50 protein-coding genes (1 of these 50 cut by a window edge) are annotated in these 57,671 nt (G+C 67.2%); 22 read left to right on the forward strand and 28 right to left on the reverse strand.

Going from position 1 to position 57,671, the window contains the following annotated elements; translation table 11 throughout:
* Window positions 1-147 precede the first annotated feature (147 nt).
* Window positions 148-1,125 (forward strand): NAD(P)H-quinone oxidoreductase, encoded by a 978-nt coding sequence (locus BM199_RS07630; protein WP_091671451.1) that lies wholly within the window; start codon window positions 148-150, stop codon window positions 1,123-1,125.
* Window positions 1,126-1,135: 10 nt separating this feature from the next.
* On the opposite strand, the gene BM199_RS07635 is transcribed toward BM199_RS07630, so the two are convergent.
* Window positions 1,136-2,335 (reverse strand): cysteine desulfurase-like protein, encoded by a 1,200-nt coding sequence (locus tag BM199_RS07635; RefSeq protein ID WP_091671453.1) that lies wholly within the window; start codon window positions 2,333-2,335, stop codon window positions 1,136-1,138.
* Between the two features lie 132 nt (window positions 2,336-2,467).
* On the opposite strand from BM199_RS07635, the gene BM199_RS07640 reads away from it, so the two are divergent.
* Window positions 2,468-3,052, forward strand: a complete 585-nt coding sequence (locus BM199_RS07640; RefSeq protein WP_091671454.1) for a bacterial proteasome activator family protein — start codon at window positions 2,468-2,470, stop codon at window positions 3,050-3,052.
* A gap of 158 nt (window positions 3,053-3,210) precedes the next feature.
* Here BM199_RS07640 and BM199_RS07645 read toward each other — a convergent pair whose 3' ends face one another.
* From BM199_RS07645 to BM199_RS07655, 3 genes are all read right to left on the reverse strand, one after another.
* Complete coding sequence (locus tag BM199_RS07645) at window positions 3,211-4,497, reverse strand: polysaccharide pyruvyl transferase family protein (protein ID WP_091671456.1); 1,287 nt, start codon at window positions 4,495-4,497, stop codon at window positions 3,211-3,213.
* A 67-nt stretch (window positions 4,498-4,564) separates the two neighbouring features.
* Entirely contained in the window at window positions 4,565-5,548 is a 984-nt protein-coding gene (locus BM199_RS07650) for a spore coat protein (RefSeq protein ID WP_091671457.1), read from the reverse strand.
* The gene (locus tag BM199_RS07655) at window positions 5,545-6,291 is read right to left on the reverse strand and encodes a cytidylyltransferase domain-containing protein (protein WP_177242511.1); all 747 of its coding nucleotides are present in this window, start codon (window positions 6,289-6,291) and stop codon (window positions 5,545-5,547) included. Before BM199_RS07655 ends, BM199_RS07650 begins: the two co-directional genes overlap by 4 nt.
* 41 nt (window positions 6,292-6,332) lie before the next feature.
* Between BM199_RS07655 and pseB the strand changes: the two genes are divergently transcribed.
* Together pseB and BM199_RS07665 are read left to right on the forward strand one after the other, a co-directional pair.
* Window positions 6,333-7,316: a UDP-N-acetylglucosamine 4,6-dehydratase (inverting) gene (gene pseB, locus BM199_RS07660; protein WP_091671459.1), complete on the forward strand. Its 984-nt coding sequence runs from the start codon at window positions 6,333-6,335 to the stop codon at window positions 7,314-7,316.
* The gene (locus tag BM199_RS07665; protein WP_091671460.1) at window positions 7,309-8,460 is read left to right on the forward strand and encodes a DegT/DnrJ/EryC1/StrS family aminotransferase; all 1,152 of its coding nucleotides are present in this window, start codon (window positions 7,309-7,311) and stop codon (window positions 8,458-8,460) included. The genes pseB and BM199_RS07665 overlap by 8 nt, the downstream gene beginning before the upstream one ends.
* Here the strand turns inward: BM199_RS07665 and pseI are convergent.
* From pseI to BM199_RS07685, 4 genes are read right to left on the reverse strand one after another with little or no spacing between them, the layout of a single operon-like run.
* A complete protein-coding gene (gene pseI, locus BM199_RS07670; protein WP_091671462.1) occupies window positions 8,457-9,512 on the reverse strand; it encodes a pseudaminic acid synthase in 1,056 nt (351 codons plus the stop codon). The genes BM199_RS07665 and pseI overlap by 4 nt on opposite strands.
* Before the next feature lie 29 nt (window positions 9,513-9,541).
* Window positions 9,542-10,033: a GNAT family N-acetyltransferase gene (locus tag BM199_RS07675; protein WP_218160303.1), complete on the reverse strand. Its 492-nt coding sequence runs from the start codon at window positions 10,031-10,033 to the stop codon at window positions 9,542-9,544.
* 5 nt (window positions 10,034-10,038) lie between these two features.
* Window positions 10,039-10,473 (reverse strand): hypothetical protein, encoded by a 435-nt coding sequence (locus tag BM199_RS07680; protein WP_091671465.1) that lies wholly within the window; start codon window positions 10,471-10,473, stop codon window positions 10,039-10,041.
* A gap of 35 nt (window positions 10,474-10,508) precedes the next feature.
* Window positions 10,509-11,138, reverse strand: coding sequence for a glycosyltransferase family 29 protein (locus BM199_RS07685; protein ID WP_091671466.1), 630 nt, complete (start codon window positions 11,136-11,138; stop codon window positions 10,509-10,511).
* A 248-nt stretch (window positions 11,139-11,386) separates the two neighbouring features.
* Between BM199_RS07685 and wzm the strand changes: the two genes are divergently transcribed.
* From wzm to glfT1, 3 genes are read left to right on the forward strand one after another with little or no spacing between them, the layout of a single operon-like run.
* Window positions 11,387-12,328, forward strand: coding sequence for a galactan export ABC transporter permease subunit Wzm/RfbD (gene wzm, locus BM199_RS07690; protein WP_245788213.1), 942 nt, complete (start codon window positions 11,387-11,389; stop codon window positions 12,326-12,328).
* A 51-nt stretch (window positions 12,329-12,379) separates the two neighbouring features.
* Entirely contained in the window at window positions 12,380-13,195 is an 816-nt protein-coding gene (wzt, locus tag BM199_RS07695; protein ID WP_091671468.1) for a galactan export ABC transporter ATP-binding subunit Wzt/RfbE, read from the forward strand.
* A 32-nt stretch (window positions 13,196-13,227) separates the two neighbouring features.
* Window positions 13,228-14,142, forward strand: coding sequence for a galactofuranosyltransferase GlfT1 (gene glfT1 / locus BM199_RS07700; RefSeq protein ID WP_091671469.1), 915 nt, complete (start codon window positions 13,228-13,230; stop codon window positions 14,140-14,142).
* Between the two features lie 51 nt (window positions 14,143-14,193).
* On the opposite strand, the gene BM199_RS33785 is transcribed toward glfT1, so the two are convergent.
* The 4 genes from BM199_RS33785 to BM199_RS07730 form a co-directional block, all read right to left on the reverse strand.
* Window positions 14,194-15,729: a hypothetical protein gene (locus BM199_RS33785; protein WP_177242512.1), complete on the reverse strand. Its 1,536-nt coding sequence runs from the start codon at window positions 15,727-15,729 to the stop codon at window positions 14,194-14,196.
* Window positions 15,730-15,738: 9 nt separating this feature from the next.
* Window positions 15,739-16,317, reverse strand: a complete 579-nt coding sequence (locus BM199_RS07720) for a DUF3558 family protein (protein WP_342741696.1) — start codon at window positions 16,315-16,317, stop codon at window positions 15,739-15,741.
* Window positions 16,317-16,787, reverse strand: coding sequence for a hypothetical protein (locus tag BM199_RS07725; protein ID WP_245788214.1), 471 nt, complete (start codon window positions 16,785-16,787; stop codon window positions 16,317-16,319). Before BM199_RS07725 ends, BM199_RS07720 begins: the two co-directional genes overlap by 1 nt.
* Before the next feature lie 125 nt (window positions 16,788-16,912).
* A complete protein-coding gene (locus BM199_RS07730; RefSeq protein ID WP_091671474.1) occupies window positions 16,913-17,695 on the reverse strand; it encodes an ESX secretion-associated protein EspG in 783 nt (260 codons plus the stop codon).
* Window positions 17,696-17,854: 159 nt separating this feature from the next.
* Here BM199_RS07730 and BM199_RS07735 point away from each other — a divergent pair, with 159 nt between their 5' ends.
* Window positions 17,855-18,109 (forward strand): hypothetical protein, encoded by a 255-nt coding sequence (locus tag BM199_RS07735; protein ID WP_091671476.1) that lies wholly within the window; start codon window positions 17,855-17,857, stop codon window positions 18,107-18,109.
* A gap of 76 nt (window positions 18,110-18,185) precedes the next feature.
* Here BM199_RS07735 and BM199_RS07740 read toward each other — a convergent pair whose 3' ends face one another.
* Both BM199_RS07740 and BM199_RS07745 read right to left on the reverse strand, forming a co-directional pair.
* Window positions 18,186-20,144 carry a glycosyltransferase gene (locus BM199_RS07740; RefSeq protein ID WP_091671477.1) on the reverse strand — a complete coding sequence of 653 codons (1,959 nt, stop codon included), beginning with the start codon at window positions 20,142-20,144 and terminating at the stop codon, window positions 18,186-18,188.
* A gap of 66 nt (window positions 20,145-20,210) precedes the next feature.
* Window positions 20,211-20,669, reverse strand: coding sequence for a GtrA family protein (locus tag BM199_RS07745; RefSeq protein WP_091671647.1), 459 nt, complete (start codon window positions 20,667-20,669; stop codon window positions 20,211-20,213).
* Window positions 20,670-20,793: 124 nt separating this feature from the next.
* Here BM199_RS07745 and dprE1 point away from each other — a divergent pair, with 124 nt between their 5' ends.
* Both dprE1 and dprE2 read left to right on the forward strand, forming a co-directional pair.
* Complete coding sequence (gene dprE1 / locus BM199_RS07750; RefSeq protein WP_245788215.1) at window positions 20,794-22,170, forward strand: decaprenylphosphoryl-beta-D-ribose oxidase; 1,377 nt, start codon at window positions 20,794-20,796, stop codon at window positions 22,168-22,170.
* Window positions 22,171-22,237: 67 nt separating this feature from the next.
* On the forward strand, window positions 22,238-22,993 hold the full coding sequence (gene dprE2, locus BM199_RS07755; RefSeq protein ID WP_091671481.1) for a decaprenylphospho-beta-D-erythro-pentofuranosid-2-ulose 2-reductase: 756 nt from the start codon (window positions 22,238-22,240) through the stop codon (window positions 22,991-22,993).
* Between the two features lie 152 nt (window positions 22,994-23,145).
* Here dprE2 and BM199_RS07760 read toward each other — a convergent pair whose 3' ends face one another.
* The 4 genes from BM199_RS07760 to glf form a co-directional block, all read right to left on the reverse strand.
* Window positions 23,146-24,681 carry a hypothetical protein gene (locus BM199_RS07760; protein WP_177242513.1) on the reverse strand — a complete coding sequence of 512 codons (1,536 nt, stop codon included), beginning with the start codon at window positions 24,679-24,681 and terminating at the stop codon, window positions 23,146-23,148.
* An 86-nt stretch (window positions 24,682-24,767) separates the two neighbouring features.
* Window positions 24,768-25,691 (reverse strand): decaprenyl-phosphate phosphoribosyltransferase, encoded by a 924-nt coding sequence (locus tag BM199_RS07765; protein WP_091671483.1) that lies wholly within the window; start codon window positions 25,689-25,691, stop codon window positions 24,768-24,770.
* Window positions 25,692-25,694: 3 nt separating this feature from the next.
* Complete coding sequence (locus BM199_RS07770) at window positions 25,695-26,207, reverse strand: phosphatase PAP2 family protein (RefSeq protein ID WP_091671486.1); 513 nt, start codon at window positions 26,205-26,207, stop codon at window positions 25,695-25,697.
* A complete protein-coding gene (gene glf, locus BM199_RS07775; protein ID WP_091671489.1) occupies window positions 26,207-27,430 on the reverse strand; it encodes a UDP-galactopyranose mutase in 1,224 nt (407 codons plus the stop codon). The genes BM199_RS07770 and glf overlap by 1 nt, the downstream gene beginning before the upstream one ends.
* Window positions 27,431-27,516: 86 nt before the next feature.
* On the opposite strand from glf, the gene BM199_RS07780 reads away from it, so the two are divergent.
* Window positions 27,517-29,520 (forward strand): DUF6541 family protein, encoded by a 2,004-nt coding sequence (locus tag BM199_RS07780; RefSeq protein WP_091671491.1) that lies wholly within the window; start codon window positions 27,517-27,519, stop codon window positions 29,518-29,520.
* Window positions 29,521-29,681: 161 nt separating this feature from the next.
* Here BM199_RS07780 and BM199_RS07785 read toward each other — a convergent pair whose 3' ends face one another.
* Window positions 29,682-30,578 (reverse strand): LLM class flavin-dependent oxidoreductase, encoded by an 897-nt coding sequence (locus tag BM199_RS07785; protein ID WP_091671495.1) that lies wholly within the window; start codon window positions 30,576-30,578, stop codon window positions 29,682-29,684.
* Between the two features lie 133 nt (window positions 30,579-30,711).
* Between BM199_RS07785 and BM199_RS07790 the strand changes: the two genes are divergently transcribed.
* On the forward strand, window positions 30,712-31,524 hold the full coding sequence (locus tag BM199_RS07790) for a Cof-type HAD-IIB family hydrolase (protein WP_091671498.1): 813 nt from the start codon (window positions 30,712-30,714) through the stop codon (window positions 31,522-31,524).
* Window positions 31,525-31,689: 165 nt separating this feature from the next.
* On the opposite strand, the gene BM199_RS07795 is transcribed toward BM199_RS07790, so the two are convergent.
* Both BM199_RS07795 and BM199_RS07800 read right to left on the reverse strand, forming a co-directional pair.
* Entirely contained in the window at window positions 31,690-32,424 is a 735-nt protein-coding gene (locus BM199_RS07795) for a lysophospholipid acyltransferase family protein (protein ID WP_091671501.1), read from the reverse strand.
* A 57-nt stretch (window positions 32,425-32,481) separates the two neighbouring features.
* Complete coding sequence (locus BM199_RS07800; protein WP_091671503.1) at window positions 32,482-34,191, reverse strand: hypothetical protein; 1,710 nt, start codon at window positions 34,189-34,191, stop codon at window positions 32,482-32,484.
* 245 nt (window positions 34,192-34,436) lie between these two features.
* Here BM199_RS07800 and BM199_RS07805 point away from each other — a divergent pair, with 245 nt between their 5' ends.
* The gene (locus tag BM199_RS07805; RefSeq protein ID WP_091671505.1) at window positions 34,437-36,425 is read left to right on the forward strand and encodes a DUF6541 family protein; all 1,989 of its coding nucleotides are present in this window, start codon (window positions 34,437-34,439) and stop codon (window positions 36,423-36,425) included.
* A 345-nt stretch (window positions 36,426-36,770) separates the two neighbouring features.
* Here BM199_RS07805 and BM199_RS07810 read toward each other — a convergent pair whose 3' ends face one another.
* Both BM199_RS07810 and BM199_RS07815 read right to left on the reverse strand, forming a co-directional pair.
* A complete protein-coding gene (locus BM199_RS07810; protein WP_143101788.1) occupies window positions 36,771-37,160 on the reverse strand; it encodes a hypothetical protein in 390 nt (129 codons plus the stop codon).
* A gap of 92 nt (window positions 37,161-37,252) precedes the next feature.
* Entirely contained in the window at window positions 37,253-39,703 is a 2,451-nt protein-coding gene (locus BM199_RS07815) for an ALF repeat-containing protein (RefSeq protein ID WP_143101789.1), read from the reverse strand.
* Window positions 39,704-40,387: 684 nt separating this feature from the next.
* Between BM199_RS07815 and BM199_RS07820 the strand changes: the two genes are divergently transcribed.
* Window positions 40,388-40,714, forward strand: a complete 327-nt coding sequence (locus BM199_RS07820; RefSeq protein WP_091671511.1) for a hypothetical protein — start codon at window positions 40,388-40,390, stop codon at window positions 40,712-40,714.
* Window positions 40,715-41,122: 408 nt separating this feature from the next.
* Complete coding sequence (locus BM199_RS07825; protein WP_143101790.1) at window positions 41,123-43,111, forward strand: DUF6541 family protein; 1,989 nt, start codon at window positions 41,123-41,125, stop codon at window positions 43,109-43,111.
* 20 nt (window positions 43,112-43,131) lie between these two features.
* Here the strand turns inward: BM199_RS07825 and BM199_RS07830 are convergent, their stop codons facing one another.
* From BM199_RS07830 to BM199_RS07840, 3 genes are read right to left on the reverse strand one after another with little or no spacing between them, the layout of a single operon-like run.
* Window positions 43,132-44,277: a glycosyltransferase family 4 protein gene (locus tag BM199_RS07830; RefSeq protein ID WP_091671514.1), complete on the reverse strand. Its 1,146-nt coding sequence runs from the start codon at window positions 44,275-44,277 to the stop codon at window positions 43,132-43,134.
* Between the two features lie 4 nt (window positions 44,278-44,281).
* Entirely contained in the window at window positions 44,282-45,268 is a 987-nt protein-coding gene (locus tag BM199_RS07835; protein ID WP_177242514.1) for a Gfo/Idh/MocA family protein, read from the reverse strand.
* 2 nt (window positions 45,269-45,270) lie between these two features.
* Complete coding sequence (locus tag BM199_RS07840) at window positions 45,271-46,362, reverse strand: DegT/DnrJ/EryC1/StrS family aminotransferase (protein WP_091671518.1); 1,092 nt, start codon at window positions 46,360-46,362, stop codon at window positions 45,271-45,273.
* 281 nt (window positions 46,363-46,643) lie between these two features.
* Between BM199_RS07840 and BM199_RS07845 the strand changes: the two genes are divergently transcribed.
* From BM199_RS07845 to BM199_RS07860, 4 genes are all read left to right on the forward strand, one after another.
* A complete protein-coding gene (locus BM199_RS07845) occupies window positions 46,644-48,164 on the forward strand; it encodes a hypothetical protein (protein WP_091671520.1) in 1,521 nt (506 codons plus the stop codon).
* 27 nt (window positions 48,165-48,191) lie between these two features.
* The gene (locus BM199_RS07850; protein WP_091671522.1) at window positions 48,192-49,337 is read left to right on the forward strand and encodes a glycosyltransferase; all 1,146 of its coding nucleotides are present in this window, start codon (window positions 48,192-48,194) and stop codon (window positions 49,335-49,337) included.
* A 103-nt stretch (window positions 49,338-49,440) separates the two neighbouring features.
* On the forward strand, window positions 49,441-51,510 hold the full coding sequence (locus BM199_RS07855) for an acyltransferase family protein (protein ID WP_091671523.1): 2,070 nt from the start codon (window positions 49,441-49,443) through the stop codon (window positions 51,508-51,510).
* A 109-nt stretch (window positions 51,511-51,619) separates the two neighbouring features.
* On the forward strand, window positions 51,620-53,401 hold the full coding sequence (locus BM199_RS07860; RefSeq protein WP_245788217.1) for a hypothetical protein: 1,782 nt from the start codon (window positions 51,620-51,622) through the stop codon (window positions 53,399-53,401).
* A 16-nt stretch (window positions 53,402-53,417) separates the two neighbouring features.
* Here BM199_RS07860 and BM199_RS07865 read toward each other — a convergent pair whose 3' ends face one another.
* Together BM199_RS07865 and BM199_RS07870 are read right to left on the reverse strand one after the other, a co-directional pair.
* Window positions 53,418-54,005: an acyltransferase gene (locus BM199_RS07865; protein WP_091671525.1), complete on the reverse strand. Its 588-nt coding sequence runs from the start codon at window positions 54,003-54,005 to the stop codon at window positions 53,418-53,420.
* A gap of 91 nt (window positions 54,006-54,096) precedes the next feature.
* The gene (locus BM199_RS07870) at window positions 54,097-55,386 is read right to left on the reverse strand and encodes a nucleotide sugar dehydrogenase (protein ID WP_091671526.1); all 1,290 of its coding nucleotides are present in this window, start codon (window positions 55,384-55,386) and stop codon (window positions 54,097-54,099) included.
* Between the two features lie 468 nt (window positions 55,387-55,854).
* On the opposite strand from BM199_RS07870, the gene BM199_RS07875 reads away from it, so the two are divergent.
* The 3 genes from BM199_RS07875 to BM199_RS07885 form a co-directional block, all read left to right on the forward strand.
* Window positions 55,855-56,817: an NAD-dependent epimerase/dehydratase family protein gene (locus BM199_RS07875; protein ID WP_281245678.1), complete on the forward strand. Its 963-nt coding sequence runs from the start codon at window positions 55,855-55,857 to the stop codon at window positions 56,815-56,817.
* Between the two features lie 126 nt (window positions 56,818-56,943).
* Entirely contained in the window at window positions 56,944-57,624 is a 681-nt protein-coding gene (locus tag BM199_RS07880) for a glycosyltransferase family 2 protein (RefSeq protein WP_091671528.1), read from the forward strand.
* Between the two features lie 7 nt (window positions 57,625-57,631).
* On the forward strand, window positions 57,632-57,671 hold the 5' portion of the coding sequence (locus tag BM199_RS07885) for a DUF2304 domain-containing protein (RefSeq protein ID WP_091671529.1). The gene runs 392 nt beyond the window's last position; 40 of the gene's 432 nt are visible here — the first part of the coding sequence; it begins with the start codon at window positions 57,632-57,634; the stop codon falls past the right edge of the window.

Here is a 57,671-nt window from a genome sequence, read left to right on the forward strand (position 1 = left end):
TAGCCGAACACCTTCGTTCGTTTCCACGACCGGGTCAAGGGGCATTCGGAGGCATTACGGCAGGTGAGTACAGACCGTTACCAGCTGTCGGCCGGCGTCATGTCGATCAAGGCGGCAGCGGCTTTCTCTGGCCGATACAGTCGGGATATGCATGCGATCACCATCCGCGAGCCAGGTGGCCCCGAGACACTGGAATGGACCGAGGTCCCCGATCCGGTGCCCGCCAAGGGCGAGGTGCTGATCGACGTCGCCGCGAGCGCGGTCAACCGCGCCGACCTGCTGCAGCGACGGGGGCTGTACCCGCCGCCAGAGGGAGCAAGCGACGTTCTCGGACTCGAGTGCTCCGGCACGATCGCCGAACTCGGCGACGGTGTCGAGGGCTGGCAGGTGGGCGACGAGGTGTGCGCGTTGCTCGCGGGCGGCGGCTACGCGCAGCAGGTGACGGTGCCTGCGGGACAACTGCTCCCGGTACCCGGCGAGGTGGATCTGCTGGCAGCGGCCGGCCTGCCCGAGGTCGCCTGCACCGTCTGGTCGAACGTCGTGATGCACGCCGAACTCGACGAGGGCGAGGTGCTGCTCGTACACGGGGGCGCGGGTGGTATCGGCACCCACGCGATCCAGGTGGGCAAGGCACTGGGCGCCACCGTGGCGGTGACGGCGGGATCCGCCGAGCGCCTCGAACGGTGCGGGCAGCTCGGCGCCGACATCGTGATCAACTACCGGGAGCAGGACTTCGTCGAGGAACTCCGCGCGCAGACCGGCGGCGCGGACGTGATCCTGGACAACATGGGTGCGGCCTACCTCGGCCGCAACGTGGACGCGCTCGCCACCGGCGGCAGGCTCGTCGTCATCGGCATGCAGGGCGGCGTGAAGGGCGAGCTCAACCTGGGCAAGCTGCTGGGCAAGCGGGCCAGTGTCGCCGCGACCGGACTGCGCTCCAGGCCCGTCGAGGAGAAGGCGGCCATCGTCGCCGCGGTACGTGAGCGGCTGTGGCCACTGGTCGAGCAGGGCACCGTGATGCCGGTGGTCGACCAGGTGGTCCCGATGGCGGAGGCGGGCACGGCGCACCGGAACCTGGACGAGGGCGGCGTCTTCGGCAAGATCCTGCTCGCCGCCCAGTCCTGAGCGACGCCGGTTACCCGAGCTCCTCGAGGACCCGCAGGAGCTGGTTGATCTCGAAGACGTTGGAGTAGTGGGCGAGGCCGATGCGCACGGCACCACCGACCTCGCCGACCCCCAGTGAAGCGAAAACACCGGTGGAACCGTCGTCGGCGAAGGCGCACAGGCCCTGGGAAGCCAGGTACTCCGCGACCTCGGGGGCCTTGCGGCCCGCCAGGGTGAACGCCAGCGCCGGAATGCGCCGCATCGCGTCGCCGATCACCATCACGTGCCGCAGCGAACGCAGGTCGGTGGACAACTGCGCCAGCAGGCCCGCGTGGTATGACTTCGCCGAGCCCAGTGAGGTGACGAGCCGGTCGCGGCGGGATCCGGTGGCGGCGTCGTCAAGTCCGGCGAGGTAGTCCACCGACGCGATCAGCCCCGCGAGCAGGGGGTACGGATGCGGACCGAGTTCCAGCCTGCCGGGGCCGCGGACGTTCGACTCCAGCGCAACCGACGGCAGTCGCTCGATCATCTCCGGATCACGGAAGACCAGGGCGCCGACCGAGGGCCCACCCCAGGAGAGGGCGGACACCACCAGCACGTCCGCGCCGAGCGAGTTGAGGTCCAGCGGCACGAACGGCGCGGCATACGTCGCATCGACGACCACGGTGGCACCGACGCGCTTGGCGAACTCGGCGACGGTCGGCACGTCGGGCCGCGTGCCGACCGACCCGGACGCCGCGGTGACCGCGACGGCCTTGGTCCGTGCCGACACCAGGTTCTCGTACTGCCATGCGGGCAGCTCGCACGTTTCGATGTCGATCTCGCCCCAGCGCACCACCGCGCCCACCCGCTTCGCCGCCTGCAGCCAGGGAGCGAGGTTCGCCTGTTCGTCCAGGCGGGAGACGACGACCTCGTCCCCGATCGTCCAGCGGTCGGACATGACGTCGGCGAGCCGGCGAAGCAGGACGGAGGAACTGGGTCCGAGCACGACTCCGGCAGGATCGGCACCGACCAGGTCGGCCACCGCCCTCCTGGCCGCCGTCACGATGCTCTCCGCACGCTGTGAGGCCGGAAACGACCCACCCGGACCGGAAACCGGAGCGCGCATGGCCGTCGAGACGGCCGAGGCGACCTGCTCCGGCACGAGCATCCCGCCAGCGCCGTCGAAGTGAATCCAGCCGTCACCCAGTGCGGGAAACAACCCACGAATCCGAGCGACGTCGAACGCCATGAGCACACCGTACGGCCGTGTTGTTTTCCTCTTTCGCCGGGGTTGCCCTGGTGAGCACGGTGCGCGACCGTCCCGGCTACGGTGGGAGACAGACACTGCGAACCACCGCGAAACCCGGCCAGGATGGAGAACATGACCGAGCCCAATTCGCCCAATTCCGGTACTTCGGGTGCCTCCGGCGCTTCGGACGCCGAGCAGTCGCAGCACGTTGTCGTCGTCGGCCCGGACGGCTCACCGGTGGGCACCGCACGCATCGCATCGTCCGAAGAGGCCGAGCAGAGCGAGACGGTCGGCGACCTCGTCGAGGAACCGGCCAAGGTCATGCGAATCGGCACCATGATCAAGCAGCTGCTCGAGGAGGTCCGGGCCGCTCCGCTGGACGACGCCAGCCGGAACCGGCTTCGGGAGATCCACGAGACCTCGATCAAGGAGCTGGAGCAGGCGCTGGCGCCCGAGCTGCAGGACGAGCTGGAGCGGCTGGTGGCGCCGTTCACCGAGGACAGCACGCCGTCCGACGCCGAACTGCGGATCGCGCAGGCCCAGCTGGTCGGCTGGCTCGAAGGCCTCTTCCACGGTATCCAGACAGCGCTGTTCGCCCAGCAGATGGCGGCGCGCGTGCAGCTGGAGCAGATGCGCCGGGGCCTCCCGCCCGGCAGCTCCGCAGGCGCCACCGAACACCCCACCCCCGGCATCGGCACCACGGGCCAGTACCTCTAGCCCCTCCCGCAGCAGCTTGGTACGCCTGCAAGTACCTCCATGCAAGATCAAGATCTCCGCTAACCGCTACCGAGTCACGTGCCCCTTGGTAGCAGTTGACGACATAGATGATCTTGCTTGGGGGTACTTGCAGGCGCTCCTAGCGGGGGACGGCTGGGTCAGGGGCGTCTGAAGCGGGACAGGTGACGCCGGATACCACCCGGGTCGGGCGTGCTCGGGGCGGAGGCCTCGGCAGCGGGTTCGGGCCGGGGTTCCGGCCGGGGTTCCGGCCGGGGTTCCGGCTCGGGCTCCGGCTGGCGCTGGACGGGTGCGTAGATGGCTCTGGCGAGCGCGATCTTGCCCGCCCGGAACCGATCCACCTCGCCCTCGGCGAATCCGCCCGCGCTGGGCCTTTCCGGTACTTCGGAAAGGTCTTCGACCAGCGTCCAGTTCGACCCGAGTTCGGTCAGTGACCGGTGCTTGGTGGCGTAGTAGTCGGGATGGACGGAAATGGCGACCCCGCTCGCTCCGGCCGCCGCCGCCATCAGATGCGGGTGGAAGCGCGTGGTGATCCAGGTCTGCTCGGTCGACACCGGCAGGCCACTGTCCCACACCTCCGGGAACGGATAGAACCGCGCGCCCGGCAGGTCCCGCTCGAGCAACAGGTAGACCTCGCGGTCGCCGCGCGGAATCCCTTCGACGACACCGATCATCGCAGGATCGACCTTCCACGACCGCAGCATCGACAGCACCGTGCCGGCAAGCCTGCCCGCGCCGACGTCCACCAGGTCGGACTGCAGGCACAGCATGACCTCGGGCACGTCACCCTCGGCATACAGCCCCTGGGCACGACCGGCGAGGAACGCGTCGTCCACACCCAGGCCGATACCCAGGAGTTCGGCGGAGCCCTGGTCCCTGACCTCCGCCACGTCGAACTGGTCCACCAGCGTGCGCAGGAGCGGCACCGCGTCGTCGCTGACGGGCAGCAGTCCCTGACCGGTCATCGCCGCGCGGGCTCCGGATCGAGCCTTGGCCGCGGCCACCCCCGCCAGCAGCCCGATGTGCTGCGGCCACAGCCTGTTGACGTAGCCGCCGCCCAGCATGTGCAGCACGTCCACCCTGCTCAGCAGGTCGATCCCGTGGAACCAGCGCGGCGCGACTCCCGGATCGTTCACGGCGTCCCGCACCCAGGCCGCGACCTCCCAGGGCTCCTCCGATCGCGCGTCGCCACACAGCCGCCAGAGGGTATCGGTGAACCGGACGCGGGGATGCAGTCCGGACAGCAACACGGTGGCGGGCCCAGGCGTGTGGGTGTCCACCCAGACATCGGCTTCCGGCGCGACGTCAGCGAGGTAGCGCAGCCAGGATGCGGTGATCAGCTCGTCGCCGTAGTTGGGCAGACCCGCGGGAGCGACGAGGTAGTACACCGGGCCGTTCGCGTCGTCCGCTACCTCGACGGGTTCCATCGCGCCATAGTAGGCACATCACGAACGGATGACGATGAACAGGGATGTCCTCGTCTCTGTCGTGTCGTCAAGCCGACTCCAGCACCGCGTCCAGGACTCGCGCCGCACCCTCACCGTCCACCACCTGCCGGGACCTTGCCGCGAGCCGCTCCCTGGCCCTGGGCTCACTCAACAGCGTCCGCAACGTCTCCACGGCGCCGTCGTCCAGCATCGCGGCCGTCCCCAGGCCCACCACGAGCTCCCGCCGCACCGCCGCCCGATATCCGGCCGCCTGGTTGTCGACGAGCTGGACGACCGCGGCGGGAACGCCTATGCAACACAGTTCGAGCAGGGTCACGCCGGCTGCGCTGACAGCGAGGTCAGCATCCGCGAGCCTGGACGGCAACCGGGTGTCCGGTGGGCAGAGGCGGAATTCCTGGTCTGTCCCGGCGCTCGGCAACTCGGGCCCACCGTGCGCAAGCACGTCGACCTGGCAGGGCACCCCGGTGTCGCGTAGTGCGGTGACCAGCGTCGTCACGATTTCCCGCCACAACGCTCCCCCGCCCAGCACGACCACGACCCTCGGCCGCTCCGGGTGCTCCCGCCGTTCGCCCCGGTGCGCCCTGGCCAGCCGCACGTCCTGCCGCAGCGGGGCGAACTCGGGCCCGGCGAGCCGTCGCCGGGAGCCGTCGTCGGGCCGGGGCAGCGGCTCCAGCCCGGAGTCCACGACGACGTCGGCAGCGCGACGGCCGAAGGATCTGGACTCCATCGACACCAGCGTCGCTCCCGCGGCGTTGACCTCGTCGCGCACCTCGCCGAGCTGGTAGTTGTCGACCAGCACCACATCGGCTTCCCGGGCGAGGACGCCAATGGAAGCCGCGTCGTCGGCGGGTTCGCGCCGGTGCACGCCGAGTTCGGCCATCCGCAGCGCCAGCCACTCGGCATTGTCCGTACGACCCGACAACGACACCTGCCAGCCGCGGGCTACGGCTTCCTCGGCGAAGGCGACCGCCCTGGCCAGATGTCCCACCCCGATCGATCCCGAGGCATCGGCCCGCAGGAGCAGCCTCACGGCGTCACCTTCCGCTGCTCGACGTGGGCGTTCAGCGCGACGAGATCCGGCCGGGCCCGCAGGAGTGCGACCACGTCCTGCCACCTCGGCGGCGCGTCTCCCAGCTCGGCCACCAACGCCTCCAACAGGACCCAGTCCTCCGCCGTATCCAGGGTCACGCGCAGGTCGTCGGCAGCGGGAGCCACGACCGTGCCCGTGCAGCTGTACCGGCCGGGGTCGTTCTTGACGCCGTAGGTGACGTGCTCACGATGCGGGCCGGAGGGAATCAGCGACTGCTCGGCAAGCGCACCGGTTCGGACCAGCTCGGCATCGAAGCCCCGGGGCAGAGTGCGCACCAGAGTGTTGCTGACGTAGTCGAGTTCGGGCTGCGACCGCCAGAGCGCCACGATGTGCTGGAGCAGCCGTGGGTCGTGCAACGGACAGTCAGCGGTCAAGCGAACCACGGCGTCCGCCGGGTACTCCTCCGTCGCCAACAGAAACCGGCCGAGCACGTCATCCAGTGAACCGCGAACCACCGCTGCGCCCAGCCTGTCCGCCTCCTCCGCGACGGCGTCGTCGTCCGTCCCGGCGGACGTCGCGACGACGACCGTGTCGATCCCGTGCGCCGCGGCCGCGGCACGCACGACCCAGCCCAGCACGGACCGGCCGCCGAGCGGACGAAGCACCTTCCCCGGAAGTCGGGTCGACGAGCAGCGCGCCTGAATGACGACGTTCACGACCGGCCTTGCACTCATGGGTGACATGATGGCCGACGGCAACAGTGAGTGAGCGCGGAGGTAACCAGGTGACGGAGCTCGACGGTTCAAGCATCCTGCTGACCGGCGGGACGGGCTCGTTCGGCAAGGCGTTCATTTCCTATGCCCTGGCCGAGCTGAACCCGAAGCGCCTCGTGGTGCTTTCGCGGGATGAACTGAAACAGTACGAAGCCCGGCAGCAGTTCGGTGACGACCCTCGGTTGCGCTGGTTCATCGGCGACGTACGCGATCGGCGCAGGCTCGAACGCGCCATGCACGGCGTCGACTACGTCGTGCACGCTGCCGCGCTCAAGCAGGTGGACACCGGCGAGTACAACCCCTTCGAGTTCGTGCAGACGAACGTGGTCGGCTCACAGCACGTGATCGAGGCAGCCATCGACACGGGAGTCAGGAAGGTCGTCGCGCTGTCCACGGACAAGGCCTCCAGCCCGATCAACCTCTACGGCGCCACAAAGCTGTGCGCGGACCGGATGTTCATCAGCGCCAACCACTACGCGGCCACGCACCCGACCCGGTTCTCGGTGGTCCGCTACGGCAACGTGATGGGCTCGCGCGGCAGCGTCATCCCGTTCTTCCGGTCGCTGGCCGAGCGCGGTGAGTCGCTGCCGATCACCCACAAGGAGATGACCAGGTTCTGGATCACACTCCCACAGGCCGTGCGGTTCGTCGTCGACTCCTTCGACCAGATGAACGGCGGGGAACTGTACGTACCCCGCATCCCGAGCATGCGGCTGGTGGACCTGGCTCAGGCGATCGCACCGAACAGCCCGATGCACGAGATGGGGATTCGGCCGGGCGAGAAGCTGCACGAGGAGATGATCGCCCCGGACGACTCCCGCCGGACAATCCAGCTGGCCGATCGCTACGTGGTTCAGCCGCACATCGCAGGTTGGGGCTACCAGCCGCCGGAGGGAGGCGCTCCGGTTTCGGACGGCTTCGCCTACCGCTCGGACACCAACGACCTCTGGCTCAATCACGACGAGCTGCGGGAACTGGTCGAACAGTATGGCTGAGGACTTTCTGCCCTACGGTCGTCAGTCGATCGACCAGGAGGACATCGAGGCCGTCACCGACGTGTTGCGGGGCGACTGGCTGACCACCGGTCCCGCGGTGTCCCGCTTCGAGGCCGACCTCGCCGAGCACACCGGCGGCACGCCTGCGGTCGCGGTCACGTCGGGCACCGCGGCACTGCACGTCGCCTATGCCGCTGCCGGGGTAGGCCCGGGAGACGAGGTCGTCGTCACCCCCATGACCTTCGTCGCGACAGCCGCGACAGCTGTGCTCCAGGGCGCCACCGTCGTCTTCGCCGACGTCGACGCGGCGACCGCGAACCTTGCTCCCGACGCCGCCAAGGCGGCCACGTCCAGCCGCACCAAGGTCATCGCCGCGGTCGACTACGCCGGGCACCCCGCCGAGCTGGGTGAGCTGGCAGAGGTGGCACGGTCGGCGGACGCTCTGCTGCTGGAGGATGCCGCGCATTCGATCGGCGGCACCTGGTGCGGGCACGCGGTGGGTGCGCTCGCCGATCTGACCACCTTTTCCTTCTTCCCCACGAAGAACCTCACGACGGGTGAGGGCGGCGCTGTCGCGACCGGCTCCGAGGACCTGCTCGCGCGGGCGCGCGGTTTCCGCAACCACGGCCTCGTTCGCGACCGGTCCGCGCAGCGGTTTCCGGACGAGGGTGGCTGGCACCAGGAGGTGCACGAGTTCGGGCTGAACTACCGGCTTCCCGACGTGCTGTGCGCGCTGGGCAGCAGCCAGCTCCGCAGACTCGCCGCGTTCAAAGAACGAAGGGCGCGGATTCACGCCCGCTACAACGAGGGCTTCGCCGACCTGGCCGGCGTGCGTACTCCCATCCAGCACGAACAGGCTGACCCGATGTGGCATCTGTATCCGCTCCGGGTGCTGGAGGGACGGCGCCGCGCACTGTTCGACCACCTGCGCGCGATCGGTATCGGCGTACAGGTGAACTACATCCCGGTGTACTGGCACCCGGTTTTCGCCGATCTGGGCTACCAGCGGGGCATGTGCCCGAACGCCGAGCAGTTCTACGCCGAGGAGCTGTCCCTGCCGTTGTTCCCCGAGCTCACGGATGCACAGGTGGACCGAGTCATCGACGAAGTGCGCGGGTTCTTCGGGGCGAACAGTTCTGCCTAGACCAGGTCCCAGCTCAACGGGGTTCCCTTCGCCGCGTCAGCCCGGAACGTCCTGCCCAGCACCTTCGTGATGTCGGCGGGCGGCAGCCCGCCCGCAGGACGGATCGACCGCACGTTGCTCGCGGTCACCGGCTCGCCCGCCCGCACGTCCTCGACGACGTAGAGCGAGCGGCGGATGCGGATGCCCGCACGCTCGCTCTCCCGCGGGCCGATGGTCGCCGCACCGAGCGCCTGCCAGGCGCGCTCGCTCTCGACGACGAGCGCGGCCAGTTCGGCAGGCTCCAGGGAGAAGGCCGAGTCGACCCCGCCATCAGCACGCGACAGCGTGACGTGCTTCTCCACCACGCAGGCGCCGAGGGCCACCGCCGCGAGGGGGACGCCGATGCCCGGCGTGTGGTCGGACAATCCGACCACCACGTCGAACGCCTGTCCCAGGACCGGAATGGCCCGCAGATTGCTGTCCCGGGGAGGAGCCGGATAGGAGGCCGTGCAACCGAGCACGATCAACTGATCGTTGCCCGCGTCCCTCGCGGTGCGGACGGCCGCGTCGATCTCGGCCGCGCTGGCCTTGCCGGTGGAGATGATCAACGGCTTCCCGGTCCGGGCGCACAGCTCGACCAGCGGCAGGTCGACGATCTCCGAAGAGGCGATTTTGTAGGCGGGGGCGTTCAAGGACTCGAGCAGCTCCACCGCGGTGGGATCGAACGGGCTGGAGAAGACCTCCAGCCCCCGCTGCCTGCCCCTGGCGAAAATGGCCTCGTGCCACTCCCACGGAGTGTGCGCGCGATCGTAGAGGCGGTAGAGATTCTCACCGTCCCACAACGAGTCCTTGTTCGTGATCCGGAATTCCGGCGTGTCCACGTCGATGGTGATGGTGTCGGCGCGATAGGTCTGGAGCTTGAGCGCGTGCGCACCCGCATCAGCGACGGCGTCCACAATGGCCAGTGCCCGATCGAGATCGCCGTTGTGGTTGCCGGACATCTCGGCGATGACGAACGGCCGGTGTGCGGCACCCACCACCCGATCGCCGATCCGGACTTCCTGACGGCTCAAGATCGATCTCCTCCTGTCGGGGACGCGGATCAACGACGTAGGTCGGCGCGGGTGAGTTCGTTCCAGACGACCTCACGTGGTTCGCCGTCGATCTCGCGGACATAGCGGCGCACCTCGGTGAAGCCGACCTGCTCGTGCAGCCGCAGCACCGGGGTGTTGCTCGCCAAGGTAGCCGCACCAAGGCACTGCACGTCGAGGACGTCGAACGCATAGTCGATCGCCTCGTGTTCCAGATCGACCCAGGCCGCGGATCGCTCGGCGCCGAGTCCGTCGACGTCGAGGTACTTGCTCCATTCGACGATCTCACCGCCGAGGCCGCTGAACGTCACCACGCCCGCGGCCACACCAGCACGTTCGTAGACGAGCACCCGGCGGGAAGGGTCCTGCCTGACCCCGTCCCACCACCGCCGATGTTCCGCAGCGCTGATCTCGTGAGTCGTGAAGCTCGCCCGCCGCACCTTGGGATGGTTGCGCCACCGCCGGATCGCGTCGAGATCACGCTCGGTTGCCGGTCGTAACACCGAGGTCACTCAGCGGCGCCGACGCTGGCCCGCTCCTCAAGCCTACGCAGCCGGTCCTCGTAGCGGGCGAGGCCGGCCAGCCGGACCCGGATCTGCGCGTGCTGCCGCTGGATCTCCTGGACCAGGGAGCGGGACTCCGCGATTTCCGGAGCGTCGGCGGTCGGCGCGACGGACAACTGCTCACGCAGGGTCTCCAGCCGGGCGTCCTGGGCCGCCACGTGCGGCATCATTCGGTCCAGTTCGCTCCGGATCCAGCGAAGGTCGCCGCGGACGTGCTCGAGACCGGCCTCGAGTGCGTCCAGCCTGCGGCGGTGGTCAACGGTGCAGTGCTCCTGCTCGACCACGCGCTCGTCGAGCGGGTCCACCCGTTCGCCGATGCGGTAGTCGATGACTCGGGCAAGTCTGTCCGTGACGCGGTTCTTGAGGTTCGACAATGCCATGGTGTTCCTTCGCGGAGAGCGTCGTGCGGAGTTGTTCAGCGGAGTAGGCAGGTGTTGCCGGTCTTGGTCCACGAGTCCAGCAGCCGCCCCTCGGCGGCGATGCGGTGCTCGGGACCGACCTTGCACGAGTCGCCCGCGGCGTGTTCCCACGATGTCTGGTGCGGGTTGTCGATGAAGGAGAACCCGCTGAGCACGAGGTCGGCGGCCGGGAACGAAGTGCGGGCGATCCACGCGGCCATCGTGCCAGTGGTGGCCCAGGCGCCCTCTTCCATCGTGGAAAGTCCCATTGCCGCCGACAACGGCAGGGTGACCTCGCGGTTCGACACGGGAACGAACCCGAGGTCCGCGGGCCACCACGAAGGAATGTCTTCCGGCTCCCAGAGCAGACGTCCCGGCTCGACCAGCAGGTACAGCCTCGACCGGTAGTCCTGGAACACCCAGCGGGTCGCCCGCAGCGCCCGGTTGAAAACCACCACGTGCGTCCGGCTGCCTACGGTGGGAGGACCGTCGGGCTCGTCGCACACGAAGCCGTTCACCCGGAGAACGAGATCGCAGGCGTCGATCGCCTTCGCCCGGTCCTCGTCGGGTGGCAGTGGCTGATTGCCCACCACGGCCACCGAGCGCGGGTCGGGCCGATCCGCGTAGGCCTCCAACAGGCTGACCATCAGGCTCGGCCTTGAGACGTCAACTCCCATGCCGAAGCAAGTTACCAGTCAATTGAATCCGATCGAGTGACAACAACAGGTCAAATGGCACCCAACCGGACATCGGCGCAGGACGCCTTCAGGAGGCCGGTCGCACGCACGTCTGCCGCTGCCACGAGGACGTGAAGAATCCGCAGGCAGAGGCGCAGACCCGCGGTATGCCCAGCCGGGGGCCAGCCCCTGCGCACACCGCAGTACCCTCATATCCCGTGCATGCCACCAGCACCGTTTCGGCGGGCGGCGATAACGCCGCGAACGCCTCGGCAACGATCCCGGCCAAGTCCGACAGCCGCTCCTGGGCGCGCGCGTTCGCCGACCTGAAGAACGGATTTCAGCAGCGCGAACTGTGGAGCCATCTGGGCTGGCAGGACATCAAGCAGCGCTACCGCCGGTCCGTTCTGGGGCCGTTGTGGATCACCATCAGTATGGGGATCACCGCGCTCGGCCTCGGCCTGCTGTACTCGCAGCTGTTCGGCTCGGAGATCGCCGCCTTCCTGCCGTACATCACCACGGGCTTCATCGTCTGGCACTTCATTCTCGGCTGTCTGACCGAGGGCGCCGACACGTTCATCTCGAACGAAGGCCTGATCAAGCACCTACCGGCGCCGCTGTCGGTCTACGTGCTGCGCACCGTGTGGCGGCAGATGCTCATGTTCGGCCACAACATGGTCATCTATGTGCTGGTGATCAGCGTCTTCTGGAGCGAGATCTCCAGGCCCGGGTATGTGATCACCGAAGGCGGGATCCCCCAGCCCGGCCTCAACTGGAGCGCCTTGCTGGCCATCCCTGGCTTCGCGCTGATCGCGATCAACGCGGGGTGGGTGGTGCTGCTCTTCGGCGTTGTCTCGACCCGGTTCCGGGACATCCCACAGGTCATTTCCAGCCTGATCAACCTGCTGTTCTTCATGACGCCGATCGTCTGGTCGACCGATATCCTGCAGAAGCGTTTCGGGGACACGGTCAGCTGGCGGAACCTGATCGCCGAACTGAACCCGATGTACCACTTCATCCAGATCGTGCGTGCACCGATGATCGGTAACCAGCAGAGCTGGCACCACTGGGCGGTGGTCGCGGGGTTCGCCGTCGTGGGCTGGGCCCTGGCGCTGGTCGTGCTCCGCAACTACCGTGCCCGTGTCTCGTACTGGGTGTGAGGACGATGACGAACGCAGGGTCGCGTGCCCGGAAGAGCGAGTGTGAGTGACATGGTCAGCATCGACGTCTGGAATGCTTCCGTCGATTTTCCGATCTTCGACGCGAAAAGCCGCTCGCTGAAGAAGAAGGTCCTCGGCAAGGTCGGCGGAAAGATCGGCACCGACAGCCGGGTGCCGGTGATCGAGGCACTGCACGACATCTCCGTGTCGATCAACGAAGGGGACCGGATCGGGCTGGTCGGGCACAACGGCGCGGGCAAGTCCACCCTGCTCCGCCTGCTGTCCGGGATTTACGAGCCGACCCGGGGATCCGCCAGAATCGTCGGCAGGGTCGCGCCCGTTTTCGATCTCGGTGTCGGGATGGACCAGGAGATCTCCGGTTACGAGAACATCATGATCCGGGGCCTCTATCTGGGGATGACCCGCAAGCAGATGGAGAAGCGGGTCGATGACATCGCCGACTTCACCGAACTCGGCGACTACCTGTCCATGCCGCTGCGCACGTACTCCACGGGTATGCGCGTGCGGCTCGCGCTCGGCGTGGTGACGTCGATCGACCCGGAGATCCTGCTGCTCGACGAGGGCATCGGCGCCGTCGACGCCGCCTTCCTGAACAAGGCTCGCGACCGCCTTGTCGACCTGGTGCGGCGTTCCGGACTGCTGGTGTTCGCCTCCCACCAGGACGACCTGCTGCTGGAACTGTGCACCTCGGCCATCTGGATGGACGAGGGCCAGATGAAGATGCAGGGTTCCCTGCGCCAGGTCCTCACCGCCTACAAGGGCAAGGACCCGTTCGAGAACATCAGCGCCGAGGCCGCGGAGCGAATCGCCGAAGGGCAGCCGGTCACGGCCAAGGGCGGGGACTGATGTGCAGCCGGCCGGCGAATGAGGCAGAGGACATGAACCGCGAGCCCGAGCAGGCACCGCTGGGCCCGGGTTCCGTCGTGGCCGTCGTCGTCACCCGGCACCGCCGGGAACTCCTGGCCGACTCGCTGAAGGTCATCGCGGCGCAGACACATCCCGTCGACCATCTGATCGTGGTGGACAACGGGCCCGATCAGCCCGCCCGTGGGGTCGTGGCGGGCGTCTCGGTGCCGTGCACATACATCCCGTCGCACCGCAACCTGGGTGGTGCGGGCGGCTTCGCACTGGGGATGTTGCAGGCACTGGCGCTGGGCGCGGAGTGGGTGTGGCTCGCCGACGACGACGGAAGGCCGGCCGACGAGAACGTTCTCGAGATCCTCCTGGACGAGGCGGAGAAGCGGAACCTCGCCGAGATCTCCCCCGTCGTGTCCAACATCGACGCGCCGGACAAGCTGGCGTTTCCGCTGCGCAGGGGGCTGACCTGGAAGCGGTCCACGGCCGAACTCGGTACGGACTTCCTGCCCGGTATCGCTTCACTGATGAACGGTGCGCTGTTCCGTGCCTCCACACTCGACGTGGTCGGCGTGCCGGATCTGCGGCTGTTCTTCCGGGGTGACGAGGTGGAACTGCACCGCAGGCTGGTGCGTTCCGGGCTGCCCTTCGGGACCTCGCTGAAGACGTCGTACCTGCACCCGAACGGCTCCGACGAGTTCAAGCCGATGCTCGGTGGCCGGTTTCACGCGCAGGACCCGGAGAACGAGGTCAAGCGCTACTACACCTACCGAAACCGCGGCTACCTGCTCTCGCAGCCGGGCATGCGCAAGATCGGCGCGCTGGAGATCATTCGGTTCGGGCTGTACTTCGTGGGCGTCAAACGCGATCCGAAGGCCTTCGCCCAGTGGCTGCGACTGGTGCGCCAGGGCCGCAAGGAGAAGTTCTTCCGCTACTGACGGCCGGGGCCGTCCTGGTGCGCTGACGCAGGACGGCCCGCCCCGCAGACGCTATTCGCCGATAACCGGCGGCGCGGTGCGCTGGTCGGTGCCGAACACCTCGTCCGGGTCACCTTCGACCAGGTAGGTCGGACGCTGGTGGTCCTCGTCCTCGCCGCCCTTACCGCCCCGGCCGCCGCCCATGCCCGCGCCCATTCCACCGCCCATGGCACCACGGCCGCCGCCTGCGCCCATGGCTCCGGCGCCACCGCGGCCTGCCGCGGCCTCGGCCGCGCCGACACCGCCGGGCTTCGCCGCACCGGAGGCCGGACCACTACCGGCACCCGCACCCGCACCGGCTCCGCCACCACCAGGGCCGAACCCGCCGCCGCCACCGCGGCCAAGCTTGCTGTTGTAGTCCGAGCCGCCGCCCGCACCACCGCCGCCGCCCCCCATGGGGCCCATCGGCATGGGACCCATGCCACCGAACCCGGTGCTCCCGCCTCCGCCGCCTCCCCGGCGTGACCCACCGAAGTTCGGTGGCCGGTAACCGGAGGGGCGCGTGCTGCCGACCGGAACAGAGCCCGTGCCGATCCCCGGAGCCCGCGTGATCGGCGGCGTGTACCCGCCACCACCGCCACCACCCCCGGGAATGCCGCTGCCGCCACCACCGGGAATGTTGCCGCCTCCCCAGCCGCTACCGCCGCTACCGCCGCCGGACGGAATCGAGCCCTGGCCGACACCGCTCGGGCCGCCGACGAATCCGGAGGCGCCCGTGCTGTTGTCACCGGGCCTCGGCGGGGTCACGTCGTACTTTCCGGAGCCCGCGCCGAACTTGGGCGGTTCGGCGAACACCGGCTGCTTCGAGGCGGCTGTGTACAGGTCTGTGTCGTACTGGGCCATCACCGTGGCCGCCTGGGAGTGCGCCTCGTTGCTGGCCTTGTAGGTCTCCATCGACTTGTTGATGTTGCCGATGAGATCCAGCGGGTTGCTGCCCCACTTCTCCATCTCGGAGTCCCAGTTGAAGGGGATCTCCTCCGGCATCTGGTTCTTCGCCGTGCTCGCCGCCTCGGACTGCTGGTAGATCGTCTCCGAGGCCAGCTTCGCGTTGGTCGAGTTGCCGTCGGACCACTCCTGGAGGCTGGTGAAGTAGTTCCGCGCGTCCGACGCGGCCTCACCCTCCCACTCGTGCTCCGACTTGCTCACGGCCGACTTGAGCTCCGAGGCGAACTCCTTGAACGCCATGTGGAGCTGGTGGTAAGCCTCCGAGACTTCACCCACCTGGTCCGGGTCCAGGTTCTGCGTGATGTAGGTGGTCATCTGGGTGTGCTCGTGGCCCTGGTAGTTGGCGTCGGAGGGCCGCAAACCCTCAACAAACTGGATGTCGGCACCGGAGGACAGGTCGCGCACGCTGTCCTGACTGGCACGGTCCGCCTCACCTGCCGCGGCAGCCTGTGCCTGCATCCGCCGAAACCATCCGAACAGGCCGCCGTCGTCCACGCCAGCGGTCGCCCGGTCCTGGAAGTACTGCTCACGTTCGGCGGGCGAGAGTTCCGCGATCTGCCGGTCGGTCAACTCCGCAGGAGCCTGTGGGTTCTGCGCGTTCATCTCGTCCCCTTACCCCTCAGGAAGCTTTGGTTCGACGATCTTGGCCATCGCATCGGCGATCTGGCAGGCACGTTCCGCGGTGTTGGCCACGATCCCGACATCGACACGGGAGTTCTCCCCCACCGCGAGCGCGATCAGACATCCGCCGTTGCCGCTGGTCATGACCGCCTTGCGACCGCCTGGAACAGAGCCGGGTTGGACGCCGTCGCCGAGGTCGCGCACCTCGTCGACTCCCTGCGAATCGCGGATGAGAACGCCGACCGCGTCGGCATCGTCGCTGGCCTTCTCGACCACTCGCATGAAACGGCACCCGCGGGCACCGCTCCCATTGTCCGGAGTGCCCTCCTTGTAATCGCCGAACTCACCAAGGTCATCCGCACTCAGCAAGGAACAGGGATCGAGCGACGCTGTGGGGCGGCTCTCGGTCCCCCCGTCAGGCGCCGAGGAGGTGCCAGGCGGTTGTGACGAGGCTGTATTCGGCTGCGACTCGGCAGGCAACGCAGCTCCGCCTTCTTCATCGGAGCAGGCGGCAAGCGCGAACGCTGCGGCCACGGAAATCACGACTCGTGTCAGATTCAATTTCATCATCAGGTCGCATACGTCTTGGCAGTGGACTCGACCTGGTCCTCGTTCTCCTGGTAAATGCCTGCGGCACGCTCCAGAGCTTCCGCCGCCTGGTCGAGTACGGTGTTGAACTGGTCGAGCACCACCAGGGCCGAACCCGATTCTTCGGCGGCGCCCTTCTGGTCATGCGCCGCGACCGAGTAACCATATTCATGGCTGCCCAACCTGGGCGCCTGGGAAAGCTCCGTTGCCGCTTGATACCTGAGCTGTTGCAGCTGTTCCTTCATGTTCTTGATCGAGGTGAGCAGGGGCTCGACGCCCTTCTCGCTGATCCGGAAACCGCCGGATTTTGCCGCGCTGACCAGCTTCTGCGTCTCGACCTTGGTCGCCTCGACCGCTCTCGCACTGATCCCGCCGGAGGCAAGAAAGTTGGTGCTCATCATGGAATCGGCGCGCATCGCCGTCTGGCCAGGATCAGCCTCGAAGAACTCCATCGCCGCCCCACATCGTCGCCTGTGTCACTCCGCCGCGGATTCTACTCGGTGCTCCCCCGGCGTATGCCGGTTTCACCAGATCAGCCCGCACCGATGGGACGCGATGTGCACCTCGGTGGTTCCGCTCAGAGGTGACCCTCGAGCTGGGAGTACAGGTGCTGGGCGATACGGGCGTTGTCGGCGGGAGCGTAGGTGATCCACTCCTGGCCGTCGGTGGCATCGTTCATGGTGGTGAAGTACCGGCCGTCCTCGGTGTCGAACCAGGCCATCGGCCCCAGCCCGGCCTCCTTGCCGTCCTGGCCCTGGACGAACGCGGCGATCTGCCCGATCCGCAGCTTCGGCTTCTCGAAGATCCGCTCCACCGCCCGCAACTGCGTGCTCGACTGCGACCGCGGAGCCGCGACTCCCGCGAACGGGTCGTAGCCGCCGTCGTCCGCCGCATGCCGGGAGCGTTGTTTCCGCGGCGCGGGACGCGCGACCGTGACCGACTGGCCCGCCGCGGCCGGGGTGAGCGGGAGCAGATCGACGATCGCGGGCACCAGGCCGGTCGGCCTCGCCTCCTCGAAGACCATCAGGTTCTCGTCCTGCCGCGCCACCACGCCGAACTGGCGGTCCGTGGCCGCCCTGGCGAACAGCCGTTTGCCCTTGTCCATCTTCGCGACAGCGGTGATCGCCACTGGCGAGTTGACGAACGTTCGCAGCGCGAGTTCGACATCCGCGTCCACCCGGCCCGCCTGCATCAGACCCCGCGTCTCGAGGTCGCGGAACACTGCTTCGCGCACCTGCGCACGCTGCGTGTGAGTGGTCCCGATGTGCGGAATCTGGAACGGAAAGGGCGCACGGCCGAGTTTGCCGTGCTCCAGAAGCATGTCCACCGCCGCCAGTGACAGCGAGAACGAGTGCGTCATTACCTGCTCCCCCTGGGATCGTGAGCTCGCAGATGAACGGTAGCGGACCCCGGCACAGGTCCGCAGGCAGTTCCCCGGGACCCCCACGAGGGGCATGACCTGCTCAGCCGACAGCGAACCGCCTTGTCCGGCCCGCGCGCTGCTGCTGTGCTGAGGATCATGGCCGACGAGAAACGCCCTGAACGTCCCGCACTTGTCCTGCACCTGGCGGCGGGAGGCGACACCCTGACGTTCGCGCTACCGCCCGACGACTACCACGATTTGGAGCAGGACCTGCGCAATCTGCTGGTGAAAGGCGCGGTCCGGGCCGTGCGGACGAAGGACGGCGCGTCCGTGGCGATCAACTTCGCCAACGTGGCCGTCGCCTACATCGACGACCTGCAGCGCACCGGCAAGGTCTTCGGGCTCCACTGAGATGTCGCGGGGGCGACCTCGCAGGCCACACGGCGCAGGGGGCACTTTCCCGGGAAAGTGCCCCCTGCGCGGCGACTCAGAGTTCGTAGAGCCGGGTCCAGTTCTCCCGGCTGGTGAGCTCGGGCGTGGCGCGCCGGTACTGCTCCTGCACGGCGCGGCCTTCCTTACGCAACCGCTGCATCGTCCGGACGCCGTGCTTGGCCAGTTCGAACATGCGCTGCCGGTCGTACTTGCGCACCCGGACGCCCTCCTGCGAGGCGTCGGTGACCACCGCGGTCTCGAACAGCGACACGTGCCACCAGTGGGCCTCGTCGCTGGGGATCGCCCCGAGGGAGTGCCGGTGCTTGCCGAGCGCCCGGTCCAGGATGCGCTTGAGCAGCACCACCCGCTGCAGACTGGGCCGGGGCGCGGTGTTGATGATGCCGATGTCGTTGGAGGCGATCCCGGGTACGTCAGTGGCCGGGTACCGCTTCGTCTCCGGGTACCGGGACCGGATCTCGCGGATCTCCTTCATCGCCGCTACGCCACCGTCGCGCAGGATTTCCGGGCCCTCGAGGAAGTCCTCGACCGCCTTGATCAGGGTCGCGGTGAGTCCGTACTGCATGCCCAGCAGGTACCGCACGATCTGGGCGAAGAGCACCCGGGAGACCAGGTTCAGGTCGAAGGGGCTGTGCAGCGCCGCGGTGATGATCGAGTTACGCAGGTTGAAGTAGCGGTGCCACTCGTCCCAGTCCTTCCAGTGGAAGTCCGCGTGCCAGACACCGGCGCCGGGCAGGGTGACCGTCGGGATGCCGTGCGCACGGGCCCGGTAGCTGTACTCGGCGTCGTCCCACTGGAAGAAGAACGGCATCGGGTAGCCGATCTCCTTGACCACCTCGTACGGGATGAGGCAGGACCACCAGCCGTTGTATCCGGCGTCGAGCCTGCGCTCCTGACGGTTCGGCTTGCCGGTCTCCTCGTCCACCCCGAGCAGGTCGGCCGTGGTCAGGCTGTGCTCCACCGGCTGGCCGGGCTCCAGCGTGTTGAGCCGGGCGTACTCCGCACCGACGTGCAGCTGGTTCGGGTGCAGCAGGTTGAGCATCTGCCCGCCGACGATGATCGGGTCGACGGCGCGGTTGGAGAACGCCGTCAACCGGATGACCAGATCCGGCTCGAGCAGCACGTCGTCATCCATGAACAGCACGTTCGCGTGCTCGGTCTCGGTGTGCCCCGCGACCTCGTAGAGCCCGCGGGTGAAACCGCCGGCGCCACCGAGGTTCGGCTGCTTGATGTAGTGCAGCATGTCGCCGAGCTGGGCGGCGACCTCCGCGAAGCCGTCCCGCGAGTCCACCGTGTCGGTGCCCTGGTCCGCCACGTAGATGGCGTCCAGCGTCTCCAGCGAGGAGATGTCCCCGGCGAGTGCCTTGAGGTTGCTCAGGCAGTCGTCCGCCCGGTTCATCGTGCAGATCGTCACCGCGGTCGGGCGGATCCGCTGCGGCGGCTCGACCGTCCAGCGGACACTCTCGACGGTCAGGCGGTCGCCCTCCGTTTCCAGGTCCAGCCAGAGCGCGCCGCCGTCGTAGAACTTGTCGAGCTTGGCCTCGAGCGTCACGGTCGCCTGCTCGGCTCCCTCGACCGGGTTCACCGCGACCACCCGCGGGTCACCCTCGATGTCGGAGGCGCCGACACTGAGCCGCCCCGAGCCGCTGACCACGGCCTCCACCGTGACCGCGCCGGCGGTGGTCCACCGCTGCCAGTAGCTGGCCGGGAACCTGCCGAAGTAGGTGTTACCGGACACCTTCGCGGCCGGCTCCAGGGTCACACTCGCGCGCTTGCGGGTGGCCACGCCCCGGAGCACCTCGGCGTAGAGGTCCCTGCTGACCACATCGGACGGACCCGAGTACAGCCCCCGCTGCGCGATCAGCCTGCCCTGGGGCAACCGCTCGGCGAACGCCGTTTGGTCGGCGCCAGCAGGACTCACATCCCCGACAGAACCATTGGTAGCCGACTTCCGGGGGGTCGCCGAACCGGTGGCCGGTGCTGCTTTTCCGGGCATGAGACTCTGATCCTCCAAAGAGATACCTGCTCGCGGCTGCCAAGGTACACGCCGCGCAATTGGGAGTTATGAACGCGGCTCGCGGAAGACGACCCACTTCAACATGACGAAATTGATGGTGGTCGCGGTCGCCTGCGAGATGACCCAGGCCAGCGTGGTCTCCCAGGCCGAGGCGGGTATCAGCAACAGCATCCACCGGTTCATTCCGACCGCGACGAAGAACGTCACGGCGTACAGAAGTACGAAACCCCCAACTTGACCCGCACCTTTTCGCTGACCACCTGCGAAGGTGAACTTGCGGTTAAGGAAAAAGGCGGTCGTCGTCCCCACGACGAAACTGATCGCCCTGGCCAAATCGACCCACGGCGCGTCGATCATCCCGAGCGCGAGCAGGCCACGGTAGGTACCGAAGTCCAGCAGTGCGCAGAAGCCGCCGATGAGCCCGAATCTGAGGAGCTGGCCGACCAGTCCCGGAGACGCCGGACGTCCCACTGTCACATCTGCCTGCGGATCGGTCGTCACCACTGTCAGCCTCATCGATCGGGTTCGTTGAGTACGGCCCATGCCGAACCGATGGTCATGGACAAAGACAGAGTGTAGAAGTGGTCACCATCAGGTCACGTTCCGGGAGGCAGCTACCCTGGTTCGGGTGAGCGCAGCGACTCCCCTTCCGAGCGAACGCCGGGCACTGACCGGGTGGGCACGCACCGCGCCGACCGTGGCCGACGTGCTGAGCACACCGGACATCGAGCTGATCGCGAAGGCGGTGACCCAGGCAGGCGAACGCGGCGTGATCGCACGCGGACTCGGCAGATCCTATGGCGACCCGGCCCAGAACGCGGGCGGCCTCGTGATCGACATGACGGCGCTGAACCGCATCCACTCGATCGACCCGGACAGCGCTCTCGTCGACCTCGACGCCGGAGTCAGCCTGGACGAGCTGATGCGGGCAGCGCTCCCGCACGGACTGTGGGTCCCGGTCCTGCCGGGCACCCGGCAGGTCACGATCGGCGGCGCGATCAGCAATGACATCCATGGCAAGAACCACCATTCCGCAGGCAGCTTCGGCAATCACGTCGTGTCGATGGAACTGCTCACGGCCGACGGCTCCGTGCGCACCCTGACCCCCGAAGGCCCCGACGCGGACCTCTTCTGGGCCACGGTCGCCGGTTGCGGGCTGACCGGGATCATCCTGCGGGCGACCGTCAGGATGACGCGAACGGAAACGGCCTACTTCCTCGCCGACGCCGACCGCACAGCGAACCTCGACGAGACGATCGAGCTGCTCAGCGACGGCTCGGACGAGGCGTACACATACTCCTCGGCGTGGTTCGACTCGATTTCCACCGGCCCGAAGCTGGGACGTGCCGCCTTCGGCCGCGGTTCGCTGGCGAAACTCGAGGACCTGCCGCCGAAACTGCGGGCCGACCCGCTCAAGTTCGACGCCCCCCAACTGGCCACCCTGCCGGACGTCTTCCCGAACGGCCTGGCGAACAAGCTGACGTTCGGCGCCATCGGCGAGCTGTACTACCGCAAGACGCCGAAGCGGGCTCGCGGGCTGATCCAGAACCTCACGGCGTTCTATCACCCACTGGACATGTTCGGCGAGTGGAACCGCGCGTACGGGTCGAAGGGCTTCCTGCAGTACCAGTTCAGCATCCCGCCGAACGCCTACGAGGAGCTGCGCCGAATCGTGCGGAAGGTCGCTGAGTCGGGCCACGTGTCGTTCCTCAACGTGATCAAGCGGATGGGCGAGGGCAACCGGGCGCCGCTGTCCTTCCCGCATCCCGGCCTGATGATCTGCCTGGACTTCCCGATCAAGGACGGCCTCGGCGAATTCTGCAACAAGCTGGACGAGGACGTGCTGTCGGTGGGTGGGCGGCTCTACACGGCCAAGGACTCCCGGACGAGCGCGGCCACCTTCCACCGGATGTATCCGCGGCTGGACGAGTGGCGCAAGATCCGCCACGCCGTCGACCCGGGGGGTGTGTTCGCTTCGGACATGTCGAGAAGGTTGGAGCTGTGAGCGCTTCACGCGCATCCGGCGCAACCGGCCCACACCTGTGCACCACCCGATCTTGAGGACAGACACTGTGATCGACGCCGTAGGAAATCCCCAGTCGCTGCTGCTGCTCGGCGGCACCTCCGACATCGCGCTCGCGATCGCGGAGAAGTACCTCGCCGAGGGCCCGCTCCGGATCGTGCTGGCGGCCCGGCCCTCCGCCCGGTTGGATGCGGCGGCCGACCGGCTGCGCGCCGCGGGCGCCTCCGTGTCCACGGTGGAATTCGACGCCAAGGACACGGCCTCGCACCCCGCGGTGATCGAGAAAGCCTTCGCGGACGGCGACGTCGACGTCTCGGTCGTCGCGTTCGGACTCCTCGGTGATGCCGAGGAGGTCTGGCAGGACCACGGCAAGGCAGTGGAACTCGCCACGGTGAACTACACGGCCGCGGTGTCGGTCGGCGTCGCGCTCGCCGACCGGCTCAAGCGACAGGGCCACGGGCGTGTGGTGGCACTTTCCTCCGTGGCCGGTGAACGGGTGCGCCGGTCCAACTTCCTTTACGGCTCCACCAAGGCCGGGTTCGACGGCTTCTTCCTCGGCCTCGGCGAGGCGTTGCGTCCGCACGGCGTGCGGGTCACCGTCGTCCGGCCGGGCCAGGTGAAGACGAAGATGACCGAGGGCATGGGCAAGGCGCCACTGGAGCAGACCGCCGAGCAGGTGGCCGAGATCGCCGTGGACGCGACCCGGAAGGGCAAGGAACTCGTCTGGGCACCGGCGCCGTTCCGGCTCGTCATGTCGGCACTGCGCCATGTGCCCCGGCCGATCTTCCGGAAGCTGCCCATCTGACCGGAGCCTGGCGCGCACTTTCCCGCGAAAGTGCGCGCACGTGCACTCGCAGTAATCGCACTTTCCCGGGAAAGTGCGGCTTTACGCAGCGTCCGCCCAGGTGCGCCTCGCACTTTCCCGGGAAAGTGCGAGTAGATGGTGCTGAGCCGAGGTCACCACATGGGTTTGGGCGGCCTCGCGTCGGCGGCACCGACCAGGTACAGCTGCTGCGTTCCCGCCCACGGTGAGTGGATCGTCCAGGTTGCGAGAGCCTTCGCGGGCGGGACACCCGCCGTCACCTCGAGCACCAGCTCCGGGGCCATCGGTCGCTGACTCCGGTCGAAGAACCGGAAGTTCACCTCTGTCAACGCCCTGCCCACAGTGCCACTACGTCGCTCACTCTCCTCGATCGCGGGAGCGACAGCGCCCCTGTCGGAGAAGAGATCGACGATCGCACAGTCACAGGAATACGCCAGCGCACCGATCTCACCCGCACTGTGCACGGTCCTGCCCTGGGCGATCGTGGCGATGTCCTGGCCGATGTCGCGATAGCGCTCGGAAGTCGCGTGATTGCTGGTGATCGGAGAGAAGTCCCTCGGCAACCCCGGCGAGGCATAAGCGAGCGCGCTGACGGTGGCGAGTGCCAGCCCGGCAGCAAGACCGGCACGTGCACGCAGGCGTGCGCCCCACGCGAGCAGGAACACGGTGGCGGCGATGATGCTCGGACCGTAGTACCAGTGATAGGGCGGCACATCCAGCCACACGTAGGCGAGGAAGTGCAGTGCCCCGCCCACCGCCAGTGCGGCGAACGGCACCAGCCTGCGGTCGGCCACCGAGCCGCGCAGCAGGCGCACCAGCCAGACCGGCCCCGCCACCGTGACGAGCGCCAACGGCAGGAACGACAGCACGGTCTCCAGCGGGAAGTGCTCCCAGTACAGCCCGGCGCCGTTGGTGAAGCTCCACGCGCCCCAGGACCGCTGCAGCGTCTTGATCACCAGCGTGTCCGGCACCGCCGAACCGAGCGCCAGCCAACTGAACAGGAACCAGGGCAGGGCGACGCCGACGAACCCGGCCAGCGTCCGCGCCAGACCGGCGAACGCGTCCCTTCTGGCCAGCACCACCACGGCGACCAGCACCAGCAGGTCCAGCCGGATCAGCGCGACCAGTCCGGCGACCACGCCCACCGCGAGCGGCCGGCGTTCCGCGGCGAACACCATCAGCCATACCAGCGCCGCGGCTCCCAGGCCGATCTCGAGCCCCACCGACGAGATGAGCAGCGGGTTCAGCGTGAGTACGGCCATGGTCACCGGCGCGAACCACGACGGCAGGCCCTGCCGGTCGCCGATCCGTCGCAACCCGAGCACCAGCAGCACCTGGGTGAGCACGAACAGCAGGCCGACGGCGACCTCCGCGTCGCGCAGCACCACGGTGAGCGCGGCCAGCGCGAGGACGTTCAGTGGCGATGTCGCCGTGTTCGAGGTGCCCTCGGTGATCAGTCCCCAGTGCCCGTGCAGCGCGAGGTTCTTGGCGTACGACAGCGTGATGTAGGTGTCGTCGATCAGGTGCGGCTGGAGCACGACGAACACCAGCGCCGACACGAGGCCCACAACCGCGGCGAGCCGACGGTCGCTCACCCCGCGGACCTGGCTGCTCGCCGGGCCCGCGGCCTCGGCACCGCGGTTCGGCGCGGTATGCGGGGTCCAGGACATCGAGGGACACTGTACGTCGCGTCCGTGATATTCCTGTTACCAGGGGGAGACCTGTCCGAGTCCGGGTTCGGCCTCCCCCGGCATCGCTACAGGTAGAACGAGATGAAGAGCGTGACCACCCAGGACGCACCGAGGATCTGCAGCACCCGGTCCCGCAGGGCGATCTCCTCCGGCTCGCCCGCGTTGCCGCCGTCGACGTCCACGGCGTAGCGCAGCACCGCGACCACGAACGGCACCATCGACACGACCGCCCACACCGAATCGGCGGCGCGCTGCTGCAACTCGAAGGCCCACAGGCAGTACGACATGATCAGGATCGCCGCGGACGTCGCCCAGACGAACCGCAGGTAGCTGCCCGAGTACTTCTTCAGCGAGGACCGGATCTTGGCCCCTGTGCGCTCGAACAGCATGATCTCCGCATAGCGCTTGCCCGCCACCATGAAGAGCGAGCCGAACGCGGTGACCAGCAGGAACCACTGCGACAACGCGATCTCGGCGGCGACACCGCCCGCGATCGAACGCATCAGGAAGCCGGAGCCGACGATCGCGAGGTCGATCACCGGTTGGTGCTTCAGCCCGAAGCAGTAGCCGAGCTGCACGGCCTCGTACACGCCGAGCACGATCAGCAGCTTGGGATTGGCGAGCAGACCGACGCCCATCCCGCCGAGGAAGAACACCGCTGCCGCGACGTACGCCACCGGGACCGGCACCAGACCGGCCGCGATCGGCCGGTTGCGCTTGGTGGGGTGTGCCCGGTCGGCCTCGACGTCGATCGCATCGTTGATCAGGTAGACCGAGGACGCGACCAGCGAGAACGCGACGAACGCGATCACGGCGTCGAGCAGCACACTGCCTTCGCCGATCAGGCCCGCGGTGAAGGGAGCGGCGAAGACCAGCACGTTCTTGACCCACTGACGGGGTCTCGCCGTCCGCAGCACGCCCAGTGCGACCCCCATGGGGCCGCCTCGCCGGGGTTCGGTGACGTCGATGTGCTCGGTCGTCTCACTCATAAGCTACTTCTTCAGCCTTTTCCGGACGGCGGCCCCGATTCCGGCGCCGAGAGCGGCACCGGCCAGTACATCGGTCGGGTAGTGCACACCAAGCACCAGGCGCGAGGCCAGCATCGGCGGCACGAGGGCAGGCACGAGGTTACGCCCGGTCAGCCCGGAGTACACCACCGCGGCGGCGGTGGTGGAGGTGGCGTGCGAGGACGGAAAGCTCAGCCTGCTCGGGGTGTCCACCAGCACCTCGACGGACGGGTGCTCCGGGCGGCGCCTGCGCACCACCCGTTTCACCGCGATGGACGCGGCATGTGCGCCCACGACACTCACCGCCCCGGTCAGCCAGTCCCTCCGGCGCGGCCGGTCCACCGCCGCGCCGAGCAGACCCAGTGCGAACCAGCCGGCACTGTGCTCGCCGAAGTGGGAGAGACCCCGTGCGGCCCGCACGGTCGCGGGCCGGGCGATCGCGCGCTGGACCGCGGCGAGTACCGCGACCTCGGGTGACGGCTTGCTCGGCTTCAGCATCAGGCGTCCAGACTTCCGTCCAGGGGCGCTCCGTCGCTGAGGTGCGGCGCGATCTTGTTGTCGAAAGCGGTCAGCGCGGAGCCGATGGCCATGTGCATGTCCAGGTACTTGTAGGTACCCAGCCTGCCACCGAAGAGGACGTTGCGCTCCTTGGCCTCGGTGTTCGCCAGCTCCCGGTAGCGCTCCAGCTTCTCCCGGTCGTCCGGCGTGTTGATCGGGTAGTACGGCTCGTCGTCTTCCTTGGCGAACCGCGAGTACTCCCGCACCACGACCGTCTTGTCCGCCGGGTAGTCCCGCTCGGGGTGGAAGTGGCGGAACTCGTGGATCCGGGTGTACGGAACTTCCTGGTCGTTGTAGTTCATCACCGAGGTGCCCTGGAAGTCACCGGTCGGCACGACCTCCTGCTCGAAGTCCAGCGTGCGCCAGCCGAGGCGGCCTTCGCGGTAGTCGAAGTACCGGTCGAGCGGTCCGGTGTAGACCGTCGGGGTGCCCGCGGGGATCTGCGCGCGCACGTCGAAGTAGTCGACGTTGAGGCGCACGTCGATGTTCTCGTGGTCCGCCATCCGCTCCAGCCACGCCGTGTAGCCGTCGACCGGGAGGCCTTCGTAGGTGTCGTTGAAGTACCGGTTGTTGAAGTTGTAGCGCACCGGCAGCCTGGTGATGATCGACGCCGAGAGTTCCTTCGGGTCGGTCTGCCACTGCTTGGCGGTGTAGCCGCGGACGAACGCCTCGTAGAGCGGGCGGCCGATCAGCGAGATCGCCTTTTCCTCCAGGTTCTGCGCGTCCTTTGTGTCGATCTCGCTGGACTGTTCGGCGATCAGCGCGCGCGCCTCGTCCGGAGTGTGCGACTTTCCGAAGAACTGGTTGATCAGCGCCAGGTTCATCGGGAACGTGTAGACCTGTCCCTGGTACTTGGCGAACACCCGGTGCTGGTAGTCCGTGAACTCGGTGAACTGGGTGACGTAGTCCCAGACCCGCTTGTTAGAGGTGTGGAACAGGTGCGCGCCGTAGCGGTGCACCTCGATGCCGGTTTCCGGCTCCGCCTCCGAGTACGCGTTGCCACCGAGGTGGCCGCGTCGTTCGAGGACCAGCACTCGCTTACCCAACTGAGTGGCGGCCCGTTCGGCCACGGTCAAACCGTAGAAACCCGAACCGACTACGATCAGGTCGTAACCGGCAAAATTGCCTTCAGTAACCTCTGTGGGGTTCGTGTGCGCGCTCACGGGCGCACAGGCTACCGGCGCGCGAGGACGACCACCGCACCGACCTTCAACTCCGAGGTACCTACGAGCAGGAAAAGCAGAGATTAGTGGCGACACCGGACATGTTCTGGACCTACGCCGGCACGATCGGTACCTACCTGATCGTGCTGGTGGTTCCGGGCATCCTCATCGGTGCCGCCGCGGGGCTGCGCGGGTGGGCGCTGGCCGGGCTGGCCCCGTCGCTGACGTACATGGCAATCGGCGTGACCGGTCCCTGGCTGGCGACTGCCGGACTGCCGTTCACAGTGGCCACGGCCGCATCCAGCGTGCTGCTGCTGACCGGGCTCGCTGCGGGCGCACGGCTGCTGACGCTGCGACGCCGCAGGCGGCGGGAGCCGGTAGCGGCCGGCACTGATCCCGCGGCTCCCGGCGACCCCGCGGAGCCGCCCACGTATTGGAGCGGCCGCGCACACACCGCGGTGGCCGCCTGCGTGCTGGCCGCGACCGCGGTCTCCATCGTCGCTGTGTTGTCCGCCGCGGGCGGCACCACGGCGGTGTTCCAGCGCTGGGACACCGTCTTCCACGCGAACGGCGTCCGCTACATCGCCGAGACGGGCGACGGCGGCCTGTACGGCATGGCAACGGTCAACTTCTACCCGGACGGGGCGTTCTACCCGAACGCATATCACCTGGTCGGTTCGCTGGTCTACACGCTGACCGGCGCAAGCATCCCGACGGTGCTCAACTCGATCACTGTGCCGATCGCGGGCATCTTCGCCCTGTCCCTGGTCGCGGTGGTCCGCCAGTTCGGCGGACGGGCCGTGTTCGCGGGCAGCGCCGCGATCGTGGCGGGCTCGGCGACCACCGGGGCGTACGAGTCGGTGTCCAGCGGCCTGCTGCCGTTCGCCCTCGGACTCGTGCTCACGCCGGTGGGCGTCGTGGCGGCGCAACGGTTCCTCAAACGCCCCGACCTGGACACCGGAATGGTGCTCGGGCTCACCGCCGCGGGACTGCTCGCGGCACACTCCAGCGCACTGTTCGGCGCGATCCTTTTCACCGCTCCGATGCTGGTCCAGCGCTGGCTGCGCCGCGAGGGCAAGGTCGGCCGGGATCTGCTGTACCTGGCCGCCGCGGGAGTGGTCGGGTTCATCGTCAGCGCCCCGCACGTCATCGGTGCGATGGCCTTCAAGTCCAGTGGGGGCAGCTCGGTACAGCCATGGGTCACCGTGATACCCGTCGGCGAGGCACTGAAGCAGGTCGCCACCTTCCAGCAGATCCTGGACGAACCACAGATGTGGCTGACGGTGTTGCTGGTCACGGGCATTCTCGGCATTCGCACGCTCGGCTCGATGCGCTGGATCGCCGCCGCGGGAGTGGGCTTCTCCGCACTGTTCGTCCTGGTGGCGAGCTACAGCTCGTTGCCGTGGGTGATCACCATCTCCCAGCCGTGGTGGAGTGATCGGTACCGGTTGATGGCGCTCGCCGCGATTCCGCTGTGCCTGTTGGCCGGACATGGCCTCGCCGAGCTGCAGCGATGGCTGGCAAAGGCCTTCTCCGGACTTGCCTGGGTGCAGGTACGCCCCCGGGTTCCCGGGCGGATCGGGCTGGCGAGCGCGGTCGTGATCGTCTGTTCGCTGGCCACCGTGACCGGCGGGTTCTACACGAACGCGAATGCCACAGCGGTCGCCTACGCCTATCACAACGGTCCGGAAACCGAGGAGACCGAGCCGCCGGTCTCGGCGTTCGAGGTGGCGGCGATGCTGGAGATGGGCCGGCTGGCCGATCCTGGTGAGCGGGTGCTCAACGACCGCAAGGACGGCACGGTGTGGCTGTACGCCATCTCCGGCGTACAGGCGGTCGCGGGCCACTACAACCCGGGATCAGCGCCGCCGGACGCCAGGTTGCTGGCGAACCACTTCCGGGAGTACGCATCGAACCCCGAGGTCAGGGCGGCCGTCGAACGGCTCGGCGTGCGGCACGTGCTGCTGGGTTCCGGGTCGATCACGCCGGACATCCCCAGGGCGCCGGGACTGCGAGACCTCGATGGCCTGCCGTTCCTCGAGCGTGTCTTCAGCAACCCCGACGCCGTGATCTACGCGCTCACGAAGTGACTGACACGCTCGCTCAATGAATTGCGGCCCCCGTGTGGCCGGCCTGCCCCTGTCGGCCACACGGGGACCATCGGTCCCCCAGCACCCCCCGGGGGTGCCTTACCGCCCCATGAATGCATGGACGCGCCGGTCGGCTATTTGGTTTCCGATCTGACCAGTTATCACTCTTTCGGGCGACCCTGAAGGTCGGGCAGCACGGTGTCCACGACGTTCTCCAGCACCGACTCATGCCCCTCGTAGGGACCACTGCTGCGCGGCCAGTGGACGACGACGTCAGTGAAGCCCAGCTCCTCTGCCAAGCCGGCGGCGTCGGTGAAGGCCTGCACGCTGGAGAGGGAGTAGACCGGAGCGGCGTCGAGACTCAGGTAGCGGTGCACCGGGACGTTCGCCTCGGCTCTGCCCGTCTCCTCCAGCGCCCGGTCGAAGGCCGCCGACTTCTCTGCGACGCTCTTCCACCACTCCTGCTGGGTGTCGGCCGGCCTGCCGGTGGTGACCCAGCCCGCGCCGAAACGGGCGGCGAGGCGCATGGTGCGCGGGGCGTTCGCCGCGACTAGGAACGGGATTCGCGGCCGCTGCACGGGGCCGGGCAGGTTCCGTGCCCCGACCGCCGTGAAGTAGGTGCCGGTGTAGTCGAACTTGTCGGTGGTGAGCAGCCCGTCCAAGGACTCGACGAACTCGGTGAACCGGTCGGCGCGCTGCCGGGTGGTCAGCTCGGGATAGCCGAGCACCTGCGCGTCGAAGGCGGCGGTCCCGGCGCCGATGCCCAGGGTGATCCGGCCGTCGGAGATGTCGTCCAGCGTGTTGAGCTCGCGCATGAACGGAACCGGATGCCGGAAGTTCGGTGAGGCCACGAACGTACCGAGCCGAATGCGCGAGGTCACTCCCGCGGCGGCGGTCAGCGTCGGTACGGCGTCGAACCAGGGGCCGTCGACCAGCGATCTCCAGCCCAGGTGGTCGTAGGTCCAGGCGTGGTCGAAGCCATACTCGTCCGCGGCTCGCCACTTGGGTTCTGCTGCCCACCAGCGGTCTTCGGGGAGGATCACGATGCCAACACGCACCCGGTCAACGTAGTGGTTCCCCCCGACAGCTCGCTCGGTGGTCGAACCAAGCCGCCGAACCGCCCATTGCTTGCCGCCGGAGACTCTCCCCACGAAAGCGTCCGCGCCGTGAACGATCAGGAATGATGGAGGCGTGGACAGACCCCTGCTGATCGCTTCGGACGTGGACGGAACGCTGCTCAACCCCGCGGAACGACTGAGTCCGCGTACCGCCGCCGTCGTGCATCAGGTGGCCGAGGAGGGTGTGCCCTTCATCCTGGTCACCGGGCGGCCCCCGAGATGGATCGCGCCGGTGGCAGGCCCCGCACGGCTCGATGGCTACGCGGTGTGCGCGAACGGGGCGGTGCTCTACGAAATCGGCACCGACCGGGTCGTGAGCGTGCACGGGCTGGCGCCAGTGGTCCTGCACGACATCGCGGACGCACTCGAGGACGCTTTGCCCGGCTGCAGACTGGCCGCCGAGCGCGCGGGCAGGAGCGCACTCGACAAGGACCTTCGGCCCTTCGTGATCGAGCCGAACTATCACAACCCGTGGGGCGACGCCGAGGGAACAACGGCCCCGAGGGCCGAGGTCCTCGGCCACACCGCGGTGAAACTCCTGGTCAGCGCGCGGGGTATGACGTCGGACGAGATGGCCGACGCGGCTCGCACAGTGCTGCGGGACGCGGTCGACATCACCTTCTCCACGGGATCGGGCCTGATCGAGATCTCCGCGCCGGGGATCACGAAGGCGGCCGGGCTCGCCGAGGTCGCCGGCAAGTTCTCGGTGTCGGCGGAGCAGACGATCGCCTTCGGTGACATGCCGAACGACCTGGCCATGCTCCGATGGGCCGGGCACGGAGTGGCGATGGCCAACGCGCACCCGGCGGTGCTCGAAGCAGCCGACGAGATCACCGCCCCGAACTCGGAGGACGGCGTCGCCCAGGTCCTCGAACGCTGGTTCTGACCCACAGGGCTTGGAGCGCCTGCAAGTACCACCATGCAAGATCAACTTCGTCGCTAACCGCTACCGACCTGGCAGCAGTTGGTAGCGGTTGACGTACATCTGGATCTTGCTTAGGTGTACTTGCAGACGCTCCCACCTCCGGCGCGGGCAGGTGCGCCGCCGGAGCTACCTGCCCCGGGCGTCGAGCTGCGCGGCTTCTTCGGGGGTGGGGGCGGTGCCACCCAGGTGCGCGGGGAGCCACCAGCGGTCCTCCTCGCCCGAGGGCTGCTCCGGGTACTCCGCCTGCACGGTGTCCAGCAGCGCCGACATCCGCACCCGCAGGTCCTTGGTGAGCACCTCGGGGTCCTCGTCAGGACGGGGGTACAGCGGCTCACCGGTGAGGATCGAGATCGGCACGTGCCGTTTGGTCAGTGTGCGCGGCCTGCCCTTGGTCCAGAGCCGCTGCGTTCCCCACAGCGCCATGGGCACCACCGGCACGCCCGCTTCGGCCGCCATCCGCACCGCGCCGGACTTGAGCCCCTTCACGGTGAACGACCGGCTGATGGTGGCCTCGGGGAACACGCCGACGATCTCCCCTGCGCGCAACCGCCGCACGGCCTCGTCGTAGGAGGCCCTGCCCGCGGTGCGGTCGACCGGGATGTGGTGCATTCCGCGCATCAGCGGGCCGGCGACGCGGTTGGCGAAGATCTCCTGCTTCGCCATGAACCGAACGAGCCGCTTGGCCGGTTGCGCACCCAGCCCACAGAAGATGAAGTCGAGGTAGCTGACGTGGTTGCACGCGATGACGGCACCACCGGTGGCCGGGATGTGCTCAGTGCCCTCGACCCGGAGCTTGTTGTCGAGCACGCGGAACATGGTCTTCGCCGCCAGCACGACGGGCGGGTACACGAACTCTGCCATTTCCCCAGGCTACGTGACCGTAACGGGGAAAACCTACGGATCCGTAGGTTGTGCGGGTCACTCGCCGCAGGGGACGTGCTCGAACCGGGGGTCGGCACCCAGCGTCTCGACAAGCCATGTCACCTGTTCCCGGATCAGGTACACCTTCACCCAGTTGTCCGTTCCGACGCGCCGGAATGTCGCCACCAGATACCGCCCCGCGTAGAGCGGGTCCGCACCGCAGCGCTGGGTTTCGCTGTAGCCGCTGCCCGTGGTGATGGCCACCGCGGGCATGCGCTCGTTCACCACGTAGTCATAGTCCTGGGCCAGGTGACCGACGAGGCCGAGCCGCTTGTCGCGTTGACCGTGCCTGGCGATGTGCTCGTCGGTCAGTCCCAGAACGTCGAGCATGACGATCCGCGAACCGGCCTCATAGGACAACGCGCCGTTGGCGAAGGTGCTGACGACCGTACCGCTGGGCAACGTCGCACCGAACCAGTCACCGATCTCCCCCAGCTCGGCGATCGCGTCCCGCCAGTCGTGCATGCGTTCCAGCATCTGCTCATGGGTGATCGACGCGAACAGCGACAGTCCGGAAAGGACAATCGCAACGGGCACGACGGCCTTGTCGAGCCAGAACCGTCGCGGTCGCGGCGACGGCGACGCCCCCGTCCTGACGCCACCTCCGGCCACACCGAGCGCAGCCAGCGAACCGATCGCCACCAGCGGCGGGACCGGCGCGAGCAGCCGCCACGCGGGCATCCAGTCACCGCCCGCGTACGTGATGAACGCCAGGTAGAAGACGGTGAGAGCGACAACGAGCCAGACCACGGAGCGGGCGAGGATCACGTCGGGCTCCGGTACCCCCTCCGCCCGGTCGGCGTGCGGCCTGCGCACCACGAACAGCACCAGCGCCGCGACGGCCAGCAGCAGGAAGCCGCCATGGGCGACGCCGAACTCCACCAGGTACGCCCCGCCCTGCTCGAGTTGCCAGCCGAGGGGCGCCCCGGACTTCGCCGCCAGCGCGTTCGGCACGAGGTAGCCGTAGTAGGTGACGCGCCATGCCGTCCACGGGACAGCGAGCACGAGCGCACCTAGCACGTACCCGGCCGGCGCCCACCAGTCCACCCGGTGCCGCGCGGCACGGACTACCAACCAGATCCCAACGACGATCGCGATGACGACGCCGTCCGGGCGGGTCATCACGGCCAGCGCGACCAGCACTCCGGCCATCACACAGCGGTTCTCCGCCACCGAGAGGCAGATGCAGAGCGCGAGCAGCAGGAACAGTGGGGTTTCCAGCCCGGACGGCCCGTAGGCCGCCAGCCCACTCGCACCCGCCGTCAATACCGCTGCGGCGACACCGAAAGCCGGAGCGGAGTCCTCCGTTCCCCGTCCCTTGCGCACGATCCGGTGGACGAGCACGTAGGCCAGCACCACGCAACCGAGCGTGCTGAGCACACCGAGAACCACGGCGGTGCCGACGATGTCCGCACCGAACAGGGTCTTGAACAGTGCCAGCAGCACCATCCACAGGAAGTTGGAATAGCCCTCGACCCGCTCGCCGACGTTGAATACCGGTCCGTTTCCCTCGGCGATGTTCAGTGCGTACCGAAAGGTGATGAACGCGTCCTCGGCCACCGTCGAGAACAGCAACTGGTGCGCGAGCGAGAAGCCGAGCGCGAGGAGCACGGCGATGATCCGCCAGGATCGGCGGGTGTTGAGCCGTGACCACGCCGCCAGGACGAACACGGCGAGCAGCAGCCAAGCCCCCACGACGACGACCAACTGACCCCTCGCTCTCCCCAGACGCAGGCCTGCCCAGTTGCGACGAGACTACATTTCCACCTCACGTTTCGTCGCGGCTCGGCTACGCGCCGCGCGCCGAAGACCTCCCCGGATGTCACCGACCGTGCAGAAGGATCACTGCCCGAACACGGTTACCGACACTGCGTGCGTCTTCAGGTCCACACCATGGCAAACTGCCCTGACTATTAGGCCGAATGGCCCCACCACCTCGCCAGGGATCGCCCATGCCAACCGAAATCTCCCTTGTGTCCTTCGGCGTGGTGACAGTCGTCTACGCCGCGTTGATCGTCATTCCCGGCCTGCTTGTCGCGGCCCTGGCCGGGCTACGTGGCTGGCAACTCGCGGCCGTCGCACCACTGCTCACCTACGCGGTCGCCGGGCTGGCGGGCCCGTGGCTCGCGGTGCTCGGGATTCAGTTCACCGTGGTGAGCTTTCTGGCGGTCCTCGTCCTGGTCGCCGCAGCCGCATTCGGGGTGCGGGCACGCGTCCGTCGCAGATCTGGCGACACGACGGCGCCGTCTCCATGGGCGCCGGTGGCACACTGGGGCGTGCTGGCCTGCCTGCTGGTGGCGGCGGCAGTCGGCGCCTACACGATCCTGCGCGGCCTCGGCGCGGGGAACGCGGTGGCGCAGGGCTTCGACGCGGTTTACCACGCGAACGGAATCCGCTACATCGCCGAGACCGGGGACGGCAGCCTGACCGGCACGGGGAACACCAACTGGTACGCCGCCGACCACCAGCTCTTCTACCCGAACGCCTACCACCTCGTCGGCTCGCTGGCGTACACGTTGACGGGCGTGGACATCCCGGTGCTGCTGAACGCTGGCGCGGTCTTGTTGCCGGCACTGCTGGCCCTGTCCGTGATCGCGGTGGTCCGCCGGTTCAACGGCAGGGCGGTCCTCGCGGGCGCCGCGGCGCTGGTCGTCGTCGCGCCGGTCACCCTGCTCTACGAATCGCTCGACCACGGCCCGCTGTACCCGTTCCTGCTCGGCCTTGCGCTCACCCCGCTCGCCACCGTGGTCCTGCAGTCCTATCTCACGCGACCGGCGGCGGACACCGGCTTCCTGTTGGCCGCGGCCGCGGTGGGCCTGTTGACCATCCACTCCTCGACCCTGTTCACCGGAATCCTCTTCGCCGCGCCGCTGCTGCTTCAGCGGTGGAGCGAAGCAGGCAGGCAGCGGCTCGCCGCGATCCGGCGGGATCTCGTCCTGCTGCTCCCGATCGCGGCCGCGGGCATCCTGCTCTGCTGGCTGCAGCTGTTCGGCGCACTGGGTCTGGCCACCGGCGCCGTCCCCTACAAGGGCTGGCCCAGCGACACCGGCGTGAACACCGCACTCGGCTCACTGCTGACGTTCCAGCACTTCGAACCCCACCCACAGCTGTGGCTGACCGCGGCGCTCGTCGTCGGCCTTGTCACCCTGAAGAGCCTCGGCGAACTGCGCTGGATCGCCGTGACCGCGCTGATCACCGGAATCTTCGCGGTCGCGGTGATGAGCTCGGACCACCCGCTCGTGAAGATGCTGTCCCGGCCGTGGTGGGACGACCCGTACCGGTTTCTGGCGATCGCGACCGTCCCCCTGTGCCTGCTCGCCGCGCACGGGATCGCTTCGACCCAGCGCTGGTTGTACGAACGGACGGCCCGCCTTCGCCTGCCCGTTCGCCACGCGGCGTCAGCACTGACCGCGGCGGTGGTGCTCGCTGTGTTCATCCTCGGCAGCGGCGGCCTCTACAGCAGCGCGAACGCCAGCGTCGTGCAGCCGGGCTACGGGCCCCGGCCCGGCGTCGACGAGCACCAACTCCCGCTGAGCAAGGGCGAAGCGGCAGCGATGCTCGAACTCGCGGAGCGCGCCGACCCCGGTGACTGGGCCATGAACGACCGCGCGGACGGCACGGTATGGACGTACGCGCTCAGCGGCGTCCGCACCGTCGCGGGTCATTTCGACCGGGGACTGGTGCCGCCGGAGGCACAGCTGCTGTCGGAACGGTTCAACCGGTACCGCACCGATCCGGAAGTCCGTGCCACGGTGGAAGAACTGAACGTGCGCTGGGTCATCGTGGGAACCGGCGGCTACCCGCAGGACGCACCGAAGCCGCCCGGCCTGACGGGGCTGGACGAACTGCCGTTCCTGGATCTGGTGTATCGCAACCGCGACGCGGCGCTGTACGAACTGCGTGCCGAAGATCGGGTGAACACCGGGACGACGTCGGGGTAGCCAGCAAGCGCACGTGCGCACGGTTCCTCGTGCAAACTAATCGGGACCCCATAAGTAGTCGGCATCTCGACTTGGCCCACATTGCAGAACATCGACGTCCGGTGGTGCACTCAGTTATTTGAGCCCTGCGCAGGCTGATGCCGCACGTAGCTACTCAGCGCAACCACTCGGCTCCCCAGCCAGCGTAGGCGATAGATGTGGGGTTACAGCCGGGGACAGCTCCAGCCTGCACCGCCGTAAACTCACGAATTGTTTCGATCGGCACCAAAAGAAACTAGCACGCACGCCAGACCACAGACATCCCGTCGGAAATTATGCGCAGACGTCACCACTGCAAGGCTAGAATCAGTAGCCATCCGCATTCAGTTGCCGAAGCTGTCGCGGGTAAAACTGATTACTGATCTGCTCGATCTTTTGAAAGAACATGATCCCAGCCAGTCGAAGAACCTCAATCAATTGCTCCACATTCGCAGAAGTTTCGAATTTATTTCCTCCATTTTCCAAGCCGACAATAACTCGGCCACCCTTACTCCTACAGAACCAGTACCTGATTGGCTGATCCGGATAGTAGCTCGACGTGTTTTTGCCCTCGCGAAGGTCGGCAACTACGTTGACAAGGTCTATCCATAGGAGCAATATATCGTCGATATATTGTCTGTCGATAATTTTCTTACCATTTACGGTGAGCTCCACCGAACCCAGCAAATCCTTCGTTTTTCTGGTGTCCGGCAGCACGTTACACTCGTTGACCCTGACCAAGGTATAACAATCCTTGTCCGAGTATGCCAGAAACGTATCAACGTCGATTGTTTCGTACAGATTGCTCGTCATAGTGGATAGAACTGCACAATCTTTCCGCGACTTATGGACATAATATACTCTCTTCCATTTACCGTGCTGACTAATCTCGAGAGGTCTCCATCAACTCCCGCATCAATAATCTTCTTCGAGTGCTGATTTATCGACTGACTTATGACGTCCTCGACCTCTTTTACGGTAACCTTACCATTGAAGAAACTCTGTTGCGACTTCCAAGATCCATTCCAGTAACTGGGGTGATGACGCTCGAGGATATGAGTCATGCGTTCTTTGGTGAGGGAAATCTTGGCGCTACTCACCTGAAATGTCCGACTCGACCAGCCTTGCAGAGCTGATCCTGAACGCCCAGGAAGCAATGGATTGATACTGGTGACGCCACCTTTGAGGAGCTTGTTTGCCCTTCTCAGAAGGGTTCGGAAAAGCGCTCCTTCGCCACCCAATTCCTGTACAGCGACCACCAAACCTGGAACCTGCGCGAGTTGGCCCCGGAGCTCGGTGGAGCAGTCTTCCGGCGCGGTCTCGCAGTAGGCCCGCAGGTATAGCGCCGGTAGATCATGCTCGTTTGCTGGACCGCTCTGACTATAGTAACTACCATCCCCAGCCAACCAGGAGTCAAAGTTTCGCGCCAGTCTTTCACATTCGGGAAGTCCGACACCTTGGAACGGGATCGCAACGCCGTTGACGAAGCATTCGCCGTCGACGAAAAGTGCCCGAGTGCCATTATCATATTGCCTTACCACTGACCTCAGCGGCTTACCATTCGATTCGTCCAGCCGCCGCTGCGCTTCCTCTTCGCGGTGTAGTCGAAGAAAAATTTCGACGGCTTCGCTAACGGCTTTCGCGGCTTCGGCGGCGTCCTTGCCAGCTGCTTCTGCCGAGGCGCGTGCCTGCGCTGCTGCATCGGCGGCCTGGGCCGCGAAGGCGCGGGCGCTCGCCGCGGATCGTGCCGCATGGGTGGCCGAGTTGGCTGCTTGGCGTGCGTCCTCACGTGCCGTTGCTGCGGCGGTTCGTGCTTGGCGGGCGGATTCGGCGGCCTGGTTGGCGTACTCCTGAGCTTGTTGGGCGGAGCTGCGGGCTTGGTTTGCGTAGCCTTGTGCCTCGTTGGCTGACTGCCGTGCCCGCTCTGCGTGCCGGGCGGCTTCGTCCGCGGCCTTGCGGGCAATCGCGGCATTCTGGGCCGCGACTGCCGCGTTCTCGTTGGCAGTGGCAGCAGACTGTGCGGCCTGGGCGACGTACCGCTGGACGGTCGCCACGTGGGAGGCTGCGGCCTGATCACGCTGGATGGCGCGGTGCTTTTCGACCCGGAGAAACTCGCTCAGTAGCTCCGGAGGTCCTTCGAGTGCGATCTGCGCGGCAGCTTTGACCTCCGGACCGCCGGAGGAAAGCGCCTGCAGGACGGCGATTCGCTCATCATGTTCGCGAGCAACGTACTGTCCCGTGCGTAGGAATTCGCGCTGGTCGGCCGTCGTGCCGTCGAGTGCGGCGTTTGCGGCGTCGCGCACAGCTGGCCCGGCGTCGTTGAGTAGTTGCAGGATGGCGATGCGGTCGTCGTGCTCGCGACCCTCGTAATTCTGGGTGCGGAGGAACGTACGAATTTGTTCAGGGGTGCCGGACAGAGCCGCTTCCGCTGCGTCGGCGAGCGCCTCCGGTGTACCGGTAGCAGCGATGTGCGCCACCCGTGCGTGGTCGTCTTGCTCTGTGGCCAACGTGAGCTCTGTGCGCACGAACTGAACGACTTGTGCTTCAGTCCCGATGAGTGCGGTTTCAGCCGCGCCTTGGCTCCAGGGGCCGCCGGTGGTGAGGATGCGCATGGCCACTCGCCTGCCCTTGGCCACGACGGTGGTTTCCGGAGTGCCGGGCTCGCACGCCTCGGCAAGTAGTCGACGTGCTTCCTCGTCGCGTCGGGCCGCTTCCTCCGTATCCCAAGCGATGTCGGACTTGAGGTTGTCGTACTCGGTGCGCAGTTCCTTGGCCGCCTCGACGGCTTCCTCGGTCTGCGTGGCGAGGCGTTCCGCCTCCGCAGCCCGGGCTGCCTGTTCCACCTTCTGGGCCTGGGCGGCGGCCGCGGTGGCTTCCTGCGCGGCTTCCTTGGCGGCTGCGGCGTGCGCTGCTGCCGCATCGGCCGCACGATCTGCGTCACCCGCATGTTTGGCAGCGTCGTCGGCGGCTTGCGCCGCGGCCTCGGCGTGGTTGGCCGCGCGATTGGCTGCGGCGTGTGCTTCGTTGGCAGCCCGTTCCGCTTCGCGGGCAAGAGCGTCCGCGGCGTTCGCGGCGCGAGTGGCCCTGGCGGCCGCCCGCTCGGCACGGGCCGCCGCGGCGCGAGCGCGATCGGCCTGAGCGCCTGCCGCAGCGGCGTGACTTCCGGCCTCGTACGCCGCTTGCCCTGCCGCCGCAGCATTGCTGCCGGCGCTGATCGCCGCCCGTGCCGCATCCCCTGCCGCGCAAGCAGCTTCGCCCACAGCCTTGGCGGCCTGTGCGGCTTGCCGAGCGCTGGCGGTGGTACCAGCAGCACGACGTCACCGCAGCTCCGGATGGTTGCCGGGCTGCGTAATCGGTTTGTTGGTGGGGTAGCGCGAGATGACGTGCTGCCCCACCAAGGCCAGGCAGTTGCAACGAAAGCATCTACCCCACGGGTCATTCGAATATTGGCAATATAAGAGAACTTATGAACGAGTCAAAGAATAGAAATCTGGCGAATTCGATCAGGACCAATAACAAGCTCACGCAGTTGAAACGCAGGATCTCGGGATGAGGGGCAAGGAGATGCGGAAGAAGAGCGTGGGCAATGGACGTCGCCCGGTCGCCCTGGGCGTAGCCGGTGTTCTGGGCACCATTCTGGTGAGTGGGCGACCTGCGCCTCTACGAACACACCAAGCCTGGAGCGGGAGAGTTGGGTTGGCTGCGTGAAGACTGCATCGGAATCGGCAACGACTGGTCCAAGATCCGGCCGTTCGCGGGCAAGGACGGCGACGTTTACCCGGCCAATGAGAACGGCAACCTGTATCGGTACCGCTGGAACGGGACCGGATGGGACCGGCCTGACGGCAACTGGGCAAAGCACATCGGCACAGGTTGGGGCTCCTACACGACGACGGCGTACCGCAACCGGATCACGGCCGACTCCAACGGGGCACATCTTCACCATGGGGTCGGACAACCACCTGCGCTGGCGCTCCTACGATCCGGTCGCGAAGACGTGGGCGCACCGGGTCGCGGCCCGCGACTGGGGCAAAAAGTACAACCTGATCGTCGCCGCCGGTGACGATGTCATCTATGCCCGCACCCCGGACGGCAAGATGTTCCGCAACCACTACAACGCGGCCAACAACACCTGGAGCCAGTACGAGGAGCAACGGCTGGGGCTGGCAGGGGTCCAAGTGGCTGGCATCGGCAGGCGCGGACACACTGTACGGCCCCGCGAACAACACTCGGGGCGATTTGCTGTGGTATCGCTACATACCCAGGTCTGACTCCTGGATCGCTCGCAAGGTTGTGGGCACTGGGTGGTCCGACCGTCGAGTCGCGACCGTCGCGCCTCTCCGGCTCTGTCTGATGTGGAGCCTCAGCGTTCGATCCTGACGTCCGCTGAGCGACGCCCTTCTTCGGACGACACTCTCGGCGAGAAGGTGATCACCGAACGTATCGACCGTCACGGACCGCGAACATGGTTCCCTACCCTGTGGGCGACACTCGTTCGGGCTAGAACTCTCGATCAGCGCAACGAGCTGACACAGTCGGTGAGGTACCTCGGCCGATTGCTAGTCTGCCAGGGGCTCCGGTGGCGGAGCAGGCCTTTGCGCATAGCCGGTACCAGTCTCAAGTCGCCGGCGTGAACGTACGAGCGCCAGGGCACGCAGCGTGATCGCAAGGAGCACACTTTGAGTTGGTGGCAGTTGGTTCCGGCTGTGCTGTGCACTGTCGCCATCGTCTTCCTTCCCGGATACCTGGTCGTCCGGAGCTGGGCGATCACCGGACTCGTCGCGGTGGGTACGGCAGCCCCGGTGTCCATCGGCCTGCTGGCAGGTGCCGCCGTGGCCGGGCCGATGATCGGTGTCCGCTGGAGCGTGCTGCTGCTCGTCGTTCCGACGGTCATCCTCGCGGCGATCGGCCTGGTGTTGCGCAGGCTGACTCCCGGCGCCCTCAACACGCGAAGGGCCACGTCACGACCCGTTCGGCACCGGTGGACCTTACTGGTGTACGCCGGTGCCCTGCTGATTCCCGCGGTGATGCTGGCGCGCGGACTGATCGTGATGATCGGCAGTCCGGACAACATCTCCCAGACCTACGACAACATCTTCCACCTCAACGCACTCCGGTACATCCTCGACAGCGGCTCGGGATCCACCCTGACTCTCGGGGGGATGTACAGCAACGGGGCGGACCCCTCGACCTACCCCGCCGCCTGGCACGACCTGGTCAGCCTGGTCGTGCAGGTGTCCGGCGCGTCGATTCCGGCGTCGATCAACGCGGTGACCCTGGTGGTCGGGGCTCTGGTCTGGCCGATCTCCTGCATCTTCCTGACCACACGGGTCACCGGAGTCCGCCCGGTGCCGGTGCTGTTCGCGGGGGCCCTGTCCACCGTCTTCGGCGCGTTCCCCTACCTGATGGTCACGTTCGGGGTGCTCTACCCGTTCTTCCTTTCGCTGGCGCTGCTGCCCGCCGCTATCGCCCTGGTCGCCATGGCGGTCGGCGTCGGGGGGCGGGACGGGACTCCGAGGTGGCTCGCGGCGCTGGTACTCATCGGCGCGGTCGTCCCCGGTGTTGCCTTGGCTCATCCCAGCAGCGTGCTGGCACTGCTGGTGTTCGCGGTGCCGATCTTCGTGGTCGGAATTGTCCGTTACCGCCGCACCCTGTCCACCGGGCGCGCCATCGCGGTGCGGTACTGGGGACTGATCGTGCTGCTTCTCTGCTATCTGTCCGCCGTTGTGCTGCTGTGGACCAAAATCCGGCCCAGCGAGTCCGCCTCGGCGTGGGAACCGATCCAACAGATGCCCCAGGCCATCGGCCAGGTGCTTGCCGCGGGTCTCATGCAGCAGGGGCCCACCTGGATCGTGCTGCTGCTGACGCTGGTCGCGATCGGCCTTGTCATGCGCAGGCTCATCAGTGCGTGGGTGGTCGGGATCTACCTGATCGCCGCGGGCCTGTTCGTCATCGTCTCGGGATTTCGCGAGAGTTGGCCGCGCGACTTCGTCACAGGTGTTTGGTACAACGACTCATTCCGGCTGGCCGGGCAACTACCGGTCATCACCGTGGTGCTCTGCACGATCTCCGCCACCTGGCTGTTCACCCGGTCTCAGGAATCGCTGTCCGGCCGATTCCCGAAACTGTCCTGGCTACGTCCCACTCGGGAGACGACGCCGGCGATCTCAACCGTTGCCTTTGTGGCCGCCGTGGTGCTGGCCGTTGTCGGGCAGTACAGCTCGGTCAACTACGAGATCGCCCACGGTAAAGCGACGTACCGCATCGGCGAGAACTCCTATGTTCTGTCCCTGCCGGAACGCGCGTTGATCGAGCGGCTCGACGAGCAGGTTCCCCCGGACGCGACCATCATCGGAAACCCGTGGACCGGCACCTCACTCGCCTACGCCCTCGCCGATCGCCGCACGCTCACCCCGCACGTCGGCAACTCGATTCCGCAGGACGTGCTGACGGTGATGTACGGCCTGAACGAAATGGCGACAAATCCCCAGGTCTGCTCGATCATCCAGCGCTTGAACAGCTACTACGTGCTGCATTTCGAAGGCCGCCAGGTGCACAACAAGGGCAAGCATTTCGACGGCCTCGAGTCCTTGCCCACGAATCCCGGAGTGACCAGGATCGACCACGAGGGTGCGACGGCAGCGCTCTACAAGATCACCGGTTGCTGACTGAGGCGCAGGCCTTCGCACTATCGATGACGGTTGATGACGTCGGCCGTGTTGGTGGCGACGGTCCGCAGGCTGTGGTTGTCATCGACCCACTGCGACAGCCGACCGCGGCGCGTGTCGTCAGGCTGTTCGGTCAACGCCTTGTCCATCGCCTCGGCTACGGCGCCGTCGTCCCAGTCGACCGCCCAGCCGAGGTCGTTGTCCCGGATGAGCGCGCCCATCGGGCCGACACCGGCGTAAATGACCGGCGCACCTGCGGACATGCCGGCCAGCGCCTTGGTGGCGAAGGCGAAGTCATAGCCGACGCCAGGCTTCACCGACGCGAGCGCGGCCGCGGCGCTGGAGAACTCGCCGGTCAGATGTTCCGCGGACTGCGGTGAGCGGAACTCGACCCTGCCGGGAACGATCTCGGTCGCCAGTTCCTTCAGCGCGGGCACGTTCACGCCCTGGCCGATCATCAGCAGGGACGCGTCCGGATGCCTGTCGGCGATCTTGCCGAACGCACGGATGAACACGTCCGCACCGTGGATTTCCGACATCGTCCCGCCGTACACCAGCTTTTTGGTGGGGCGGCGTTCGGCGTCCGCGGTGAAGGAGAACCTGCTGGTGTCGATTCCCACGCCGACGACGGCGATGCGCTCTGCGGGGGCGCCGAGGGAGAGCAGGTCTTCCCGCACGCCGTCCGACACCGCGATGATCCGGCGGGCGCCCTTGACCACCCATCGCTCCAGCACCTTCAGCACCCGGACCACGGTGCGGTTGACACCGATGCCCTCCGCCGCCGTGGACACCACGTCGGCGGAGTAGTGGAAGTACGGGGTGCGCTTGAGCGCGCACGCCACCCTGCTGACCACGCCGGTCGTCGTCGGCGGCTCCACCACCACGACATCGCTCCTGGTGAGCAACAGCCGGAAGAACAGCGGGATGTCGTAGCTGAGGTACTGGACGTACCCGCGGACATTTCCGCCCTTGTCCCTGAGCACCGGCCATCGCCGCACGTCGAGCCCGGCGTCGTCGATCTGGGTTCCCTTTGGCGGCACCGTGGTGAGCACTTTGACCTGGTACCCCTGTGCCGCCAGCTCGTCAGCCAGGGCACCCAGCCGGTAGGCCGCCGCACCCGTCTCCGGCCGGAACAGCCGCGAGACGATGGTGATCCGCGCTGTCATGGGTTCAGACGCTCCGGCTGACCGCTTGAGTGGCCGTGCGCAGCAGCTCCTCGGCCGTGCGCAGGGTGTTCAGGCCCTCCTGCATGGTCACCACGCCCGCGTCGAGGCCAAGCACCGCGTCGCGGAACTTCTCGTGTTCGGTGCGCAGCGGTTCCCGCTTCTGGATCGCGTACCGCGTCACGTTGCCCTCGGACACGCCACGGAAGTTCGCCACCGAGTCCCACTCGGTGTTGATCACACCGTTGGCGTAGAAGGTCAGGTCGGCGGTGAGGGTGTCGGCGACGAACGCACCCTTCTCGCCGGTCACCACGGTGAGCCGTTCCTTCATCGGCGACAGCCAGTTCACCAGGTGATTGGTGATGGTCCCGTTGTCGAGCCTGCCCGTGGCGGCGACCATGTCCTCGTGCGGCCTGCCGGAACGGGTGGTCACCTGCGCGGAAACGGTGGCGTACTCGGACTGGGCCAGCCACGCGGTCAGATCGATGTCGTGCGTCGCGAGGTCCTTGACCACACCGACGTCGGCGATTCGCGCCGGGAAGGGGCCCTGCCTGCGGGTGGCGATCTGGTAGATGTCGCCGAGCTCGCCGTCGGCCATCCGCGCCCGCAGTGACTGCAACGCGGGGTTGTACCGCTCGATGTGCCCGACCGCGCCGACGATGCCCTTGTCGGCGAACGCCTTGACGAGCTTCGTCCCCGCCTCGACGGTGTGTGCCACCGGCTTCTCGACCAGGGTGTGCACGCCTGCCTCGGCCAGCGCGAGCCCGACTTCCTCGTGCATGGCGGTCGGTACGGCACACACGGCCATGTCGATGCCCGCGTCGATCAGCTCCGCCACGGTGCCGAGCACCGGCAGATCGCCCGCGACACCGTGCGGGTCGCCGGTGGCATCGGCGACAGCGGCCAGCGTCAGCCCTTCGACCTCGCGGATCACCCGCGCGTGGTGCCTGCCCATCATGCCGAGGCCGATCAGGCCTACTCGGAGGTCAGCCATCGTCACGCACCCGCCTTCGCCACTGTGTTCACCGCGGTCACGATGCGCTCGAGGTCCTCGTCGTCCAGCGAGGGGTGGACCGGGAGCGAAAGCACCGACCGGGCGGCCTGTTCGGTGTTCGGCAGGTCTTCCGCGCGGGCGAACGAAGGCAGCCGGTGGTTCGGGATGGGGTAGTAAACACCCGCCCCGACCTGGTGCTCGTCCTTCAGCGCCGCGACGAAACCGTCGCGGTCCTCCGGCACGGTGATCGTGTACTGGTGGTAGACGTGCACGGCACCGTCCGCGACCGCGGGCACCCCGACACCGTCGAGGTTCTTGTCGAAGAACCGCGCGTTGGCCTGGCGGGTCCTGGTCCAGTCGCCGACCTTGGTGAGCTGCACCCTGCCGATCGCCGCGTGCAGGTTCGTCATCCGCGCGTTGAAGCCGACGACCTCGTTCTCGTACTGGCGCTGCATGCCCTGGTTGCGCAGCAGCCGCAGCAGGCGCTCCACCTCGCTGTCCCCGGTGGAAACCATGCCGCCCTCACCGGAGGTCATGTTCTTGGTGGGGTACAGGCTGAACATGGCGAAGGTGCCGAAGGTGCCGACCGGCGCGCCGTCGAGGGTCGCGCCGTGTGCCTGCGCGGCGTCCTCGTAGAGGGCCAGTCCGTGCTTCTCGGCGAGCTGCCGGAACGCGGGCATGTTCGCCGGGTGCCCGTAGAGGTGCACCGGCATGATGCCCTTGGTGCGCTCGGTGATCACGCTTGCCACGTGCTCGGGGTCGAGGCAGTAGTGCGCGAGCTCGATGTCGGCGAACACCGGCGTGGCGCCGGTCAGTGCCACCGCGTTCGCCGTGGCGGCGAAGGTGAACGAGGGGACGATGACCTCGTCCCCGGGGCCGACTCCCGCGGCGAGCAGACCAAGGTGCAGCCCCGCGGTGCCGGAGTTGACCGCCACCGTCGACCTGCCGTCCAGCAGTACGTCGCTGAACTCCTGTTCGAATGCGGCGACCTCGGCGCCCTGAGCCAGCATCCCGGAACGGAGAACGGCGTCGACTGCCTCTCGCTCCGCGTCGCCCACAATCGGTTTGGCCGCGGGTATGAAGTCCTTGCTCACGTCTCGCCCTCGATATCGTTCGGGGATTGTCGTCTCACTGCATCCAACTAGAATGAGTGTTCTGCACGCTCGTAGCTGTGGCTGTCCTGCGCGCCTCACCGACACCCGGCCGCCACAGGCCACCCTTTGCAAGCTCCGGGCGGCCCCCGTCGGCCGAGTTGTGCATAACCCTCACTTTATTCCTGCCCTCGATTTCGCCTCGGCAGGGGCCGAACAGGCCGTGACCCTCGACGGCTCGACCACCTGACCAGGGGCGCAGCCACCACAGATACTGTCGCGCTATGACTGTGACGCCCGATGGCGGCGCCGATGCTACCGGCAGGCAGGCGGAACTCATCGGTCACCGTCGCGCGCTGCTGACGCGACCGGACGCACGTACGGACACCGTGCCGCTGCCGGTCGCGTTGCGCAGCCTCGTCTCGGCGACCGGCATCGCCATTCAGGGCCTCGTGCGTTTTGTGTACAGCCTGCTGGTCGGGCGCACACTTCCGGCGGGTTTTCTTTCGGCCACGAACAGTGCCATTTCCACCGCGCTGTTGGCCACGCTGCTGTGGCCGACCTCCATCGGCGCGGCCGCGGGCAAGTTCCTGGCGCGCGAAGCGGGCGACGTCGAACTCAGGATGACGCTGACCCATTACCTCGCACGGCTGTGCCTGCTGACGTCGGCGGCACTGGGCCTCGGTGCGGGACTGCTGACCTACTTCGTGCTCGTGCCGGGCGAACTGCTGACCGGTGCACTGGTCGCGCTGCTGACCGTCGGCTGGTCCGGGTACACCTTCGTGCGCGGTGCGCATTACGCCACGGGCCGGGTACTGCGGGCGACCGTCTGGGACGTCCTGTCCTTCGTCGTCGCGGTCGGCGGCCTCGTCCTGGTACTCGTCTTCGACCTTCGCGCATGGCTGCTGCTTCCGCTGACGGTCGGCTATCTGCTCTACACCGTCGCGGGCTGGCCTCGCTCCCGGCGGGGCCGGATCGAGCCCGCCTTACGGGCGGAGATCAATCGCTTCGTGGCGTGGGGAGTGCTCGGCTCCCTCGCGACGGCGGGTTTCCTGCAACTGACGATGCTGCTCGCACACCAGACCGGCGACGTGCTGAGCGCGGACGCCTATGCCGCGGCGCTGACACTGGCCACCCCGGCTTCGATGATCGGCGCGGTGCTCAGCCTGTTGTTGCTGCCCGCGCTGTCCGGTGCGGTCGGCCGCGGTGACCTGGCAACCGTCCGACGGCACACGGACACCGCCCAGCGAACGCTGATCGTCATGGTCGGTGGCGTGTTCGGTGTGCTGGTGGTGGGCAGCAGGCTGTTGGTCGCCTTCATCTGGCCCCAGCTGTCCGCCGCGGTACCGGTGCTCGAATTGCTGCTCGTCGCGACTTTCCTGCTCACGGTGTCGACCGCGGCCAGCGAATCCATCAGGTCCTACAGCGAGCACGGGGCACGGATGGTGGCGCTGATCCGCGGTGCGGGTCTTCTGGTCGGCCTCGGTGTCGCCGTCCTCCTCATCCCCCACCTCTCGGTCCTCGGCATCGCCACCGGCTACCTGGTGGGCATGAGCATCACCGGTCTTCTACCGGTGCTGCTGGTGTGGCGCCGCGACCGGCACCGCTGGGGCATGCTCATGCTGCGAGTGCTGGCCGGAGCCGCACTGGGGGCCGGATTGGTCCTGCTGCGTTCGCGCGTGCCCGGTCCCGGCTGGCTCGATGTCGCCATGGTCGCCGGGTTCGCCGTCGGCTGGCTGCTGCTGCACGGGCGCGACCTGCTGGCCGTGGTCCGCAAATCGGTGCGCACGCCGTCTCAAGGTTGACACTGGACGTGGTTAGACTCCCTGGCCATGGCGCATCGCGGGCGGATTCTTTGTATCTCCTTTTCGGATATCAACAGTGACTCCCGGGTCCTGCGCCAACTCGACGTGCTCGCCGAACTCGGCGAGGTGACCACGGTCGGCTACGGCGACAAGCCGGCAGCGGCCACCGAACACCTGGAAATCGACGCTGATCTGCCGTCGCTGCCGCAGACACCCGCCGGGGTCGCCCTGCTCGCCCTGCGCCGATTCGATCGCGTCGAGTTCATGGGGCCCGCCGTCCGCGCCGCGGCGACACTGCTCGAAGGCAGGAAGTTCGATGTCGTCGTGGCGAACGAGGCCCGTGCGATGGCGCTCGCCCACCGCGTGGCCGACGGCGCACCGATCCTCGCGGACATGCACGAGTGGGCGCCGGAGGAACGCGCCCACGTGCGGTCCTGGCGGCTGCTGGTGAAGCCGTTCATGATCTACCAGTGCCGGAAGTACCTGCCGAAGATGGCGGCTGTGACCACGGTCAACGACTCCATCGGTGAGCTTTACCAGCAGGGATTCGGGGTACGTCCGCGCACCGTTCGCAACGCGGGCGCGTTCCGCGAACTGGAGCCGAGCGAGGTCGGTTCGGAGACCATCAGGCTGGTGCACAGTGGCGGCGCCATCCCGGGCCGCAACCTCGAAACACTCATCGAGGCGGTCCGCGGGCTGGACTCGACGTACTCCCTTGACCTGTATCTGGTGCCCGGCAGGGACAACGGGCGCTATCTGGACCAGCTTCGCGCGCTGATCGCGGACGATCCCCGGATCACGCTGCATCCGCCGGTGACCCCACACGAGCTGGTGCCGACGCTGAACCAGTACGACGTCGGAGTTTTCAGTCTGCCGCCCCTCACCCCGAACCACCGGTTCATGCTGCCCAACAAGATCTTCGACTTCGTGCAGGCGCGCTTGGCCGTCGTGTTCGGCTCGGCCCCGGAAACCGACCGGTTGATCACGGAGTACGACCTCGGCGTCATCGCGCGGGACGCGTCCGCGCAGGCCATGCGGGACACCCTGGCCGCACTGGACGTCGAGCAAGTGCGCGTTTACAAGCAGAACTCGAACAAGGCCGCTGAAGTGCTGAACTCGGCCGAAGATTCGGCGGTGACCAGATCACTCGTGGCAGAAATGTTATTGGAATGAGCTAGCTTGTGCACTGCCGGGCTGATTCAGTATGGACGTACTGATCATCCAAAAAAACAAGGAACAATCCCGGCAACATGAGTCCTAACGTCTGCCAAGCGGCATGAACCTGCCAAGTGTGTCGGACATCACCAGTCCGCCCATAAACAAAACAGGCCCTGCCGATTCTCGAAAAACCCCGCTCGTTGCGGGCTTTCGTCCGGAGATCGAGGGGCTGCGCGCGGTCGCGGTCCTAATGGTCGTCGTCTACCACGTGTGGTTCGGGCGGGTATCCGGCGGAGTGGACGTATTCCTGGTCCTTACGGGTTTCCTGATCAGTGGCTCCCTGCTCAGGGCAGCGGAGAACCGGGGGCGCATCGAGTTCGGCGCATTCTGGGGACGGCTTTTCAAACGCCTTTTCCCACCCGTCGCGGTCGTTCTGCTCGGCGTTCTCGTGGCGACCTATCTGTGGCTGCCGGAGAACCGGTGGCACAACACGATCGGCGAGGTGGTCGCCACCGCGTTCTACTTCGAGAACTGGAGCCTGGCCACCAGTGCGGTCGACTATCTGGACAGAACCGAACTGCCGAGTCCGGTGCAACATTTCTGGTCATTGTCGATGCAGGGCCAGTTCTATGTGATCTGGGCCGTACTGATCAGTCTTGTCACATTGGTTTTCACTCGACTACGTTTCAGCACGAGGTCCGCTGGGCTCGCCTTGTTCACCTCGGTCTTCGTCGCCTCCCTGACCTACTCAATCTTCGTTACCAGCACCAACCAGCCGTGGGCATATTTCGATCTCGGCGCCCGACTGTGGGAGTTCGCCCTCGGCGGCATCCTGGCCATCGCCCTGCCGTACCTCCGACTGCCCCAACGGCTGCGTGTGCTCCTCGGCTGGCTCGGACTGGCCGCACTGATTCTGTGTGGCGCATTGTTCGACGTCTCCACGTTGTTCCCCGGTTACGTCGCGTTGTGGCCGGTCATTGCGGCGCTGCTGGTCGTGATCGCCGGGACCACCGGAAGCCGGATCGGCGCCGACCGGCTGCTCACCTGGCGACCACTGAAGTACCTCGGGGGCATTTCCTACGCCCTGTACCTCTGGCACTGGCCGGTCCTCATCGTGTATTTGGCCGTACGGGAACGTTCCCTGGCCACGTTTCGTGGCGGGCTCATCGTCATCTGCGTATCCCTTGTACTGGCGGCGGCGACCAAGGCACTGCTGGAGAACCCGGTCAACGCATTCACCAAGCCACGCACATCTCCGGCGTGGGCGGTCGCGGTCGTCGGATTGTTCATGGCACCGGTACTGGTTGCTTCGACAATGTGGACACAGCGACTCGACAGCCGAGCTGAGCTCGCGGCGGCGATGGTCGACGACCCTGAGCGGTATCCTGGCGCACAGGCGATCGCGTTCCCCGAACGGAACCGGGCCCCGGGCGCGCTACCGGTTCTGCCCGAACCGGCAAGTGCCCGCGACGACCTGCCCGTCACGTACGAGAAGGGCTGCCACGTCACCCTCGAGGGCACGGAAGTAGCGGTGTGCGAGTACGGCCCCGGCACCGCCGACTACAGCATCGCGGTGGTCGGTGCCTCACGTAGCGCACACTGGTACCCCGCGCTCAAAAAGGTGGTCGACAACAAAGGTTGGACGCTGTTCAACCTCACCAAGAGTTCGTGCCAGTTCAGCACTGACACACCTTTGACCGTGAACGGGGAGCTGTACGAGGAGTGCGTCGAATGGCGTGAAGGCGCCATGCGCACCTTGTCGGAACTTCGTCCTGACGCGGTTTTGACGTCCTCGACCCATGCGAGCCCGGAAGAGGGCGAGCAAACGTTCCAGGGTTTTGTCGACCGTTGGCGGCAACTGGACGAACTGGGAATCAAGGTTGCCGGCATCCGTGACCTTCCGCGAGTCGAGATCGACGGTCCCGAGTGCGTCGCAACCCGTGGTGCCGATCAGTGCGTGTCGAGCGCCGCCTACAGCCAGGCGGACACCGATCCCGCACGCGACCTCGTGGACCTGCCCGACAACGTCGCGTTAATCGACATGACCGAGTACGTATGCCCAGCAGGTGAATGTCCGGCCGTGATCGGAAATGTGCTGGTCTACCGCGACACCTCACACCTGACCGCGACCTACTCCCGCACCTTGGCGCCCATTCTGGAAGAGAAGCTCATCCAGGCCATCAACTAACTGTTCGGGCCGACCTCCCCACGGCAGAAAGCTCTGCCCGCCTGTAACATCGCGGCTTCGAAGTGAGTTCGTTCTCGCAACACGGAGTGCAGCACAGGGAGCAGTACGGTTGAGCGCCGATTTGCTGGTTTCGACGCATTCGTCCCGAAAGCGGCGAACGTGGGTGTTACTGGCGCATTTCGGCTGGATCGGGCTGCTCGCGCTGGCGGTCAACCTGCGAGTCGGCCGCTTCGGATTCAGCCCCACCGATCAGGGCTTCATCCTCGGCACAAGCTGGCGGCTCCTGAACGGGGAGATCCCGCACCGGGACATCATCTCGGCACGGCCGCTGGGCTCCCCGCTGCTGCACACCTTCGACTTTCTACTGCCCGGCCCGCTCTTCTTCATGTCGAACCTGGTGTCGATGGTCCAGATCGTGCTGTTGACGATCGGGTTCGCGGCGCTGGTCATCCGGCGTTCATTGTTGCGGTGGGGGCCACTGCTGACCGGCCTCGTCGCCGCGGCCAGCGTGATCAACCTGCACACGCACGGACTCACCGCCTGGCACACGGTGGACGGACTCATGCTCACGGCGTGCGGACTGTGGGCAGTCGACGCCGGGCTCCACGCACGGCGAACCTGGCACTACCGGGCCGGGTTGGTCCTGCTGTGCCTTGCCGCACTGACCAAGCAGAGCTTCGCGCCCGCGGCACTGATCGGTCTGCTCATGGTGTTGCTGCATCCGTCCGTACGCGGCGCACGCCGCCCGGAGGGAGCGGCGTGGTGGCGGCACCGGCTCATCGATCTGCTCTGTCTCGCCGCCCCTGGGCTGGTGTACCTCGGTGTCGTCACGATCGCGGGCGGCCTGCCCGACCTGATCGCGCAGCTCACCGGGGCTCATCCCGCGTATGGCCAACGCCTGTTCGAACTGGGCGAGCTACCCCAACTGCCCCTGCTCCTGATGCTCGCCGGTGCCGTGGCCGTGATCGCCGTGCGTCTGCTGGTCCCGCACATCGGCACTCCCGCCCGAATCGTCGAACTCGGGGCTCTGCTGCTCTTCGGTATTTTCGTGGTCCGGTTGCTGGTGAACAGCGAACTGTCCAGGGCGGGCGACTGGGGTATCCAACTGTGGTGGCTGTTGGTGCTCGCCTGCGTGGTGGACGCCGTCAGCCGCCGAAGGCTGCCCTGGCGCCCGTTCATCATCGTGCTGGTCGCCTGGATGTCCAGTCTGTCCTGGGGCTGGGACTCCCCGACATTCCTCGGCGGCACCATGGCGCTGACCGCCCTGTACCTGCTCGGGGGCGACACGCTGCGCCGGCTCGGCGACACACTCGCCGAACGTGGCGGCCGGGCATGGGCCCTGTCCGCCGGCGCACTCGCCCTGGTGATCGTCCTGCTGGCCGGGCTGCTGCTTGCCGATTCGCATGACGCCGCGCCATACCGGGACCGGCCGCAAGGGGAACTTGTCGCGGATCTCGGCGAGGTCGACCCGGCGTTGACCGGTATCCGGACCAACATCAACACCTTCACCTACGTGCAGCAGATCGACGACTGTATCGAGCGTTATCCGGCGGGGCGGGTGGCCGTGCTACCGGACAATGCGTTCGCCTATCCCGCGTTCGGTGTGCACAACCCGTTTCCCGTGGAGTGGCCGCGGCCACTCGAACTCGTCGCGGACTCCAGGGAACGGATGCTCGAAACCGCGGACCGGCTAGACCGGGAAGGCGATTACCTCGTGCTGTTCCAGACCATCGACGCGCGAGAGGGACTGGAGGCGGGTAAACAGGTGCCCGCGACAGTGCCGGAGGACGCGAAAATCATCGACTACGCCGGGCTGGAGCGAGCGATCAAGGGCCGGCTGACCGGGCAGCGGATCAGCTGCGGCAGCTTTGTCGGGGTCTGGTCGCGCTGATCAGCGCCTCTGCGTCCTAATCGGACTCGGTGAGCGTTCCGTCCGACTCGACGTAAATCTGCCCGGACAACGGGCAGACCCAGCGCGCCCCCTCCTGACGCAGCGGCGCGCCGGCCTTGCCGACCCAGCCCACCCTGCGGGCGGGCACGCCGACCACCAAACCGAAGTCGGGCACGTCCTTCGTCACCACGGCTCCGGCCGCCACCGTCGCCCACGCACCGATCCGCACCGGGGCGACGCACACCGCCCTGGCACCGACAGAAGCCCCCTCGGCGATCGTCACGCCGACGGCGTCCCAGTCGGAGGCACTCTTCAAGCTGCCGTCGGGGTTGACCGCGCGGGGGTAGGTGTCATTGGTGAGCACCACCGCAGGTCCGATGAACACACCCGCCGCCAGTTCGGCCGGCTCGTAGACCAGTGCGTTGTTCTGGATCTTGCAGTTGTCACCGACGCGGACACCGGTGCCGATGTAGGCACCACGCCCGACGATGCAGTTCTCGCCAAGCTCGGCGTTCTCCCGCACCTGCGCGAGGTCCCAGATCTTCGTGTTTTCGCCGAGCTTCGCGGTCTGCGCGACCTGTGCTCCGTCAGCAACGAACGACATAACCCATCATTTCTTCAGGAGTGCGGCTTTCAGCGTCTGTTGGCAAACGCGCGTCACGATCGCCACGTAGCTCCAGTTCACCAGTTCGCTTTCAGGCCTTGCCGATTACCCGGTAGCTGATGTCCGGCCAGCGATCGGCCGAACTCACCCGACGACCGTCCACGAAGGTCCGGACACCGGGCAGATCGTCCGGGCCGAGGCCGGAGTACTCGCGGTGGTCGGCCTGCACCACGGCGGCGTCCACCTTCTCCCCGAGGTGGTAGGGCTCGAAGCCGAGCGAGCGCAGCTCGTCATCGGTGTACAGCGGGTCGTGCACCAGCGGCGTCGCACCGCGCGAGCGCAGTGCCTCGACCGCGGCGAACACGCCGGAGAACGCGGTCTCCTTGACCCCGCCCCGGTAGGCCGCGCCGAGCACGACCACCCGCGCGCCGGTCAGGTCGCCGTGGGCGCCTTCCAGCAGACCCATCGTGTAGTCGGGCATACCCGCGTTGGCCTCCCTGGCCGCCCGCACGACAGTCGCGTCCGGGTCGTTCCAGAGGTACAGGCGCGGATACACCGGGATGCAGTGCCCGCCGACGGCGATGCCGGGCTGGTGAATGTGGCTGTAGGGCTGCGAGTTCGACGCCTCGATCACCTGGTAGACGTCGATGCCCGCGGTCGAGGCGAACCGGGCGAACTGGTTCGCCAAGCCGATGTTGACGTCGCGGTAGGTCGTCTCGGCGAGCTTGGCCAGCTCGCTGGCCTCCGCCGAGCCGAGGTCCCAGACACCGTTCGGCCGGACGAGGTCGGGCCGCTCGTCGAAGTCCAGCACGGCCTCGTAGAACTCGATCGCACGCGCCGCGCCCGCCTCGGACAGTCCACCGATCAGCTTGGGGTACTTGCGCAGATCCTCGAACACCCTGCCGGTGAGCACTCGCTCCGGGGAGAACACGAGGTGGAAGTCGGCGCCCTCGGTCAGCCCCGACTCCTTCTCCAGCATCGGCTTCCACCGGTTGCGGGTGGTCCCCACCGGCAACGTGGTCTCGTAGGACACCAGGGTGCCCGCGGTCAGGTGCTTGCCCAGCTCCTCCGTCGCGGCGTCCATCCAGCCGAAGTCCGGGCGCGCCTCTTCGTCCACGAACAGCGGCACGACGAGGACGACCGCGTCGGCGCCGGGAACCGCCTCCGCGTAGTTCGTGGTGGCGCGCAGTGTGCCAGCCGGCACGAGTTCAGTGAGCTTCTCCTGCAGGTGCGCCTCACCGGGGAACGGCTCCACCGCACGGTTGATCAGGTCGACGACCTCGGCGTTGACGTCCACGCCAATGACCTCATGGCCTTTCGACGCGAACTGCACAGCAAGGGGAAGCCCGATCTTCCCGAGGGCAATGACAGCGATCTTCACCGAGGCAGTCCTCTTCTGATACAGGAGTAGTGGCGCGAGATTTCCAGGCCCACGAGGGTTATGCACAACTCGGTCGACGAGGGCTGCCCGGAGCTTGCGACGGGCGACTCGCGGCGGCCGAGTGCAGGCGACCTGCGCACAGTAGCCACACCTGTGCGCAGTGCATAACACTCGTTTGCATAAGACACAGCCTAACGCGGAGCGCGGTGACGACAGCACACGGCCTGAGGGGGCACCCTGCCTTATCCAAAGGTCGGGTCATTCACCGCCGCCGTGCGGTCATGCGCCAACCTCACCCGCGGTCGACAGCCACGACCGCCCCTACTGCGGCAGAAGGAGCATGCCGCAGCGGGGGCCCTCTCCGGGCGGCCCCGTTACCGACTTGTGAATGCCCCTGCCTAGTACGATTCAGCTGAATTCTCCTCCGTTCGGCGATACACCAGTCGGATTCGCGCGGGGAAGAACAGCGTGAGCCTTATCGAGGGGAACAACGTGCAGGCACTTGTCACCGGTGGAGCCGGTTTCATCGGATCGACACTCGTCGATCGGCTACTGGCCGACGGGCACGAGGTGCACGTCGTCGACGACCTGCGGCGCGGCCGGGACGACAATCTCGCCGCGGCCGAGGCCACAGGGCGGATGACGTTGCACAAGGTCGACATCGCCGCACCCGATCTGACCGCCCTGTTCGCCGAGGCGGCTCCCGAGGTCGTGTTCCATCTCGCGGCCCAGATCGACGTGCGGGCCAGTGTCGCGGACCCACTGGACGACGCCCGTCAGAACGTGCTCGGCACCATCAACGTCGCCGAGGCGGCCCGCGCGGCCGGTACGCGGAAGATCGTGTTCTCGTCCTCCGGGGGCTCGATCTACGGCGCCCCGGAAGACCTCCCCGCCTCGGAGGAGACCCCGCTGAACCCGAAGTCGCCCTACGCGGCGAGCAAGGTCTCCGGTGAGGTCTACCTGAACACCTATCGAAATCTGTTCGAACTGGACTGCACGACGCTGGCGCTGGCAAATGTGTACGGACCGCGACAGGACCCGCACGGAGAGGCAGGGGTCATCGCCATCTTCGCCTCCGCGCTCCTGACCGGCCGCCCGACAACCGTCTTCGGCGACGGGGGCAACACCCGGGACTACGTCTACGTCGACGACGTGGTGTCCGCGTTCGTCGCGGCGGCGGGCAAGGACGGGAACGGGCAGCGGTTCAACATCGGCACCGGGGTCCAGACCTCCGATCGCGAACTGCACCGCCTGGTCGCGGCCGCCGCCGGAGCGGAGGACTCCCCCGAGTTCGCCCCTGCCCGGCTCGGCGACCTGCGGGCATCGGCGCTCGACGCGAACGCGGCGACCCGGGAGCTGGGCTGGCATCAGCAGGTCGACCTCGCCGAGGGCGTCCGCCGCACCGTGGAGTACTTTCGCGCCCGCCGCTGAAAACCGAACTGACCTGCGGCTGTAAGTGGAAGAACACGCGTTGGGTGGAGCCCCACCCAGGAAAGACGCCACCGTGCAGCCAGTTACCATCGGACGCCGCGTACTACCGCTATCGGGGAGAACCAGGTGACCAACGAAGACGTCTGGGTGGTGATTCCGGTCTTCAACGAGGCCCAGGTCATCGCCGATGTCGTGGAACGTGTGCGTCCGACGTTCCCCAACGTGGTGTGTGTGGACGACGGCTCCGCCGACGACTCGGCCACCCGGATCGCGGGCACGCATGCCCACCTCGTCCGGCACTCGCTCAACCTGGGCCAGGGAGCCGCCCTGCAGACCGGGCTCTCCTACGCACTGGCCCGGCCCGGCGCGAAGTACTTCGTGACCTTCGACGCCGACGGCCAGCACCAGGTCAGTGACGCCAAGCGGATGGTCGAGGTCGCCAGGACCGGCGAGGCCGACGTCGTGCTCGGCTCGCGGTTCCTCGAGCAGGCCAAGCACGTCCCGTGGCTCAAGCGGGCGGTCCTGAGAACGGCTGTCGCGCTCAGCCCGACAGCCCGCAAGCTGCAGCTGACCGACGCGCACAACGGCCTGCGGGTGTTCTCACGGTCGGTCGTCGAACGGCTGCACATCACGATGAACGGAATGGCACACGCCTCGGAGATCGTCGCGTTCCTCGCGAACAACGACATCCGGGTCCGTGAGGTGCCGGTGACCATCCTGTACACCGACTACTCCAAGAGCAAGGGCCAGTCGCTGGTCAACGGGGTGAACATCCTGTTTGACCTGTCGCTGCGCGACCGGGGGTGACTCGTCCATGTTGGCGCAGCTCGTACTGCTGATCGCGGTAGCAGGAA

Origin of the sequence: Amycolatopsis marina (assembly GCF_900111885.1) — a bacterium.
Classification (GTDB): Bacteria; Actinomycetota; Actinomycetes; order Mycobacteriales; family Pseudonocardiaceae; genus Amycolatopsis; species Amycolatopsis marina.

What these genes read in the sequence shown, in the direction of transcription:
- BM199_RS07735 (WP_091671476.1), top strand. Translation starts at nt 17,855, where the DNA reads ATGGCCGACGAGAAACGCCCTGAACGTCCCGCACTTGTCCTGCACCTG.
- BM199_RS07765 (WP_091671483.1), bottom strand. Translation starts at nt 25,691, where the DNA reads ATGAGTGAGACGACCGAGCACATCGACGTCACCGAACCCCGGCGAGGC.
- BM199_RS07730 (WP_091671474.1), bottom strand. Translation starts at nt 17,695, where the DNA reads ATGACGCACTCGTTCTCGCTGTCACTGGCGGCGGTGGACATGCTTCTG.
- BM199_RS07850 (WP_091671522.1), top strand. Translation starts at nt 48,192, where the DNA reads ATGGCGCATCGCGGGCGGATTCTTTGTATCTCCTTTTCGGATATCAAC.
- BM199_RS07655 (WP_177242511.1), bottom strand. Translation starts at nt 6,291, where the DNA reads ATGTCACCCATGAGTGCAAGGCCGGTCGTGAACGTCGTCATTCAGGCG.
- BM199_RS07795 (WP_091671501.1), bottom strand. Translation starts at nt 32,424, where the DNA reads ATGGCAGAGTTCGTGTACCCGCCCGTCGTGCTGGCGGCGAAGACCATG.
- wzt (WP_091671468.1), top strand. Translation starts at nt 12,380, where the DNA reads ATGGTCAGCATCGACGTCTGGAATGCTTCCGTCGATTTTCCGATCTTC.
- BM199_RS07630 (WP_091671451.1), top strand. Translation starts at nt 148, where the DNA reads ATGCATGCGATCACCATCCGCGAGCCAGGTGGCCCCGAGACACTGGAA.
- BM199_RS07740 (WP_091671477.1), bottom strand. Translation starts at nt 20,144, where the DNA reads ATGCCCGGAAAAGCAGCACCGGCCACCGGTTCGGCGACCCCCCGGAAG.
- BM199_RS07855 (WP_091671523.1), top strand. Translation starts at nt 49,441, where the DNA reads ATGAACCTGCCAAGTGTGTCGGACATCACCAGTCCGCCCATAAACAAA.
- BM199_RS07635 (WP_091671453.1), bottom strand. Translation starts at nt 2,335, where the DNA reads ATGGCGTTCGACGTCGCTCGGATTCGTGGGTTGTTTCCCGCACTGGGT.
- BM199_RS07770 (WP_091671486.1), bottom strand. Translation starts at nt 26,207, where the DNA reads ATGCTGAAGCCGAGCAAGCCGTCACCCGAGGTCGCGGTACTCGCCGCG.
- BM199_RS07685 (WP_091671466.1), bottom strand. Translation starts at nt 11,138, where the DNA reads ATGGTCAGCCTGTTGGAGGCCTACGCGGATCGGCCCGACCCGCGCTCG.
- BM199_RS07665 (WP_091671460.1), top strand. Translation starts at nt 7,309, where the DNA reads ATGGCTGAGGACTTTCTGCCCTACGGTCGTCAGTCGATCGACCAGGAG.
- BM199_RS07760 (WP_177242513.1), bottom strand. Translation starts at nt 24,681, where the DNA reads ATGTCCTGGACCCCGCATACCGCGCCGAACCGCGGTGCCGAGGCCGCG.
- BM199_RS07680 (WP_091671465.1), bottom strand. Translation starts at nt 10,473, where the DNA reads ATGGCATTGTCGAACCTCAAGAACCGCGTCACGGACAGACTTGCCCGA.
- BM199_RS33785 (WP_177242512.1), bottom strand. Translation starts at nt 15,729, where the DNA reads ATGAACGCGCAGAACCCACAGGCTCCTGCGGAGTTGACCGACCGGCAG.
- BM199_RS07865 (WP_091671525.1), bottom strand. Translation starts at nt 54,005, where the DNA reads ATGTCGTTCGTTGCTGACGGAGCACAGGTCGCGCAGACCGCGAAGCTC.
- BM199_RS07725 (WP_245788214.1), bottom strand. Translation starts at nt 16,787, where the DNA reads ATGGAGTTCTTCGAGGCTGATCCTGGCCAGACGGCGATGCGCGCCGAT.
- BM199_RS07720 (WP_342741696.1), bottom strand. Translation starts at nt 16,317, where the DNA reads ATGATGAAATTGAATCTGACACGAGTCGTGATTTCCGTGGCCGCAGCG.
- BM199_RS07820 (WP_091671511.1), top strand. Translation starts at nt 40,388, where the DNA reads ATGGGGTCGGACAACCACCTGCGCTGGCGCTCCTACGATCCGGTCGCG.
- BM199_RS07640 (WP_091671454.1), top strand. Translation starts at nt 2,468, where the DNA reads ATGACCGAGCCCAATTCGCCCAATTCCGGTACTTCGGGTGCCTCCGGC.
- BM199_RS07805 (WP_091671505.1), top strand. Translation starts at nt 34,437, where the DNA reads ATGCCAACCGAAATCTCCCTTGTGTCCTTCGGCGTGGTGACAGTCGTC.
- BM199_RS07830 (WP_091671514.1), bottom strand. Translation starts at nt 44,277, where the DNA reads ATGACAGCGCGGATCACCATCGTCTCGCGGCTGTTCCGGCCGGAGACG.
- BM199_RS07835 (WP_177242514.1), bottom strand. Translation starts at nt 45,268, where the DNA reads ATGGCTGACCTCCGAGTAGGCCTGATCGGCCTCGGCATGATGGGCAGG.
- BM199_RS07845 (WP_091671520.1), top strand. Translation starts at nt 46,644, where the DNA reads ATGACTGTGACGCCCGATGGCGGCGCCGATGCTACCGGCAGGCAGGCG.
- glfT1 (WP_091671469.1), top strand. Translation starts at nt 13,228, where the DNA reads ATGAACCGCGAGCCCGAGCAGGCACCGCTGGGCCCGGGTTCCGTCGTG.
- BM199_RS07645 (WP_091671456.1), bottom strand. Translation starts at nt 4,497, where the DNA reads ATGGAACCCGTCGAGGTAGCGGACGACGCGAACGGCCCGGTGTACTAC.